General features: G+C 61.8%; 47 protein-coding genes, 2 rRNA genes, 1 pseudogene and 1 riboswitch (2 of these 51 only partly in view). Of the genes and pseudogenes, 20 read left to right on the top strand and 30 right to left on the bottom strand.

The window, feature by feature from the left end:
* From YH3_RS04855 to YH3_RS04840, 4 genes are all read right to left on the bottom strand, one after another.
* Positions 1 to 2,636 carry the 5' portion of an NAD-glutamate dehydrogenase domain-containing protein gene (locus YH3_RS04855; protein ID WP_064443053.1) on the bottom strand. The gene continues 556 nt to the left of window position 1, outside the view, so the window shows 2,636 of its 3,192 coding nt (coding positions 1-2,636); its start codon is at positions 2,634 to 2,636; its stop codon lies off the left edge, out of view.
* Positions 2,637 to 2,763: 127 nt separating this feature from the next.
* Entirely contained in the window at positions 2,764 to 4,452 is a 1,689-nt protein-coding gene (locus tag YH3_RS04850; RefSeq protein ID WP_007727084.1) for an NAD(P)/FAD-dependent oxidoreductase, read from the bottom strand.
* Positions 4,449 to 5,294, bottom strand: coding sequence for a carbon-nitrogen hydrolase family protein (locus YH3_RS04845; protein WP_063315099.1), 846 nt, complete (start codon positions 5,292 to 5,294; stop codon positions 4,449 to 4,451). Before YH3_RS04845 ends, YH3_RS04850 begins: the two co-directional genes overlap by 4 nt.
* Positions 5,295 to 5,427: 133 nt before the next feature.
* Positions 5,428 to 6,063, bottom strand: coding sequence for a helix-turn-helix domain-containing protein (locus YH3_RS04840; RefSeq protein ID WP_082920573.1), 636 nt, complete (start codon positions 6,061 to 6,063; stop codon positions 5,428 to 5,430).
* A gap of 146 nt (positions 6,064 to 6,209) precedes the next feature.
* Between YH3_RS04840 and speB the strand changes: the two genes are divergently transcribed.
* Positions 6,210 to 7,166, top strand: coding sequence for an agmatinase (gene speB, locus YH3_RS04835; protein ID WP_003941134.1), 957 nt, complete (start codon positions 6,210 to 6,212; stop codon positions 7,164 to 7,166).
* Here speB and YH3_RS04830 read toward each other — a convergent pair.
* A complete protein-coding gene (locus YH3_RS04830) occupies positions 7,130 to 7,804 on the bottom strand; it encodes a bifunctional 2-polyprenyl-6-hydroxyphenol methylase/3-demethylubiquinol 3-O-methyltransferase UbiG (RefSeq protein ID WP_007727092.1) in 675 nt (224 codons plus the stop codon). The two genes, speB and YH3_RS04830, sit on opposite strands and share 37 nt — an antisense overlap.
* 98 nt (positions 7,805 to 7,902) lie before the next feature.
* Between YH3_RS04830 and YH3_RS04825 the strand changes: the two genes are divergently transcribed.
* Positions 7,903 to 8,349: a hypothetical protein gene (locus tag YH3_RS04825; protein ID WP_233272504.1), complete on the top strand. Its 447-nt coding sequence runs from the start codon at positions 7,903 to 7,905 to the stop codon at positions 8,347 to 8,349.
* A gap of 163 nt (positions 8,350 to 8,512) precedes the next feature.
* On the top strand, positions 8,513 to 10,114 hold the full coding sequence (locus tag YH3_RS04820; RefSeq protein ID WP_020906034.1) for an ABC transporter substrate-binding protein: 1,602 nt from the start codon (positions 8,513 to 8,515) through the stop codon (positions 10,112 to 10,114).
* Between the two features lie 41 nt (positions 10,115 to 10,155).
* Here the strand turns inward: YH3_RS04820 and YH3_RS04815 are convergent, their stop codons facing one another.
* The 3 genes from YH3_RS04815 to YH3_RS04805 all read right to left on the bottom strand — a co-directional run bounded on the left by YH3_RS04815 (position 10,156) and on the right by YH3_RS04805 (position 11,890).
* A complete protein-coding gene (locus tag YH3_RS04815; RefSeq protein ID WP_064443051.1) occupies positions 10,156 to 10,560 on the bottom strand; it encodes a 6-carboxytetrahydropterin synthase in 405 nt (134 codons plus the stop codon).
* Between the two features lie 7 nt (positions 10,561 to 10,567).
* Complete coding sequence (locus YH3_RS04810; RefSeq protein ID WP_064443050.1) at positions 10,568 to 10,945, bottom strand: metal-sensitive transcriptional regulator; 378 nt, start codon at positions 10,943 to 10,945, stop codon at positions 10,568 to 10,570.
* 198 nt (positions 10,946 to 11,143) lie between these two features.
* Positions 11,144 to 11,890 (bottom strand): hypothetical protein, encoded by a 747-nt coding sequence (locus YH3_RS04805; RefSeq protein ID WP_218960286.1) that lies wholly within the window; start codon positions 11,888 to 11,890, stop codon positions 11,144 to 11,146.
* A 311-nt stretch (positions 11,891 to 12,201) separates the two neighbouring features.
* Here YH3_RS04805 and YH3_RS04800 point away from each other — a divergent pair, with 311 nt between their 5' ends.
* The 4 genes from YH3_RS04800 (at position 12,202) to YH3_RS04780 (ending at position 17,128) form a co-directional block, all read left to right on the top strand.
* Positions 12,202 to 13,632 carry an MFS transporter gene (locus YH3_RS04800; RefSeq protein WP_029537467.1) on the top strand — a complete coding sequence of 477 codons (1,431 nt, stop codon included), beginning with the start codon at positions 12,202 to 12,204 and terminating at the stop codon, positions 13,630 to 13,632.
* A gap of 73 nt (positions 13,633 to 13,705) precedes the next feature.
* The gene (locus tag YH3_RS04795) at positions 13,706 to 14,233 is read left to right on the top strand and encodes a carboxymuconolactone decarboxylase family protein (protein WP_020906029.1); all 528 of its coding nucleotides are present in this window, start codon (positions 13,706 to 13,708) and stop codon (positions 14,231 to 14,233) included.
* The gene (locus YH3_RS04790; protein ID WP_064443048.1) at positions 14,217 to 15,539 is read left to right on the top strand and encodes an MFS transporter; all 1,323 of its coding nucleotides are present in this window, start codon (positions 14,217 to 14,219) and stop codon (positions 15,537 to 15,539) included. Before YH3_RS04795 ends, YH3_RS04790 begins: the two co-directional genes overlap by 17 nt.
* Positions 15,540 to 16,168: 629 nt before the next feature.
* On the top strand, positions 16,169 to 17,128 hold the full coding sequence (locus YH3_RS04780; protein WP_064443047.1) for a DMT family transporter: 960 nt from the start codon (positions 16,169 to 16,171) through the stop codon (positions 17,126 to 17,128).
* Here the strand turns inward: YH3_RS04780 and YH3_RS04775 are convergent.
* On the bottom strand, positions 17,118 to 17,792 hold the full coding sequence (locus YH3_RS04775; protein ID WP_007727120.1) for a TetR/AcrR family transcriptional regulator: 675 nt from the start codon (positions 17,790 to 17,792) through the stop codon (positions 17,118 to 17,120). The genes YH3_RS04780 and YH3_RS04775 overlap by 11 nt on opposite strands.
* A gap of 158 nt (positions 17,793 to 17,950) precedes the next feature.
* On the opposite strand from YH3_RS04775, the gene YH3_RS04770 reads away from it, so the two are divergent.
* Complete coding sequence (locus tag YH3_RS04770; RefSeq protein ID WP_058227979.1) at positions 17,951 to 19,453, top strand: MFS transporter; 1,503 nt, start codon at positions 17,951 to 17,953, stop codon at positions 19,451 to 19,453.
* A 354-nt stretch (positions 19,454 to 19,807) separates the two neighbouring features.
* On the opposite strand, the gene YH3_RS04765 is transcribed toward YH3_RS04770, so the two are convergent.
* Positions 19,808 to 21,415, bottom strand: a complete 1,608-nt coding sequence (locus YH3_RS04765; RefSeq protein ID WP_042450529.1) for an ABC transporter substrate-binding protein — start codon at positions 21,413 to 21,415, stop codon at positions 19,808 to 19,810.
* A gap of 134 nt (positions 21,416 to 21,549) precedes the next feature.
* A complete protein-coding gene (locus YH3_RS04760; protein ID WP_050655927.1) occupies positions 21,550 to 22,128 on the bottom strand; it encodes a CGNR zinc finger domain-containing protein in 579 nt (192 codons plus the stop codon).
* Positions 22,129 to 22,191: 63 nt separating this feature from the next.
* Between YH3_RS04760 and YH3_RS04755 the strand changes: the two genes are divergently transcribed.
* Both YH3_RS04755 and YH3_RS04750 read left to right on the top strand, forming a co-directional pair.
* Positions 22,192 to 22,569, top strand: a complete 378-nt coding sequence (locus YH3_RS04755) for a hypothetical protein (protein ID WP_050655926.1) — start codon at positions 22,192 to 22,194, stop codon at positions 22,567 to 22,569.
* Positions 22,570 to 22,662: 93 nt separating this feature from the next.
* On the top strand, positions 22,663 to 23,007 hold the full coding sequence (locus tag YH3_RS04750) for a hypothetical protein (protein WP_042922749.1): 345 nt from the start codon (positions 22,663 to 22,665) through the stop codon (positions 23,005 to 23,007).
* Here the strand turns inward: YH3_RS04750 and YH3_RS04745 are convergent, their stop codons facing one another.
* Together YH3_RS04745 and YH3_RS04740 are read right to left on the bottom strand one after the other, a co-directional pair.
* The gene (locus tag YH3_RS04745; RefSeq protein WP_058227980.1) at positions 23,008 to 24,219 is read right to left on the bottom strand and encodes a saccharopine dehydrogenase family protein; all 1,212 of its coding nucleotides are present in this window, start codon (positions 24,217 to 24,219) and stop codon (positions 23,008 to 23,010) included.
* A complete protein-coding gene (locus YH3_RS04740; RefSeq protein ID WP_007727133.1) occupies positions 24,212 to 25,210 on the bottom strand; it encodes a S9 family peptidase in 999 nt (332 codons plus the stop codon). Before YH3_RS04740 ends, YH3_RS04745 begins: the two co-directional genes overlap by 8 nt.
* 143 nt (positions 25,211 to 25,353) lie before the next feature.
* Between YH3_RS04740 and YH3_RS04735 the strand changes: the two genes are divergently transcribed.
* Entirely contained in the window at positions 25,354 to 26,232 is an 879-nt protein-coding gene (locus tag YH3_RS04735; RefSeq protein WP_007727134.1) for a PaaX family transcriptional regulator C-terminal domain-containing protein, read from the top strand.
* Here YH3_RS04735 and YH3_RS04730 read toward each other — a convergent pair.
* The 8 genes from YH3_RS04730 to YH3_RS04695 all read right to left on the bottom strand — a co-directional run bounded on the left by YH3_RS04730 (position 26,211) and on the right by YH3_RS04695 (position 36,154).
* The gene (locus YH3_RS04730) at positions 26,211 to 26,825 is read right to left on the bottom strand and encodes a hypothetical protein (protein WP_003941149.1); all 615 of its coding nucleotides are present in this window, start codon (positions 26,823 to 26,825) and stop codon (positions 26,211 to 26,213) included. The genes YH3_RS04735 and YH3_RS04730 overlap by 22 nt on opposite strands.
* A 210-nt stretch (positions 26,826 to 27,035) precedes the next feature.
* The gene (locus YH3_RS04725) at positions 27,036 to 28,361 is read right to left on the bottom strand and encodes an aminotransferase class V-fold PLP-dependent enzyme (protein WP_003941108.1); all 1,326 of its coding nucleotides are present in this window, start codon (positions 28,359 to 28,361) and stop codon (positions 27,036 to 27,038) included.
* 53 nt (positions 28,362 to 28,414) lie between these two features.
* Positions 28,415 to 28,529, bottom strand: a riboswitch (SAM riboswitch).
* A gap of 60 nt (positions 28,530 to 28,589) precedes the next feature.
* On the bottom strand, positions 28,590 to 30,125 hold the full coding sequence (locus tag YH3_RS04720) for a CdaR family transcriptional regulator (RefSeq protein WP_064443046.1): 1,536 nt from the start codon (positions 30,123 to 30,125) through the stop codon (positions 28,590 to 28,592).
* Positions 30,122 to 31,180, bottom strand: coding sequence for a DUF917 domain-containing protein (locus YH3_RS04715; protein ID WP_007727136.1), 1,059 nt, complete (start codon positions 31,178 to 31,180; stop codon positions 30,122 to 30,124). The genes YH3_RS04720 and YH3_RS04715 overlap by 4 nt, the downstream gene beginning before the upstream one ends.
* Before the next feature lie 6 nt (positions 31,181 to 31,186).
* The gene (locus YH3_RS04710; protein WP_007727138.1) at positions 31,187 to 32,296 is read right to left on the bottom strand and encodes a DUF917 domain-containing protein; all 1,110 of its coding nucleotides are present in this window, start codon (positions 32,294 to 32,296) and stop codon (positions 31,187 to 31,189) included.
* Positions 32,293 to 33,873, bottom strand: coding sequence for a hydantoinase/oxoprolinase N-terminal domain-containing protein (locus YH3_RS04705; protein WP_047269701.1), 1,581 nt, complete (start codon positions 33,871 to 33,873; stop codon positions 32,293 to 32,295). Before YH3_RS04705 ends, YH3_RS04710 begins: the two co-directional genes overlap by 4 nt.
* A 30-nt stretch (positions 33,874 to 33,903) precedes the next feature.
* Positions 33,904 to 35,271 (bottom strand): cytosine permease, encoded by a 1,368-nt coding sequence (locus tag YH3_RS04700; RefSeq protein ID WP_064443045.1) that lies wholly within the window; start codon positions 35,269 to 35,271, stop codon positions 33,904 to 33,906.
* Positions 35,272 to 35,422: 151 nt separating this feature from the next.
* Positions 35,423 to 36,154 carry an SDR family oxidoreductase gene (locus tag YH3_RS04695; RefSeq protein WP_007727145.1) on the bottom strand — a complete coding sequence of 244 codons (732 nt, stop codon included), beginning with the start codon at positions 36,152 to 36,154 and terminating at the stop codon, positions 35,423 to 35,425.
* A gap of 244 nt (positions 36,155 to 36,398) precedes the next feature.
* Here YH3_RS04695 and YH3_RS35945 point away from each other — a divergent pair, with 244 nt between their 5' ends.
* Positions 36,399 to 36,539 carry a hypothetical protein gene (locus YH3_RS35945; RefSeq protein WP_003941170.1) on the top strand — a complete coding sequence of 47 codons (141 nt, stop codon included), beginning with the start codon at positions 36,399 to 36,401 and terminating at the stop codon, positions 36,537 to 36,539.
* Here YH3_RS35945 and YH3_RS04690 read toward each other — a convergent pair.
* A complete protein-coding gene (locus tag YH3_RS04690) occupies positions 36,527 to 36,853 on the bottom strand; it encodes a hypothetical protein (RefSeq protein ID WP_003941185.1) in 327 nt (108 codons plus the stop codon). The genes YH3_RS35945 and YH3_RS04690 overlap by 13 nt on opposite strands.
* 39 nt (positions 36,854 to 36,892) lie before the next feature.
* On the opposite strand from YH3_RS04690, the gene YH3_RS04685 reads away from it, so the two are divergent.
* From YH3_RS04685 to YH3_RS04660, 6 genes and pseudogenes are all read left to right on the top strand, one after another.
* Complete coding sequence (locus tag YH3_RS04685) at positions 36,893 to 37,297, top strand: hypothetical protein (protein WP_047269703.1); 405 nt, start codon at positions 36,893 to 36,895, stop codon at positions 37,295 to 37,297.
* A gap of 428 nt (positions 37,298 to 37,725) precedes the next feature.
* Positions 37,726 to 39,579, top strand: coding sequence for a BCCT family transporter (locus tag YH3_RS04680; RefSeq protein ID WP_047269704.1), 1,854 nt, complete (start codon positions 37,726 to 37,728; stop codon positions 39,577 to 39,579).
* A gap of 122 nt (positions 39,580 to 39,701) precedes the next feature.
* A pseudogene (locus YH3_RS04675) lies at positions 39,702 to 43,447 on the top strand (Pls/PosA family non-ribosomal peptide synthetase).
* Positions 43,448 to 43,458: 11 nt separating this feature from the next.
* A complete protein-coding gene (locus YH3_RS04670; protein WP_050655931.1) occupies positions 43,459 to 44,760 on the top strand; it encodes a M1 family metallopeptidase in 1,302 nt (433 codons plus the stop codon).
* Between the two features lie 148 nt (positions 44,761 to 44,908).
* On the top strand, positions 44,909 to 45,424 hold the full coding sequence (locus tag YH3_RS04665; RefSeq protein WP_064443044.1) for a DUF1449 family protein: 516 nt from the start codon (positions 44,909 to 44,911) through the stop codon (positions 45,422 to 45,424).
* A gap of 11 nt (positions 45,425 to 45,435) precedes the next feature.
* Positions 45,436 to 47,007, top strand: a complete 1,572-nt coding sequence (locus YH3_RS04660; protein WP_003941083.1) for a flotillin family protein — start codon at positions 45,436 to 45,438, stop codon at positions 47,005 to 47,007.
* Positions 47,008 to 47,052: 45 nt separating this feature from the next.
* Here the strand turns inward: YH3_RS04660 and YH3_RS04655 are convergent, their stop codons facing one another.
* Together YH3_RS04655 and YH3_RS04650 are read right to left on the bottom strand one after the other, a co-directional pair.
* Complete coding sequence (locus YH3_RS04655; RefSeq protein WP_052959811.1) at positions 47,053 to 48,327, bottom strand: MFS transporter; 1,275 nt, start codon at positions 48,325 to 48,327, stop codon at positions 47,053 to 47,055.
* Positions 48,327 to 48,971, bottom strand: coding sequence for a GntR family transcriptional regulator (locus YH3_RS04650; RefSeq protein WP_007727164.1), 645 nt, complete (start codon positions 48,969 to 48,971; stop codon positions 48,327 to 48,329). Before YH3_RS04650 ends, YH3_RS04655 begins: the two co-directional genes overlap by 1 nt.
* A gap of 175 nt (positions 48,972 to 49,146) precedes the next feature.
* Here YH3_RS04650 and YH3_RS04645 point away from each other — a divergent pair, with 175 nt between their 5' ends.
* Positions 49,147 to 50,268: a GGDEF domain-containing protein gene (locus YH3_RS04645; RefSeq protein WP_064443043.1), complete on the top strand. Its 1,122-nt coding sequence runs from the start codon at positions 49,147 to 49,149 to the stop codon at positions 50,266 to 50,268.
* A 14-nt stretch (positions 50,269 to 50,282) separates the two neighbouring features.
* Here the strand turns inward: YH3_RS04645 and YH3_RS04640 are convergent, their stop codons facing one another.
* The 4 genes from YH3_RS04640 to YH3_RS04625 all read right to left on the bottom strand — a co-directional run bounded on the left by YH3_RS04640 (position 50,283) and on the right by YH3_RS04625 (position 54,519).
* Entirely contained in the window at positions 50,283 to 51,080 is a 798-nt protein-coding gene (locus YH3_RS04640) for an SDR family NAD(P)-dependent oxidoreductase (RefSeq protein WP_064443042.1), read from the bottom strand.
* Between the two features lie 77 nt (positions 51,081 to 51,157).
* Positions 51,158 to 51,856, bottom strand: a complete 699-nt coding sequence (locus YH3_RS04635; protein ID WP_042922789.1) for a class F sortase — start codon at positions 51,854 to 51,856, stop codon at positions 51,158 to 51,160.
* Positions 51,857 to 51,985: 129 nt separating this feature from the next.
* Positions 51,986 to 53,440 carry a hypothetical protein gene (locus YH3_RS04630; protein WP_238592519.1) on the bottom strand — a complete coding sequence of 485 codons (1,455 nt, stop codon included), beginning with the start codon at positions 53,438 to 53,440 and terminating at the stop codon, positions 51,986 to 51,988.
* A gap of 620 nt (positions 53,441 to 54,060) precedes the next feature.
* The gene (locus tag YH3_RS04625) at positions 54,061 to 54,519 is read right to left on the bottom strand and encodes a carboxymuconolactone decarboxylase family protein (protein WP_007727180.1); all 459 of its coding nucleotides are present in this window, start codon (positions 54,517 to 54,519) and stop codon (positions 54,061 to 54,063) included.
* Between the two features lie 47 nt (positions 54,520 to 54,566).
* Between YH3_RS04625 and YH3_RS04620 the strand changes: the two genes are divergently transcribed.
* A complete protein-coding gene (locus tag YH3_RS04620) occupies positions 54,567 to 55,961 on the top strand; it encodes a PLP-dependent aminotransferase family protein (protein WP_082920530.1) in 1,395 nt (464 codons plus the stop codon).
* Between the two features lie 281 nt (positions 55,962 to 56,242).
* Here the strand turns inward: YH3_RS04620 and rrf are convergent.
* Both rrf and YH3_RS04610 read right to left on the bottom strand, forming a co-directional pair.
* Positions 56,243 to 56,359: ribosomal RNA gene (gene rrf, locus YH3_RS04615) — 5S ribosomal RNA — on the bottom strand.
* 151 nt (positions 56,360 to 56,510) lie between these two features.
* A 23S ribosomal RNA gene (locus tag YH3_RS04610) occupies positions 56,511 to 57,671 on the bottom strand; it runs 1,973 nt beyond the window's last position.

Here is a 57,671-nt window from a genome sequence, read left to right as displayed (position 1 = left end):
CGCAACACCCAGCTCATTTCGGATTCCAACAGCTGCTGCAAGCGATCGAGAGCCTTCAGCTGTTCGGTGGCACTGAGATCGGAGTTCAGGATTTCACGTCGAAGGTCCTCCGTTCCAAGCACTTCGCTGACTACGGCGTAGGCCAGAGCCGCTTCCGGACTGCGAACTCCGAGGTGTTCCTCGAGCCGGAACAACACGCCGGGGCCGACGCGGTTGACCAGTTCGTCGACCACCGAGGTGATGATGATGTCGCGGCCCAACCGATGTGCGCGGACTGCGTCCGGTGCGGCCTCGACGACGGAGAGCGGGAAGTACTGCGGGAGACGATCGGCGAAGATCTGATTGTCCGGGACCGTCGATGCGCCCAGTTCCGCAGTCAGTACGTTCTTCGACTGCGCCACCAGCACAGCAAGTTCCGGCCGCAGGAGACCCTGCCCGGCACGCGCCCTGACCGCCAGCGCCTTGGCGTCGGGCAGAGATTCTTCCAGTCGCTTCATGGCGCCCGCCGAGACGAGGTTCTCGATCAACCGCTCGTGCTGATCGAGCAGGGCCGGTGCGCGGTGCTCGGCCAGGCTGATCGCGAGGGTCTGATCTTCACTGGCTTCGAGCACCGATGCGGCCACCTCGTCCTGGGCCGCCGCGAGTAGTTCATTGCGCGAGGTCGAGTCCAACGCTGCGAGTGCGATCTTGATGTTGACCTCACGGTCCGAGGTAGCCACGCCGGCCGCGTTGTCGATGAAGTCGGCGTTGATTCGGCCACCGCCAGCGGCATATTCGATGCGGGCACGCTGGGTGAAGCCGAGGTTGCCGCCCTCACCGACCACCGTCGCACGCAACTCGTCAGCGCTGACGCGAACTGCGTCGTTGGACGGATCGGCCGCGTCGACGTTGCTTTCGGTCGACGCTTTCACGTAGGTACCGACGCCGCCGTTCCACAACAGGTCCACCGGAGCACACAGGATCGCTCGGATCAGTTCCTGCGGGGTCAGCTTCTCCTCGATGATTCCGAGGGCCGCACGCGCCTCGAGCGGAAGGCGGATCGACTTCGCGCTCCGCGGCCAGACGCCACCACCAGGCGACATCACGGTGCGATCGAAGTCGTCCCAGGACGAGCGCGGCACGGTGAAGAGGCGAGCGCGTTCGGCAAACGTCGTCTCGGTGTCGGGGTTCGGGTCGATGAAGATGTGGCGGTGATCGAATGCCGCGACCAGACGGATCTTGTGCGAGAGCAACATTCCGTTGCCGAACACGTCGCCGGACATGTCCCCGATACCCGCGACGGTGAACGGATCGGTGTCGACATCGAGGTCGCGCTCGGCGAAGTGCCGTCGAACCGCTACCCAGGCGCCGCGAGCGGTGATGCCCATCGCCTTGTGGTCGTAGCCGGCCGAACCGCCGGAAGCAAAAGCGTCGCCGAGCCAGAAACCACGCTCGACGGCGATGCCGTTCGCGACGTCGGAGAACCGCGCTGTCCCCTTGTCTGCTGCCACGACGAGATAGGAGTCTTCACCGTCGTACTCGATTACTTCTGCCGGGTGTACCGCAGCGCCGTCGACGATGTTGTCCACCACGTCCAGCAAGCCGCGAATGAAGGTGCTGTACGACTCCTGCACCTGCGCCGGAGTCGGTGACGACGTGCCCCGAACCACGAACGCGCCCTTGGCACCCGAAGGAACGATCGGGGAATTCTTCACGCTCTGGGTCTTCATGAGGCTCAGGGCCTCGGTGCGGTAGTCCTCGTATCGATCCGACCAACGCAGGCCGCCACGGGCGACGGAGGAACTACGCAAATGAACGCCTTCGACATTGGGAGCGCTGACGTAGATCTCGCGGAAGGGAACGGTCTTCTGCGGGGTGGAGAGCAACTGCGAGTCGATCTTGAACGACGCGTACGGCAGCGGGTCGCCGGACTCACCACGCAGGTACCAGTTGGTGCGCAGAGTCGCCTGCAGGAACGAACGAACGCCGCGCAAGACGCGATCCTCGTCGAGAGTGTCTGCACCGTCGACTGATTCGTCGATGGCCGCCGCCGCGGTGGCCACAGCTGTCTCACGCACACCCGCCACGGCGGGGTCGAAACGCGCGGTGAAAAGTTCGATCGCCTGCCGTACGAAGAGTGGCTTCGCTGCCAACACTCCGACGATGTAGCTCTCGGACAAACCGATACGAGCCTGAGCGAGGAAACGGCACGCAGCGCGCAGCAACTCTGCATCGCGCCAGGTGATGTCTGCTCGTCCGATCAGACTGGAGAACGCATCCATCCGGGTCTGTCCGGCGATGACGGCTTCGAAGGCGTCCGCCATCTTCTCCAGCGCACTGCCGTCGAAGGTGCTCGGCTCGAAGGTGAAGTAATGCGCCGAACCCAGAACGGTCGGAAGCGGGCGGTGCGTCGAAACTCGGAGTCCGAGAGACTCGAAGTTCTCGCACAGATCGGAGAGGGAGGGCTCTCCGGACGGCCACAGCACCACGCAGGTCAGATCGTCACTGTTCAGGTTGTCACCCTGACGGAAGACGAGTCGCTGGCCCGCTGCTGCCAATTCGGCGACCAGTTCGAGCGCCGGGTCACCGGATCGATCACCGCCTGCCGGTCTCGATTCTGCAGCTGCGGTCTTGGTCGCCGATGATGTGCTCGCCATTGAACACCCTCCTGGAAATTATTGGATCCGAACACTTTCCAGTGTTGCGTGGATCACCGGAAAGAGGTCGTGCCCGATAGGAGTACCAACCCCCATCGGGCACGACATTTCGGCAGTTGCGGTGAGCTCAGTCGCCCAACCTGATCGGAGCAAGCTCCTCGAACACGTCGCCGGGTCCGGGATTCTCGGCAGGCGCAGCGCCGCCGAGATGGTTGACGACGCCCCATACCGCGTTGATCGCGGTCTGGATCGCGCCCTCAGCCCAGCCGGCGGTCCACGACACGTCGTCACCGGCGAGGAAGATTCCCCGATGACGCGGTTCGAGATCATTCTGCACGAAGTGGGAGAACAGGCGCTCCTGGTAGCGGTAGTGCCCCGGAAGGTTCGCCTTGAATGCGCCCATGAAGTCGCGCTCGGTTTCCCACGACAGCGTCACCGGGCTCGAGATGATGTGGCTGCGGAAGTCAACGCCGGGGTAAATCTCTTCGAGAGAGCGCAGCATGATGTTCATGCGCTCGGTGGCGTCGAGCGCCAGCAGCTTCAGCGAATCGTCCGACCAGGTGTACGACAAGCAGATCAGGCCTGGCTTGCCCTCGCCTTGATCCAGCAGGTAGGTGCCGCGACTCATACGGTCGGTCAGTGTCATCGACACCGAATCACGGCCGGTCACGGGGTCCTTGTCCTTCCAGAACGGGCGGTCGACGAGAACGAACACCTTGGTCGAACCCATGTAGTGAGTTCGCTCGATCGCAGTCCAGTGGTCGATCGGGAACAGATCGTCGTCACACCTGATATTGTTCAGCAGCATCCAACTCTGCACTGTCACAACGGCACTCGCATACGTGCGAATGAAACCTTCGGAGTCGGTGACCGTGATGTTGCCGGGCTCGGTACGCCGGAGTTCGGTGACGCGGGGACGCGTCTCACCGTCGTTGAGCGAAGCGACCGTAGTACCGGCAGGCCAATGCGCCATGTGCGCCGGGGCGCGGTTCCACAACCGCATCGGCAGCTGCTGCGATCCACCGACGATGCCGCGGTGGTCGTCGTCGGCGGCCGTGATGACCACACGAAGGATTTCGAGGATCGAATTGGGGTAGTCGGTATCCCAACCGCCCGTACCGAATCCGACCTGTCCGAACACTTCCCGCATGTGGAAGGACTTGAAGTGCTTCGACGCGGCGAGGAATCCGTAGAACGTCTGGTCGTCGTAGCGCACCACGAGGTCGTTCCAGATCCGCTTGATTTCTGCGGTGTCGCGGTCACGAATGGCCTGCTGCAACGGAATCAGATCGGCATGCTCTTCGAGAGTGCGCTGCCAGGCCTGCGCCACCTCGGTGTAGATCGGCGGCAGATCCTCGAGAGTGTGCGCGTAGTGGCTCTCACCCTTGAGATCGATGACCGTGCTCGGTGTGACCTCGGCAAGGGGATTGGGGAACTCTTCGGTCTGCAGACCCAGTTCGTTCAGGTAATGGAACAACGTCGTCGACGACGGTGGGAAACGCATTGCGCCCATCTCGGCGACAACCCCGGGGTGCCCGTCGAACTCGACCGACCGCATCCGGCCGCCGATCTGATCGGCTTCGTAGACAATCGGTTTGAGACCGATCTTGAGCAACTCGTAGGCCGCGATCATGCCGGAGAGTCCGCCACCGATCACGGCAACCTCGGTACCCAGTGCCAGGTCGGGCACCGAGCCGAGTCCCGCCGGACTGGAAACGTAGTCGTCGTACGGGAACGGAAAATCCGGTCCGAACATCGTGAGGGGCGGCTGCTTGCCGGGTTCCGAGGAACTGTCCGGAGCTACTGGGATGGTCATCTACGGTTCTCCTTGGAGACAGTCGTGACAGGAAGGTCTGGATACAGATCGAGGCGTCGATCGTCGAGATGTGTATTGAGAGTGCGCGATTGCGCGACGGTGGCGGCGGCGATGTCCGCGAAGAGCAATTCCTGGTCGCCGCCGGCCCTCGCCAACTCGGCACCGTCGGGCGCGATGGCGCACGAGAGACCGCAGTAGGTCAGCTCGGTTTCGGCGCCGCAGCGATTGACGTAGGTGACAAACATCTGACTCTCGTATGCGCGGGCCGGAACCACTTGCTGCGCAATGTGTTCGTACGGAGTCATCAACCCTGTCGGCACGATGAGCCATTCGGTACCGGAGTCGGCATGGGCCCGAACCGCTTCCGGAAATTCCACGTCGTAGCAGATCAACAATCCGCAGCGGATGCCCTCGAAATCGAACCCGACCACCAGGGTCTCACCTGGCCGAAAGTGCTCACGGTCGAGCGTGCCGAACAGATGCGTCTTGCGGTAGTGCGCAAGCGAAGTGCCATCGCGGTCCACCACCTGCACGCTGTTGTAGACGTCTCCCCCGTCGAGTTCGGGGTAGCCGTAGACGACTGCGATGCCTGCACTTCGAGCAATCTCGGCGACGGAATCGAAGATAGGGCCGTCGGCCGGCTCCGCGCGTAGCGACACCAGTTCACCGATGTCGTAGCCGGTTGCGGACATCTCCGGCGTCAGCAGGATCTTCGCACCGGATGCCGCAGCCTCGCGGGCAGCAGTGTCGATTGCAGCGAGATTGAACTCCACCGACGCAAAGGTGTCCGGGGTGGTGAGCGGACCTTGGAACAGGCCAACTCGAACTGAATCGACATGCATGGTGCGCTCCTTCAGGAGTTCCGTGACGCCAATTTTCGACGGTGTGTGTGACGGGGACAACTACCAGGGTGACGGGTGCCGCCAATCATGTCAACTCTTGTTTCCTAAGAATCAACATTCACGGATTCGAGTCTCACGAAGACGACGCGCGGGGCCCTTCCGGCAATGCCGGATTCAAGACCCACAGAACCTTCGCCAGAACCGAGCCTTCGGCCTGAAAACTATGGTTGTGCGTCGGCGTGAATGTGAAGGAATCGCCCGCCGCAAGTACGACGTCTTCGGCATCGACGGCCTCACCGTTCGGATCCGTCCGACCGCCCTCGAACGAGACCCGCAAGCCGCCCTCGAGCACGTGCACGAAGTTCACGTCGATCGGCAGACTGTAGAACTCCCGACCACTTCCGCCGCCTGGTTCCAGCTCGCCCAGCAGCACCTGAATTCGACGCTCGTTGGTAGGCGTGAGCAGGTACTCCGTCATCTTTTCGCCACCGAAGCTGATTTGCGGCATGGCGTCGGCGCGGACCACTTCACCGGCGGACGCATTCTCGAACAGGGATCCGACAGGGATCTCGAGCACCGCGCACACCTTGATCAGGGTCGCCACCGACGCGTTGACGTGATCGCGCTCGAGTTTCGAGAGATACCCCTTGGTCACACCACAGGCCTCGGCCAGGTCGTCGAGGGTCAACCGCTTCGATTGACGTGCCGCCTTGAGCCTCGCCCCGATGCGCGGTCCGATCGGCTCGACCGCTTCCTTCGCCTTGGCCACTGAACCCACTCCTTCACGACCGCCGTGTCCCTTTCAGGAAACAGGGGTTGACAACCGAGCCTTTTGAAGAAACCATACTTGCTCAGAGAGCTACATCACTGAAGGGCGCCCGGTGTGCGCCGAATCGAGAGCAGGGACCTCTGCACATGGCTACCAACAACCCCGGATCGTTCATCGGACCCGTCGACGCCACGCGCGTCCCCCGCTACGCCGAGCCGACCACCTTTGCGCGTCTCCCGCGCCTGGACGAGGTCTCGCGCGCCGACGTGACAATCCTCGGCATCCCCTTCGATTCGGGTGTCAGCTACCGCCCCGGTGCCCGGTTCGGTCCGGGGCACATCCGCGCTGCGTCGAAGCTGCTGCGTCCGTACAACCCAGCGCTGAAGGTCTCGCCCTTCGCCAACCAGCAGGTAGCCGATTTCGGCGACATCGGCGTCAACCCCTTCGACATCCAGGAAGCTCTCACGACGGTTCAGTCCGCCGTCACCGACCTGCGCGCCGACGGTTCCTCCGTGCTCACGCTCGGCGGCGATCACACCATCGCACTGCCGATCCTGCGTTCACTGGCCCGCGATCACGGCCCGATCGCCGTCCTGCACTTCGACGCTCATCTCGACACCTGGGACACCTACTTCGGTCAGCCTTTCACCCACGGCACCCCCTTCCGCCGCGCCAGCGAAGAGGGCCTGATCGACATGGAGCGTTCGCAGCACATCGGCATCCGTGGACCGCTCTACAGCGAGAAGGACCTCGAAGACGACCGCGTCCTCGGCTTCCAGGTGATCCGCAGTGACGACTACGAGGTCGACGGTGTCGCCAGCATCGTCGAGCGCATGCGTAAGCGCCTCGACGGTGGCCCGGTGTACGTCTCCGTCGACATCGACGTACTCGATCCCGCCCACGCTCCGGGCACCGGAACACCCGAAGCGGGCGGCATGACCTCTCGCGAATTGTTGAACACACTGCGTGGGTTGGTGGGACTCAACGTGGTCGGCGCCGACATCGTCGAGGTAGCGCCGGCGTACGACCACGCCGAGATCACCGGTATCGCAGCGGCCCACGTCGCTTACGAGTTGCTGTCGGTGCTCGCACTCAATCGCTGAAGCAGCACAACGGTATCCGTCGTGTGATGCATCTCGGGGTTCGCGGGAAGATCACGTTCCCGCGACTCCGAGACCAACACCTTCCAACCATCGGTGAACAGCGACTCCACGTATTCGGGTGTATGGAGCATGGCCCGATGGTGCTCGGTCGGCGACTCGTGAGGTGAGTGGCCCACGATCAGCAAATGCCCGCCGGGCGCGACCAGATCTCCGAGAGCACGGAACAATTCCCCGCGCGCGGGTTCGAGCATATGGAAGAACTGCGCGGACACCAGATCGAACGAGCGCCCCTGCGGATCCCACTTCGTCAGGTCGGCTTCCAGCCATTCGATGTCGACGCCCTCGCCCTCGACGTGAGCCTGGGCGCGGCCGAGCGCAACCGACGAGATGTCGGTGCCGGTGACCTTCCACCCGCGACGCGCCAACCACAAAGCGTCGGCACCTTCGCCGCAACCGACGTCGAGTGCCGTGCCCGGTTCCAGGTCGGAGGCTTCGGCAATCAACTGTGGGTTGGGATTTCCGCTCCAGCGCGCGGGGCGTTCCTCGTACAGCGAGTTCCAGAACTGTGCGTCCGCCTTGGCGTACGGATTCTCGGTGGTATCGGAGTTTTCGTGGTGATTGTGGTGTTCGTGGCTCATGCACCCAGGATGAACGACCCTCCACAACTCACGCAACCATCTTTGCTGAAACAGCAACTTCTCCATTTCGACGCCCTGCTAACGTCACGTCGTGGCCGGTGGATTTCCCGTGTTTCGTCTCTACTGCAGCTCAGCGGGCCCATACGTTTTGTTGTGCGCATTTCCCCGAGTTCACCGGTTCGAACTCGGACGAAGAGTTCAGCGTCCAGCAGAGCTTCGACCGCGCAGTCGAGAAGATTCTGCGCGATGCATCCTTCGAACCGACTACCTTGACTTTGGTCGGCGAGCAGCAGGGCTATCCCGTCGGAGACCGACTGTTCGATACGACAGTTCCGCGTACCGGAACCGTCTCGTACGCGTTCCAAGAAGCCGGACCGCCGTGGATCGTTCTCGGCCTTGATGTTTCGGCGGACGAATTCTGGTCCGAAATCGACGACGACGCAGACCTCCACGGTCTCGGCCCCACCTCCCCGTTGAGGTCAGTTCCAGGAACCGTGCTCACGGAGACCGGGTGGCCACGACGAAGTGACCTCGACTCCCCGTGAACTGAACCAGAACTCCAACCTTCGTGAAATCGAACAAAAATCCGCCCGATTTTCGTGAGGATCGACCGAGATGCCCGTCACGTCCTGCGCCAAGATTTAGCGGTCACACTCGACTGCGCCCTCACGATTCACTCCCGGGCCCCGGCTCCTTCACGGAGGCACAATGAAACACCGCTCCTATTCGACGCTTGCCGCGACCGCGGGGCTCGCGCTCGTATTGTCGGCTTGCAGCTCGGGAGGCACGTCCTCGGGCTCCGGCGGCGGTGAGCCTCTGACTGACGGAACCTTCCGGTACGCGTTGCAAGGCGATCCGGGTGCACTCAACCCGATCATGTCCGGCTCTGCGGCAACCGCGGAAATTTCGAAGCTGGCGTACGACTCCCTGGTCTACCAGGATCCTGAAACCAGTGAATTCAAACCATGGTTGGCCGAGAAGTGGGAAGAAACGCCGACCTCCGCGTCCTTCACCATTCGTGAAGGCGTGACCTGTACCGACGGGTCGACGCTGACTGCACAGACCGTCGCGAACAACATCAACTTCGTAGCCGATCCAGCCAAGGGTTCACAACAACGCGGCACCACAGTTCCCATCGGCGCTTCGGCCACTGCCGATCTCGCCACCCGCACCATCACGGTAACCACTCCGGCGCCGACCCCGTTCCTCCTCCTCACCATCAGTCGCCTCCCGATCATGTGCGATGCCGGTCTCGAAGATCCGACCGCCTCGAACAACAAGTCGCTGGGCTCCGGCATGTTCGAAGTCACCGAAGTCTCGGCCAATGACCACTACACGTTCGAGCGTCGTGACGGTTACAGCTGGGGGCCCGACGACACCACCTCCGACACACCGGGTGTCCCCAAGACAGTCATTGCTGTCATGGCACCCAATGTCAGCACCGCAGCAAACCAGCTTCTCTCAGGCGAACTGAGCGCATCTCCGATCGCCGGTCCGGACAAGGATCGCATCGATGCCGCCAATTTCGACTCGGTCCAGCGCCCACTTCCCGCCGGTCAGATGTACTTCAATCAGATTGCGGACAATCCGACCAGTGATCCCGCCGTTCGAAAAGCTCTCGTCCAGGCTGTCAATCTCGACGATCTCGCTGAAGTCATCACTGGCGGCCAGGGCACCCGTGCAACAAGTCTTGTCTCCGTCGAGCCCCGAGCCTGTGTGTACGACTCTGTCGCAGGCAACATTCCGGACTTCGACCTCAGCGCAGCAAAGGCAACACTGGACGCTGCAGGTTGGATCGCCGGCTCCGACGGCAAACGAAGCAAGGACGGAAAGCCGCTGACCCTCCGCCTCTTCTACGCTGCCGGCGAAGATGCGCGCAGCGCGGCAGCCGAGCTCACCCAGTCGGCATGGTCCGACCTCGGTGCGACCGTCGAGGTGACAGGAGCCGACCAGACCAAGGTTGTCGACGTCATGCTCAGTGGCAAGGACAACAACCAGTGGGACATCGCGTGGATCCAGATCAACAATTCGGTTCCCAGCGGGTTCGTCCCGTTCTTCTCCGGTCCTGCTCCGGCAGCAGGTAAGAACTTCTCTTCGATCAACAACCCCGCCTACGAAGCAGCCGTTGCCAAGGCATCCGGCTTGACCGGCGAAGAAGCGTGCGCGGAGTGGGCAGACGCCGAGTCACAGATCACCAAAACGGTGTCCGCAGTCCCGTTTGCAGATACGGTCTTGAGCTTCTACTTCAACAAGGCCGGACTCGCATTCGGTAAGACCTTCATCGGTTCTGCGTTGCGCCTCTACCAGTAGGCCGGTCGACCGAACGCGGTGCGTCAACAAGATACGTCAGATCATTGTGATCTGACGTATCTTGTTGCCACACCGATCGTCTCGTTGTCGAGTTCGACGTAGGTCAGCTGAGGAATGCTGGACGCAAGTTCACTGAAAGCCCACTTCGCGACATTCTCGAATGACGGACGGAAATCGAAAATCTCCGGCCAGGCACCGCTCGCCAATTGCTCGGCACATCGATCGACGGACTCGTCCAGAGCGTCCGTGTCGACAAACCATCCACGTTCTCCGAGTTGGTCGTCCTCGAACGAGAACGCCACTCGCATCGTCACGCGAAATCCCTCGGCAGGCATCAGCGGCGGCAAGTTCTTCGCGTCCCGCACCGGTGCCGGAAGCCCCTGCCTCACAGCGAATGTACGACGGATCTCGATACTGAACATGCGCACCAAGGTATCAACATTCATCACAATTCTATGAGCGGACCAATCGCGCAATCGCGTCGTTTGCTTCTTTGATCTTCGCGTCCGCCTCGGGCCCACCGGCAACAGCGGCTTTGACGACGCAGTGGCCGATGTGGTCCTCGAGCAGGCCCATGGCCACCGCCTGGAGGCCCTTGGTCATCGCCGACACCTGCGTCAGGATGTCGATACAGTACTTGTCCTCGTCGACCATGCGCTGCAGGCCGCGAGCTTGACCTTCAATGCGACGCAGACGCGCCAGGTAGTCGCCCTTGGCGGTGATGTAGCCGTGCGAATCTCCCGTGCAGCACACATCGCCGGTCGCATCACTGCTTTGGACACTGTTTGGAGCGCCGCTTGGCGCACTGCCAACTTCTGTCGCTTCCGACATTCGATGTCCTCCTGTTCGTCAACGCGTGACTTCGCAACAATTCTCGTTACCGGTGCGATGTGCGGATACTCTTCGACTTCCCTTGTCTTGCAGAGCAATCACTGTGCACATCGCCACGCACTTCGCTACTGCGCGAACAGATGGGTGCATGGCGATTGCCCATGCCCGTTTTCCCGTTGCTGCGAAACTCATTCGGTTTCAGTGCCCGTGGTGCGCGTGGCTCGAGTGTTCGGCCCCAGACGTGGTCGCATTGTCGGCCGTCAGCGTGAATTCCGCCGTACGCACCACTCCGCCGTGCTTGAAGTCCAAAAACAACCGGTAATCCTCGGCGCTCGGCATGTTGGCGTAGAAGGTGATTGCCGGTCCGGCCGGCGTGACACCGTCACCGGGGTAGCCGTCCGGATGGACATGGAGATAGGCGAGGTCGGAGGCACGCAACGCGACCAGATGCCCGTATGCGGCAAGGTAGGGCTGCAAGTCTGTGACCGGGATTCCGTCACGACTGACCGAGAGCGTGAGCTTCGATGTCTGGCCGGCATGGGCCGCGCCTTCGAGGGAGACGGTATAGCCGTCGACCGTCGTGGCGGCAGTAGCGGCGGGCAACGGCCGAGGATCGTAGGATCCGGCGACGCGCACATCCGCACTGAGCGTGATTCCGTCACCACCGTCCGGAGTGAAATCAGCGAATACTCGATAGTCTCCCGCATGATCGAAATCGACTGACACATGCCAGTTTCCGTTCTCGTCCAATTCGGGATGCACGTGCTGGAATCCGGTCAGGTCCAGACCGACCACGATCAGATGCAACTGCTTGTCGTGGGTGTCCGTGTACCGGATCAACGGAGTTCCAACCGGATCCAGGATCCGGAACTGCAAGGGGACATGGTTGCCGACGGCCGCCTCCGACGTTGCCAATTCCAGTGTGTAGCCGTTGTCGCTGAACATCTTGCCCTCCAAAGTTTGGGTCGGCAGCACTTTCGTTGCCGTCTGCGTCAGGTTCTGCACTCCTTGACATCGAACCTGTTGCAATTTGTACCATACCCCCCTAGGGTATGCAACGAACTACTCGAACACCCTGAATTCACTCGAAGGAGATCCGATGCGCATCTACGCAGAGCGCCGGCCGAATGAGTTCCAAGAGCAGCATTTCCCCGTGCACCCCAACGAAGCGCTGCGCCGATGTCACCCAGGCCCGCTTACGACACCCCTTGACCACACAAGCATCACCTATACCCCGTACAGGTAAGGAACTCAGAATGTCCACACAACCGAAATCCACCCGTAAGTGGTGGGCGTTGGCGTTGATCGCCGCCGCTCAGTTCATGGTCATCATGGACACCTCCATCATCGGCGTCGCTCTCCCCCAGATGCAGAGCGATCTCGGCTTTTCCCAAGAAGGCCTGACCTGGGTCTTCAATGCGTACGTCATCGCGTTCGGCGGGCTACTCCTCCTCGGCGGCCGCCTGTCCGACCTGTTCGGCGCCCGCAGAGTGTTCTCCGCTGGTTGGCTGATCCTGCTGATCGGTTCCGTTGTCGCCGGTGCCGCCGGTAACGTCGCCGTCGAACTTGCGGGCCGTGCAGTCCAGGGCGCAGGCGCCGCACTCATCGCGCCCTCCGCGCTCACCTTGCTGATGATGCTGTTCGGCAGCACACAAAAGGAAATGACCAAGGCGCTGTCCATCTACGGCGCTGCCGCTCCGGCCGGCGGTACGGCCGGCGTGTTCCTCGGCGGCGTCATCACCGAATACACCAGCTGGCCTTGGGTGTTCTATCTCAACATTCCCATCGCTGTCATCGCACTGATCGCTACTCCCCTCCTGATGCCGAACGCACCGGCACGTACCGGGTCGATCGACTTCCTCGGCGCACTCGCTGTCACCGCAGGTCTTGCTGTCGGAGTCTTCGGCATCGTCAGAGCACCTGATGTCGGATGGGGATCCGGGCAGACATGGCTGGCGCTCGCCGTTTCGGCCGCTCTGTTGGGTGCATTCGTATTGATCCAGTCGAAGCGTCGGGAACCTCTGGTGCGTCTGGGAATCTTCAAGGCGCCCAACCTCGGTGCCGCGAACATCGCTCAGCTCGTGCTCGGCGCCGCCTGGATACCGATGTGGTTCTTCCTGAACCTGTACCTGCAGCAAGTGCTCGGATACAGCGCCTTCCCGGCCGGTGCGGCGCTGCTGCCGATGACGATCTTCGTCATGCTCGGCATGGTCGTCGTGGCACCACGGGCCATGGCGCGCTTCGGCGCAAAAGCAATGATCGTAGCCGGATTGCTGGTACTGGGAATCGGTTTGGGTTGGATGTCGTTGATCCGGCCCACCGGCAACTTCTGGGTCGACGTACTGCCGGCGTCGCTCGTGGCTGCGGCAGGTATGACGCTGGCGTTCATTCCCTCACTCGGTACGGCGATTTCGGCTGCACGCCCGGAAGAGGGCGGATTGGCTTCCGGCATCGTCAACGTCAGTTACCAGGTCGGCTCGGCTGTCGGCCTCGCGGTGATGACCGCGATCGCAGCAGTGTTCGGCGCTGATCAACTCGGTGACCTGACGGAGTTGACGAACGGTTTCTCCGCCGTGTTCCTCGGAGCAGCCGCCATCGCAGTGGTTGGCGCAGCAATCACCGCGGTCGTGATGCGGTCGACCAAGGTCGACGATCCTCGAACCGTTCAATCCACCGTCAATTCTTGACCAACTCCAGTGGTGGGTTCGGCCGGCTGTCACCAGCCGAACCCACCACCGGCGGAACCACTTAGGACTCGTTATGTCGCGCCTTGCTTCTCTCACGCCCACCACCGCTGTCGGTGCATCGAAAGACCTTCTCGCCGAACTCGTGAACCGTCACGGACAGGTCGGTGACATGGTCGCGGCGATGGCTCATTCGCCCGCTGTGCTGGGCGGCTATCTGCAACTCAGCCGAGCAATGAAGCGAGCGAAACTGAGCCGCAAGATCACCGAGCGAATCTCTATCGCTGTGCAGGTCCAGCAAGGTTGCGCTGTTTGCCTCGAAGCCCACGTGGCCGCCGCACACGCCAACGGCGTCGAGGCGGACGAGATCGAGCGTGCCCGCGCGGGCACCTCGGCCGATCCCGCCATCGCGGCAATGATCGACCTCGGACTTCGCGTCTATCGGGAGCCTGCCTCGATTTCAGACGAACACATCACGGGCCTTCGAGCGCACGGCTACGGTGATCGCGAGATCGCCGACGTAGTCGGAATCGTCGCCCTCAATGTCCTGACCGGAGCTTTCAATCTTGTCGCGGGAGTGAAACCAAATGAACCGGATCGCTAAGTCCGCACCGGAACGGAACATCCTGCGTCTGTTCTTGATTCGCGACTATCGCCTGCTCTTCAGCGCCCAGATCATCGCGCTGTTCGGCACCGGGTTGGCGACGGTTGCGCTAGGTCTACTCGCCTACGAACTCGCCGGACCGAGCGCCGGAGCCGTGCTGGCCACCGCGCTGACGATCAAGATGTCCCTGTACGTCGTGATCGCTCCACTCGCGGCGGCGTACGTAGACCGGTTGCCGAGACGGGCTTTCCTCGTTGCCCTCGACGCCATTCGCGCAGCGGTCGTGATCGCATTGCCCTTCGTCAGCGAGATCTGGCACATCTACGTGCTGGTAGGTGTTCTCCAAGCTGCATCGGCAGCGTTCACTCCCACGTTCCAAGCGGTCATCCCTGACATCGTGACCGACGAGGCCGATTTCACCCGCGCACTGTCGGCTTCGCAGGTCGCTTACACGATGGAAAGCCTGCTCAGCCCTGTTCTTGCCGCAGTCGCACTGTCCTTCATGACATTCAACCTGTTGTTCGTCGCCACCTCCGTGGGCTTTGCGGTCTCGGCACTGCTCGTGCTGGCCACCCGAATCCCCAACGCTCGTCGGAGTACTCACCGCAAGGCGTGGGATCGGATCGCGTCGGGGGTGCGAATCTTCGTGACCACACCGCGACTGCGCGGCATCATGGCACTCAATCTCGTGGTGGCAGCAGCCGGATCGATCGTGGTGGTCAACACCGTCAACTACGTCCGCGACGAGCTCGGTGGAACCCAATCCGACGTGGCGTGGATGCTTGCCGCGTCAGGCACCGGCACGTTGGTGACCGCGCTTCTTCTTCCACGCGTTCTCGACAGAACCGCTGAACGTACTGTGATGACAGCAGGTTCCGTTGTCCTGGTCGTCAGCGCCGGCGCGGCAGCGGCCCTCGCCGTGGCCGGTGTATTCATTTGGATGCTCACTGCCGCAGTGTGGGCGCTCGTCGGCGCCGGGATGGCCATGATCGTCACTCCGACCGGAAAAGTACTTCGGCGCTCCGTCGAACCCGCAGGTATACCGGAGGTATTCGCAGCCCAGTTCTCCCTGTCACACCTCGCCTGGCTTGTCACCTATCCGATCGCCGGATGGGTTGGTTCGAGCGCGGGATTTGCGGTCACCTGGAGCATCCTTGCAGCGCTTGCTGCAGTGGGAACCGTTGCAGGATTTGCACTTTGGCCTCGGGAGACGGTTGCTGAATTGCCCGTACAGGCGACGTACGAAACCACCCGAGGCGAATGCACCTTGGCGGCTACCCAGTGCGCGTGCGCTCGCGCCGTCTGATGTCGACGGCCCGACTGCCCCCGACAGGGCTACAACGAAAGTGGTGGTGCAGCCATCGCCTGCACCACCACTTTTCGCTCAGCTCACGTCGGCATACTTCCTGGGATTTGCGTCGAACCGAGGACCACATCCCTTGCAGCAGAACCAGTACCGATTTCCTTCGAAGTCACGAAACAGGCCTTCCGCTTCGGCACGTGCCTTTTCGATCACACTGCCGGGCATGACCCGACATTCGACGAGTTCACTACTGCCAGCGTTGAGTAGGTCTTTACCACCGGTCGGCATCGCCGAACCGACAGCGCCGACATCGCCTTTGGCGTCAGACTTCGGGGTGTTGCCACAGCCACAACTGCTCATTGGGATTCCTGTTCTTTTGCGGGACGGATGTGGCCCGCAAGCGAGCCCGATACAACCGCCAGTATACCCCCTATAGGTATATTTTACTGAGCCTGAGGGTGCGTTCAGTTGACATCTCGCCGTATAAACCGTTGCGGGATAGGGAATATACCGTCGCTGGATCCCCGCTCGCCTGCAGCATCACGACACAGTCAACCTTATACCTACTGGGGGTATAGGGTAGGTCTGGCATCAACCAGCCATGTCCGCGAGGTCGTCGACGAAGAGGAGCAATGAAGAACTGGAAAGCAATCGGCAGCAGCCGATTCGCCGTAGTTGGAGCTTTGCTGTTGGTCGGCATGCTCTGGGGAAGCTCGTTCCCCCTGGTTGCTGTGGCAGCACCAACTCTCGGCGCCGTCGGCACGACGCACGGCCGCTTCATTGTTGCAGCGTTGGTTCTCGCGCTGATAACTGCTTCCAGCAGATCGACCTGGCGCGCGGTCGGTCATCGGTTTCCTGCATTCCTACTGCTGGCTGCCCTCAACGTCGCTGGGCCCCTGACGCTTGTCGCAACTGCGATCGTCGGCCTCAACTCGTCGACGGCGTCGATCCTGAACGCCACGACTCCGATGTTCACCGTATTCGTCGCCGCTTTCTGGCTTCGACAAAAGATCACCTGGCGAAAACTCTCGGGGGTCGCGATCGGCATCGTCGGCGTCTCGGTGCTTGTCGGCGGAATTCCGTCAGCGATCGACAGTCGCGCAATGCTGGCCATTGGCGCATCTTTGACCGCGGCGCTGCTGTACGCAGTCGGAGGTGTCTACGCACGAAAGTCGTTCCAGGACACTCCACCCCTGACGCTGGCCCTCGGCCAACAACTTGCCGCGGTCGCCCTCTTGGTGCCGGTGTCCGCCGTCGCTCCCCCTCCGGGGCCCATAACCGTCGGCCCACTCATCGCCGTGGTAGCCCTGGGGCTGGGGGCTACCGCCGGTGGCTACCTGGTCTACTTCTGGATAATTCGTCAGGCGGGTCCAGTCGCGGCATCGGCCGTCACTCTTCTCGTTCCGATTTCGGCATCAGCCATCGGAGTGCTGTGGTTGAATGAGCCTGTTACCTTCGCGCTCGTTGGCGGTCTTGTCATCATTCTTGCCGGAGTCGGCTTGCTCCTGGATCTTCCGCCGATGCGAGATCCATTGCGCAGGGTTGCCCCGGACCGGGCGGCTAGCGCGGACAAACGGCCGGTCAGCGGCTGATCGGAGCCGTCCAAAGTCCGACCAGCGCGTCGACGAGGTCGGTAGTGAAGTCCTCCCATGACGTGACCGCGTCCGGCCCCTCTTCGGCAAGCGTGCGCTCACGTTCGGCGAACATGTGCACGATCGCATTGCGTCCGATGTCCGCGCGGGCGCGTCGAACACTCATCGGCATGTCGGCCAGACAGTCAGAGAGTCCCCGAAGCGTCTCCTGCAGGGTGGGCGAGGCCAGTACCTCGTCGTAGACGATTTTCCGCAGGACCGGGTCGGTGAGAATCTGTGCACTGAACCGCGCGTACCAAGTCGGGCCACCCATTTCGGCGTAGTGATCGGTCGACGCCCGAACCAGACACGAAATCCAGTCACGAACGTTTGTGGACCCTTCGATCTCACACAGCAGTTCGCCACGCTTCTTCTCGACCTGCTGGGAATGCTTGTTCACGATCGCGCGGACCAGATCGGTCTTGGTCCCGAAGTGGTATCCGACGGCTGCATTGTTGCCCTGACCTGCCGCCTCGCTCACCTGACGGTTCGAAACCGCGAAGACTCCATGTTCTGCGAACAACTGCTCGGCGACGGCGAGAATGCGGTCTCGGGTTGCAGCAGAGCGCGCGGAATTTGCGGCGCCGCCGACATCGGCCGACGCGTCCTCAGTCCTCGTAGTCATGGACACCATCATCCTCGACCATCCGAAGCTGCTCGGCACCGGAGATATTCGTCACGATCGGAGACACAGCCTTCCGTTAAGTCAGTCAATTGATTTAACTTTAGTTCAAGCAACTGACTTAAACCATTATTCGTTCTTCCTCCGATGGAGTTACCGCAATGTCGTCAACCACTTCACCACCACCGACAACGCCGCCACAGACAACGAAGTCGCCAGCCACCACCGCAGTGGTGGCTGTTCTGGCGTTTTCCGGCATCGTCGTCTCGCTCATGCAGACGCTGGTGATCCCGATCATCCCGCATCTGCCCGAGTACCTGAACGCGCCGGCGTCCGATACCGCGTGGGCTGTGACCGCCACGCTGCTCGCAGCTGCCGTCGCCGTCCCGACCATGGGCCGCTTGGGCGACATGTTCGGCAAACGGCGTCTACTCCTGATCAGCATGGCGCTGTTGGTCACCGGTTCGGTGGTCGGAGCCCTCAGTTCGAGCGTTATCCCCCTCGTTGCCGGCCGAATCCTGCAAGGCCTTGCTGCCGGCGTCATTCCGCTGGGTATCAGTGTGATGCGCGATGTACTTCCGCCCAAGAAGCTCGCCGGCGCTGTTGCGATGATGAGCGCTTCGCTGGGAGTCGGTGGCGCTCTGGGGCTTCCGATCGCGGCTTTGATCGCCGAGTACGCCGACTGGCACGTCTTGTTCTGGGCGTCAGCCGTGCTCGGCGCTCTTGCGGCCGTTCTTGTTGTCGTCCTGGTCCCCGAATCGACGGTTCGCACAGGTGGCACGTTCGACTTCGGTGGGGCAATCTCGCTCTCAGCCGCCCTCATCGCTCTACTACTGGCCATTTCCAAGGGTGGCGACTGGGGTTGGACGAGCACGCTCACGCTTTCCCTGTTCGGCGCCGCGATCCTGATATTCGGATTCTGGGCTTGGTGGGAACTACGCACCCCCAAGCCGCTGGTGGATCTACGCGTATCCATCCGCCGCCAGGTGCTCTTCACCAACCTCGCATCGATCGTGTTCGGATTCGCGATGTTCGCCGCCAGCATGGTCTTTCCCCAGGTAGTCCAGTTGCCTGAAGTCACTGGTTACGGCCTAGGCGGTTCGATGCTCACCGCAGGTCTGGTCATGGCTCCCTCCGGCATCATCATGATGCTGATCTCTCCGCTGTCCTCACGCATCACCAATTCGCACGGCCCCAAGGTGACGCTCATGCTCGGCGCCGTTGTCGTCGCAATCGGTTACGGCATCGGCATTTTCGCCATGCACTCGATTTGGGAACTGATCGTGATCGCAGTGATCATCGGCGCCGGTACCGGTATGGCTTACGGCGCGATGCCCGCTCTCATCATGGGGGCTGTTCCTCCGTCCGAGACCGGTGCAGCCAACAGCTTCAACACCCTGATGCGCTCCCTCGGTACATCATTCGCCAGCGCCATCGCGGGTGTCGTCATCGCCCAGATGACCATGTCCATCGGTGGGGCAACGCTGCCGTCGGAGAACGCTTTCCGCGTCGTCATGGCCCTCGCTGCCGGATCCGCCGTCGTCGCACTCGTCCTGGCCGGTTTCCTCCCTCGGTTCAACAGCTCCAACTCCCGCAAGGAGATTGGTAGCCAGCACACCGATACGTCCCCGACCTCCTCGAAGGAATCCGTTCCGACACACTGAGCCAGCGCGCAATACACACTGCGCTGTACACACAGCCCGGCCCCGGCGGAGTCCAACTCCGTCGGGGCCGACGCGTTTCACACATTTTGCTGTTGATACACCTGCGGACGACAGTTTCGTGACATGCTCCGTTGAGATGGGTGCTCGTTCGATACTCGGGGAAAGGATGCCGCGATCGCCGCTCCTCGTGCTGACGTAGCCCTTGCTGTCGCCGCCGCTGCCGTCCTGGGCATAGGCGTCGGTGTCCTTCTTGCCGATGTCGTCGCCGGCCTGGCTGCAGGTGCGGGTGCTGCAGTGGTATTTCGGTTTGCTCTTCGGATGATCAATACCCGAAAGTGAGCGCTGCCGAGGGTCCTACTTCAGGACACGGATCGCCGAGCCCGGAAGGATTCCGCTCGATGGCGGATAGATCGACGTTGCCCCGTTGAAGAACATGTGAGCGGGAGTCGTGGATACCGGCAGCAGGTCGACGTCCTTGAACAATGCCCGCTCACTTTCCTCCCAGACCTTGCAGGACTCGTCACCGGGAAGAAGCGAAGCCTCAGTGGACAATTCGATGTACTTCTTGTTGTCGAGGGAAGCGAAGTTCACTCCTTCAGGCTTCGGTGGGCCGGTGAAGTACTTCGCAAAGATACTCGGCGTATCACTCCCCAGCGTCAAACCGATGGAAACGTCCCACGACGACAGGTCGGTGGTGCTGAATGTGTTGGCGATGACAAAACTGTAGTCGCCGCCGGTCAGTTTCACTCTCGCGCCCAGTCCTTCCCACTGTGTTGCCACGTATTCCGCGGCGGCAGAGTTCGTATCGCGTGAGTTGTTGAAAATCACGTTGAGGGCAAGCGGTCGACCGTCCTTCGTCAGGATGCCGTCGGGCCCCGCCTTCCAACCTGCGTCGGACAGCGTTTTCTTTGCTGCATCGACGTCGAAATCGGGGATCGTCCCTTCGACACTGTTGTAGTCGCAGGCAAGGGGTTCCGAAACCGCGAGGGCGCGTGCGCGGGTTCCTTTACCGCCGGTGGTGATCTCGGTGTAGTCGTCCAGGTCTACTGCCTGCACGAGGGCCTGCCGTACAGCACGGTCTGCCGTGGGTAGGGCCGCGAAATGATTGAAGATGAACTCGCCGGACAACGTGGTGTAGGTCTTCGAATCCAGACCCGCGGCCAAGACTCGTTCTTCGTCCGAACCGGTGACCGCTGCGGCATTCACTCCGCCGGTGAGAACAAGATTCGCCGTCGTACTGGGATCGGTGACAATCTTGATCGTCACTGTCTTCGGCACTCCGAGAGTGTCTGAAGTGGTCTCGCCGTTCGGACTCCAGGTGTAACCGTCGCGGCGTTCCATCGTGATGTGATCGTTGGGAACAACTTCGGTGACCTTGAACAGACCCGTTCCGTTACTACTGGAACGGATACTGGCCGGGTCTTCGAGCGTCGCAGCGCACGGAAGCCGCAACGCGCCGATCCGAGAGAGCAGGAAGGGCGCTGGCTCGGCGGTAGTCACCGTCAGTTCGTCACCGTCCGCTGAGGCCGAAGTCGACATCGGCACAGTGGATCCGCGTAGCGGTGAAGCGTTTTCAGGATCCATGACCCAGTTGATGTCATCGGCCGCGGTCTGTGCGGTGAAGGAAGTGCCGTCGGCACAAGTGATGCCCTTCTTGAGCACGAACTTCAGCGTGTTCCCTTCTTCACTCCAGCTCTCCGCCAGATAGGGACGCACAGTGCGTGTTTGCGCGTCGATGTCGATCAACGAATCGTACGAGTACGCGTTCACGATCTGAGTCGACGTAAGGTTGGTGATCAGAGGGTGCAGATTTCCGGGATCGGCGTTGATGACAGTCGTGAAACTGCCGTCCTTTGCATACTCACCGACTGAACCTTCGGGACTGGATGCGCCGCCACACCCGGCCAGGGTGAAAACGCCAACGCTGATAACTGCTGTCGCGGAGACAGAACGGGCTTTCATACGAGCCGCCATCTACTAGGAGTTGCCATGGCGACAATCGTGCGGGATTGACGTGGTCTGTATCTCGTTGAAGTTCCCCATACAGTCGGCCGTACTCTGTTCGATTGTCACTATCGACCGGGCAAGCGCAGACGCTAAGTACGACGCTGCCGTTGACGGTGATTCGCGACGTTGATTCGGTTGCCGCACAACGCCGGCATGCAGTATCGGCGTCGCCCTCCCCTGCTCGTATCGACAAACACCCCGTTGCACGTCGGCGATGCGCATGGACGGAATCGTTCGTACCCCAATGTGCGCAGAGTCCCCAGCAACGAGTATCCGATCAACAACGTGAGTTCACCCGCGAGATCGATTGTGTTGTCCGGTACTGCATTCCACCGATAGCCGTTCTGGGAATCTGGCGTAAGTCGAACGTGATGCGGGACGGCCTGGAGAAGTTGATGAGTGCGATCGACTAGTTCGCCGGCAGTCGGAGCATCGAGAACCGAACGAATTTCCTCTCTGAGCCCCTGAACGTCCGCAAGTTCACCGCTGGTCGGCCCGCGTCCGTTGGTGAGCGCATCCGGCGAGAGTCCATGTTCGTCCAGTAGATCGTGAAGCGTCTGGGAGTCTGGCAACGCGTCACCAGCCTCCACCCACACTCGGGGTGAGGTGTTGACCAGGTCCGTCGCAAACGACGCACCGGATACGTAATCGTCTAAAACTACTTGCATCCCTTACCTCCCTGCTTTACCGTAATTGAATAACCTAACTTTACACCTTACGGAGGCGGCGGGATGGAACACTGCGCAGACCACGGACTGCCCGAGATACTCCTCGACACCCACAACCGATTACGCCGCGCCGGCACCGTGGCGTCGGGGACACCCGTCGTTGCAGCCGATCTCTACTGGTCGATCGGAGCGCTCGCCCAATGCCTGACCGCGATGGACGAGGTCATTTCACAACTGGGAATCAACGCCCGAAAGCAGTTGCGAGCTGGAAAGTTCGATGTCGAGAGCGGACCGTTCGAAGGACAACCCGACGCTGCCCTGCTCACCGCAGTTCTTGCGCTCGCCCGAGCATCGAGCAGTTGTGAACCAGTTCAGACGGCAATCGGCAATGCCCAGATCGCGGTGAGCGATCTCGTCGTCTCAAGGCCCACCAGCGCTTGACGCCCGCGCTCGCAGCCTGTCCCAATAGAGACTGTATGGTTGGTTTTCAGGCAGCCATCGAGAGCATCGACCAGCAGGAACCGGGTTATCACTGTGAGTGCAGGAACATCGACAATCTACGAGGACCGAACCGTCCGGATCGACGATCAGGGCGTCACGATCCGCCACTACTACTTCCCGTTTGTCAGCAAGTTCGTCCCGTACTCGCAGATCGAATCCGTCGACCTCGGAGTCATGTCATGGCTGAGCGGACGCCTACGAATCTGGGGAACAACAGATTTCAGCTCGTGGTACAGCCTGGATCTTTCACGCCCGTGGAAGGAGACCGCGGTGGTACTCACTCTCGCCGGCCACGGATCGCCTTCGTTCAGCCCCAAGGACGCCGATCGCGTCGAGACCGAAATCCGCAGTCGCATCGGATCACACGCCGCGAACTGACTAGCGGAACTCGGATTCGACGGTGACGATCTCACTCCAGTCGGTTCGATCGAACAACCGCGCCAGCGCAGTGAACAGAACTTCCGGGTCGACGACGCTCTCGGGTGAGTGCACACCGATCCGATCCGAAATCGTTCCGTCGGCGAGCCGGGACACCACCTGAGCAAGGCCGAGCGCCAAGGGGATTCCGGTTGCACCGGCCATGTCCGACAGCAACTCCGACACCGGTGAATCGTCTGCAATCCGGGCCACGACGCGCATCGCTCTTCCGTCGAACATTCCTGTCGCCGAGGCGAAGAACAACGGCAGGGATCCGTGGCCGGCGCGCGTGAGCATTCGAGGCGCAGCACGGATCATCCGTCCGAGCGAAGGCTTGCCCAATTCTTCGGCGGCCGAGTCGAGATCGATTCTCCCCTTGTCGATGTCGGCGCGGAGAACGTCGAGAAACGCCACGGTTTCCGGTGTGATGACCATCAGATTTGCCGAATGCCCCGCAGGATTGATGGTCCGATGAAACATCACCGGCTCCGGATGCCCGACCACGTAAGCGTTCCCCCGACGTCCGCCGGGCAGTTCGAGTGCGATGGAACGCAACGGTTCTTCGTTGACGATTCGCCCCGCACGAACCACCGGAACCTGGCCGCTGATCTGTTGCATCCAGTGAACGGCGGCTGCACTCAATGTGTCCACCGACTCGTCCTCGCCCTCGACATCAACCGGCCAGGCTGTATACAGATCGTCGACCACGTCCAATCGCGAGACTGCCATCGCGGCCAGGAGGTTACTCATCCCGGGACTTGCGCCCATGCCGACTACCGCACAGATTCCGGCTCCCCTCGCGGCACAGTCCAATTCCAGCATGTCGACGGCCGGCTCCCAGTCGTCGCAGATGTCGAGATAGTGAGTCCCGGTCCCGATCGCTGCCTGGAGAATGCCGACGCCGAAACGGAAAAACGGTCCGACCGTATTGACGACCACGTCTGCGCCGTCAAGCAATTCACGTAGCGTGCGACCGTCCGTGACGTCGATGCTGCGCGCCTCGACTTCCGCTGACGCCTGCGCCAGTTCAACTGAAAGACGCTTCGCAGCATCGATATCGCGATCCGCGACTACTACCTTGCCGATTCCCGGCAATGTTGCGGCCAGACGAACTGCTGCCGAGCCCATGGCACCGGCACCACCCAGTGCGACAACCGTGATTCCGTCAGCCATGAATTCCCTCCAAAAATGCAGTCTGATCCGCTAGATAGCCGGGAGCGAAGATCGAACGGGGAGCAAGGACGGCCACCAGAGCGGACCTCACTTCCGAGTCTTCGAGATCCTTGTCCACGATCGAATGCGTAGCGTCGGGGTACTTCTTGACCACCAATTTCCCTGGAGTGTCCAACAATTCGCGATACACCCTTTCGGTATCAGCCACGTCGACGTTGACGTCTTGTCCGCCGATGATCAAGAGCACCGGAACCTTCACGGTTTCGAGATCGGCTCGCGCATCCGAGAGGTAGTTCTTTCGGATGAAGTTCCACCGGTCTTCGGTGAGACCGTCGGCCTCGCCGGAGGCCACGAGATCGTCGAACGATGCATCACGGGCCAACTGATCCAAGTTCTTCGCACGATCGACCCGCGCTTTCTCGAACTCGTCGGCCGACGCATTTCTCTCGGAAAGTTCGGCTAGGGTATTGAATTCGCCTTGTTGGAGCCAGTTGATCGCGGGACCCACGGCAATGACGAACGCTACGTCCGGGTCGAGGTTCACCACCTTGGGCATCACCCACCCTGCCTGGCTTGCACCCCACAGACCGATCCGAGACGGATCGATATCCGAACGTCCCCGCGCCCACTCGATTGCCGCTTCCGTTTCTGCCGCGCGATCGTCCATGCTCTGGTCGAGCCAATTGCCCGGTGCCCCATTCACCCCCGGCTTGTCCCAGGAGAGTGACGCGTACCCCGCCTTTGCGAACGCCTCCCACACCGGTCGATAGAACGTCTCATGTGTTGCATCGACCGGGCCGTCTCCGTGGACGAAAACCACGAGCCCGAAGGGACCGTCACCGTGTTCGGGCAGTGCAAGGACTCCCTGGAGCGGCACCGATCCCCCGGTGATCGTCACTTTTTCCTCACGGATGTCATAGGTGTTCTGGTACAGCGTCCAGCCCACCAGAGTCGCGATCAGAACAACGACCACCGCCAGGGAAGTAACCATCCACCTGCGTAAACGAGGCTTACTCTTGCCCTCGCTCATCGATTCCGCTGCCATCTTCCCGCCCTAACGTACGAATTTGAAACGATCGTATTGCATTCGATAGTACAGTTGTGGGCGAAGATGTCGAGAAGCGAGGAAAGGACATGGCGATGACCGACAGGGACGTCGATGTACCCACGAGGATCTTGATCGAGGGACTACTGCGCACGGACGGAACTGTCGACGGGCACACCCTCTATGCCACCGCCGACGCCCTCGGCAAAACTGATCAACAGGTTCGGCTGTGCATCAGGCGGTTGGTCACCGAGGGGAAGTTCACTCAGGAAGGTCGCGGGCGACAGGCCACGCTACGAGCAACGCCGAAAGCCCTGCGCGAGATGGAACCCGACGTCGAATTCGTTCGGCTGGCCTATCGACAAGACCGCGACACTGTGACGCCGTGGGACGGGTACTGGCACCTGGCCGGATTCGCAATTCCGGAGTCGTCACGGAAAGGGCGAGATGCGCTGCGCACCAGGGTCGTTTACCTCGGCGGCGCGCTCGTCCAGGGCGGTCTGTACGTCTCGCCGCACGCCTGGGAACCGTATATTCGCGATGCGGCCGCCGAACTCGACGTCGAACAGCACCTGTCTTCTCTCACCACTCGAGATCTGAAAGTGGGCACTCTCGAAGATCCCGTGAAGATTGCCGCGCAGTTGTGGCCACTGGACCAGATCGCTGACGGATACGAACGGCTACTCGACGTAGCGACCGCACGCCTGCACAAACTGCAGAACAGTCCGGGTACCGATGCTGTCACGATGACCATCGAACTCGCGGCGGAATTCACGCGAGCCATGGAACCGGATCCGCTGTTGCCGCCGGAACTACTGCCCACCAACTGGATCGGCACGAGGGCTCGGTCGATCACTGCGCAGTGCTGGACGCTTCTGGCACAGGTGGACGGTGCCGACGAATTACCGTCGCTGTTCCACCTGTACGCAGATGCAATCGGTGACGATCAGGACGCAAGCGTGCGCTGACGGGGCGGCAGTCCGAAACGCCCGAGAACCTCGTCGACTGCGGTGGACGGTGTGACAAGTCCGCGATCCTGAAGCCACGGAATGGTGCTGTCCACCAGATGCTCGAGCGTGCGAGGCAATGCGAGAGGCAGCAACGTAACGCCGTCGGCGACCTCCGCAGCTCGGATATCGGCGATCAAACTGCCGAGACCGGAGGGCGTTCCGACGTAATGAAGCGAAACGGGAACCCGCGGCGAGGTCAACGCGCTGTCCAACTGCGCAAGCTCCTTACGAGCGGAGCGAGCCTCCGGCGCGATCAGAATCTCGAGATCGACCAGCACTGCGACGCTGTCGGGATCGCGTCCTTCTTCAGCGACGGCAGCGCGTATCCGTGCGCGTTCGAGCTGTGCCTCACGCAGATCCGCAGCGCGAATCCGAACCACATTGGTAGGGAATGAAGCCAAATCGAGAGCCTTTTCACCCTCGGTGAGGTCCACCCAGTAGTCGCCGCCGATGATGGGCAGGTTGCCGGGTGCGCCCTCAGCGGCCGGATGGTGACCGGATCCGGTCAACTCGACCGCTACGTGCAGAGAATGCGAAGCGAGTGAAGACATGTGAGACCTCCGAAAATCAGAAAAGTATGGGATGAGCGAGACGAATCGTCAGCTCGAACACATTCCTGAAGAGGTGCGGCACAGATCGACATGGCGACGGCACCACTGACCGAGAGTGATGCTCACTCTCGAAGGGGTGGCGGGAAAATCCGCTGGTGCCATGGCTGCCATGCTAGTTGTCCGTTCGAGTTTTCGGGGACCGAGCTCAGCTCAGACGCACTCGGCTGCGCCGGCATTGTCGTCTGCGGCTCCGAGGAAGGGGCGGGTCTCGGGCACAGGGTTCCACGCACCTGCCGTCTTCGCGTACTTCCAATCACGCTGATTCGAAACCAGGATGTTCACGGCGTCGACCAACCGCGTCACGTCGTCCGAGCTGCTACCGAGGCCGAGGCTGGCGCGAACTGCACCGCCGGAGAGGCCGAGGCGCGCGAGAACCGGATGTGCGCAGAAGCGACCGTCGCGAACTCCGATGCCGTGCTCGGCGGAGAGGAATGCGGCGATCTCGCCCGCTTCGAATCCGTCGACGGTGAAGGTGACGATTCCGACGGCGTCGGGAGCGTCGTTCCACAGTCGCACGAGTGAGACGCCCTCGATGGCGGACAAGCCGTCAGTGAGCTGGGCGGTGAGCGCCTTCTCATGCTCGGCGATCACGTCGAAGTCCAGGGCGTGCAGGGTTTCGCAGGCGGTCGCGATGGCTGCCGCACCGAGCACGTTGGGGGAACCCGCCTCGTGGCGTGCGGGCGCGCAAGCCCACTCGGTGGATTCGATGGTCACCTCACGCACGGCGCCGCCGCCGGCGAGGTACGGCTGAGCTTCGTCGAGCCAGTCACGGCGGCCGACGAGAACGCCGGCGCCGAAGGGCGCGTACAGCTTGTGGCCCGAGAACGCTACGTAGTCGACGCCGCATTCCTGCAGGTCGATGCGACGGTGGGGAGCCAACTGAGCAGCGTCGACGAGGATACGTGCGCCGCAACGGTGAGCGATGTCAGCCAAACGTGCAATCGGCAGGATCTCACCGGTCACGTTGGAGGCCCCGGTGATTGCGAGCAGCGCGGCAGGCTTGGTGCACAGTTCACCGATCAGACGCTCGATCGTTTCTTCGATGGTGTCTGCGGCGGTGACGATACGAGCGTCGTTCCACGGCAACAGGTTTGCGTGATGCTCGACGTCGAGGACGACGGTGCTGCCGGGGACGCACTGCGCAAGCAGGTTCAGCGAATCGGTGGTGTTCCGGGTGAAGACGACAACCTGATCGTCGGCACAGTTCACGAAACGAGCAACGGATTCACGAGCGTTCTCGTAGGTGAGCGTGGAGATCCGGGACGCGTAGCCGGCACCGCGGTGGACGCTGGCGTACGTGGGCAACAATTCGGCGATACGGTCGGTGACCTGGGCCAATGCCGGCGCGCTGGCCGCGTAGTCGAAGTTGGCGTAGGAGCATTCGCCGCCCTGAACCAATGGAACCTGCAGGTCGGCACCCGAAACCTTGGCAATCGCGGTGGTGCAGCAGGTGTCGGCACTCAATACAGCAGTCATCGAAGACAATCCTCACGTTCAAGGACTCGTTCGTCGGGAGATGGCCCCGGAAGAGTCCGCGCTTGCCGCATTCGTTTTCGAACGCAGCCGGGTCGTCACCCGGAGCACCCCACCGCGGAGGAGGGTTGCCGACCAGCAAGCCGGGGCTGAACACTGGTACTCGTGACCTGGCAACGAGGATGGCAGGAACCTCCCGCGCTTGTCAAGACGAAGCTGCGAAGACCGTCGTCACGGCGCGATCGTCCGGCAGGCGAGGTGGAGCGCAAGCCTGGTTTCCGGATCGGCCAGATCGACCGAGAGAAGGCGCTGAATTCTATCGACCCGACTCGATACGGTGTTGCGGTGCAAGCCCATTCGGGTTGCGGTGTGAGCCAGAGACGATTCTTCGTCGAGGTACGTCGACAGAGTCTCGAGCAACTCTCCATTGGAATCGCGTAGCGGTGCGAGCAATGCCGCGGCCGCAGGCTGGAAGGTGTCGGTTCGCGTCCACGCCAGCAGCAACTGCGCCAGCCCGAGGCGGTCCACGTGCAGGAATCGACCTGTTTGAGATCGGGAACCGGCGAGCCGAGCGGCATCCCCGGCCTCCGACAGGGACGAACCGATTCCAGCCGGACCGTCGTGTGCGCGTCCCACACCTACCCAGGTCTCCATCGTGGGTTCCAACCTGGCCTGAGCTGCACGGATGCACTCGGCGATCCTGGTGATCGCCTCCGGTCGCGGCTCGCCTGGCAGAGTCGTCCACGCCGCCCAGCCGTCAGCCTGTTCCACGACATTGGCGTCGATTCCCTCGGCGGCGAGAGCATCTGCAACCTCGCTGCGTCTTGCCACCAGGTCGACCTCACCGACCGCCAGGACTTTGATGCCGATGTGCCATCCGTCCAGCATCCAACCCGCGTCGAGTGCGCGCCGGAGCAGTCCGGGTGTGGCGTCTGCTGACGTGTCGATCAGTTCACCGAGCAACGCGCTACGCCGGCGCGCTTCACGCTCGTCGACCATGCGCGCAACGGCCAGTCGGTGCCCGGCAGCCAACGAGGCCACGTCGAGAACCACTGAGAGAGAAGCCTCTTCGACGCTTTGACGCACCGGGAGCAGCACCGCCAGCCAGGGCTCTCGGGCTGCGCCGGACATCACCGGGCACGCAATCAGGACCCCGCCGGAGTCCAATTCGACCGTGGTGGGCGCCCCGCGACCCGACAACATACCGGCAGCTGCTCGATCAGCGTCTGACAACAGGTCGGCGCCGGTCATCGGACGTCCGGACGTGTCCAGGAGAAAGAATGAACGCTGAAAGGTGTTCAGTAGCACCGACAGAAGATTCTCGACGCTTCCTCCGGCTCGTTGGCCCGCGTGTGTCGCCCGCAGTACTGCGTCGGCCATCACCGCCCGCGAATTCGAGAGAAGATCACGAAGATCCACGCTGAACTGCCACGGGTCGGATACTCCGAGCACCACCAGTCCGAGCCGATCGGCAAGCAACGAGAGATTCGCATCCTCCGCCGCAGCGCTGTGCACAGCGACCACCTGGCAGCCGGTCGCCGCTGTGCGCCGAAGGAGAGCGTCGAATCTCCACTCCCCGATGTCGATTCGATCGAGAATCACCAGAACTGATCCTGAACTCGCCGCACCCGACACGGCCTCGGCCGACTGTGCCGATTCCCCGGTGAGTGCTCCCACTGTCGTCACGACGGGATCACCCTCCCCGGCAAGTCGATACAGCCCGACAAAGGCCGGGTTGTTCAGCAACGCCGAAACACTCGCGCTCATCGCGCCTCCATCAGCACTGCGTCGTGGTCGATCCCGAATGCCCGCGGGCCGACAACTTTCAATCTGCCCACTTCGTCCGCCCACCACTGTGGACCGGGAAGAACCAACACGGCCACATCGTGCCCCTGGTGCACGGATTCACACGAGACGAAGGCGCCGGTCCGCACGTCGAGCAACGTCACGATGTCCGGGCACGTTGCAATCATCTCGCCGTCCAACGCGACGGTCAGGAACTCACTCTCGAATTCGACTCGTATCACCGCAGAACCGTGCTCGAGAATCACGCTGCCCCGACGATCGCCGGTGTCCGGACGACTACGACGGACCGCACGCACCCGGCCAGTCCCCATTACCAAGGCCCCGGAGCTCTCCGCGATCTCCTGCCAACTGCCCAGGGCCCCGATGTGCTGACCCAGTTCGTATGCTCGGGAGAGAGTTCCCGGAATGCACGCCTCCTGCACCGTCCGCGCATCGATCGACGCGATCGCCAGAGCGCCCCAACCGCTGGTTCTCCCGATCAACGACCGCACTGCTACCTCGGCGCCGAGCACATCCACTCCGTCGACGACGGTAATGAGGCCGCCGGGCTGGGCGAGTGTGACCGGGCACAATTCCAACCCGGCTGCGGCGAGAGAGAAGTGATCGAGCCGCGGCATCGCTCGACCCAGCAGGTCCGCGTCGACCACGGGAATTCCCAACGCCAACGCCGCCGCAATGCCGGAGAGAGCGTTGAGTCCACCGCCTTCGAAAGTCATCACTGCGGTCGGACGCTTCCCGGTCCAGCGCGTCAAAGCTGCTGCAGTATCTGCAAACTCACGCCCGGAGGGCAATTGCTCCTCCAAGGCCAGGGCCGATCCGACGATTCCCACCGGCATCACCAATGCCTCCTCCGGCAACTGGTCCGGCGCGATGACCTCCACCGAAGTAGACGTCATCAGTGGACGCAGCAATTCCACGAACAAGCGTGGATCGCCGCCCCCGCCGCAGCCCAGGACCACCGCCCCCGCTGCGATCGCGTCGAGGTCGGCCTCCCGGACCGCGTGCAGCCTGCTCACGGCTCGCTATTCTGCCAGTACAGGTTGCTCGAGTGTCTCCACCGGCAGGAACGGGCGATCGAGCCCGAAGCTAGCCGGGCCGAAGACCGCCAGTGCCTCCGGGGTTCTCATGATGGGTGGGGTCGCGATCCCGATGACCGCAACGCGCTGCCCGTACCGCAAGCCCTCGGTGGTGATGGGTTCGGCGGTATCGGCCTCGACGATGCAGATCAGGTCTGGCACGATCGCCACCATCACTCCGGATTGGACGGCGATCAGATTTTCGTTCTGGAACTGAACTTCCAGCTCTTCGTCTCCGACGCCGGCGATCCGCACCGAACCGCGAGCGAACCCCTCATCGGTTCGCCTGTCGACATCGATCACCTTGCCGTGAAAGAGAACTCGCCCGTATCCGTAGAGCGTGTCGGCGAGACTGTCGACAAGCGCCCGCACCGGGTCCACCCGCTGCTCACGTGAAAGTCTGATGGACCGGCCGATGGTCATGGCCAACGACAGAGTCCGTGGGATCGCCGTCCGCTTCACATCTGCACCCGTCATCGAGTACTGCGCGATGTGCGCCATCCCACCGAACCTCGACGTCACCCCGCGGGCGAGGCCCTCCAATCTGCTGTTGTCACTTCCGGTGTCGAAGATCGCCACCTCGTCGTGCTCGTTCGCCATGGCGAGCGGACTCGCCGAAATCCCGTACACCGAGAAGGTTTCCATCTCGAGCTGAGGAAAGGCTCGCCCCATCCCGTCGGCGTCGACAACCGGCAGGCCGCGCCGTGCGGCCACCAGCAACGGAATCATCGAATTGATTCCGCCGCACTCCATCGGCATCGTGGCATCTGCAGTTCGACCCGTGTGCTTCTCCAACGTGATCAGCGCCAGCTCGGGTTCGGTTCCGCGCGGCATCTTTTCGACCACGACGGTCGGGGCACCCATCTGCGCGACGGGAATCACCCACGCGTCGTCGTCAAGCTCCTCCGGATCGAGAATTGTGATTTCACCGGCCTCACCGAGCGCCTGCGTGACCAACATCTTGCCGACGAACGGATCTCCCCCGCCGCCGGTGCCCAACAAGGCTGCGCCCCTGGCGAGGTCGTCGAGATCCGCCGTTCGTAGTGTCCAACTCATCGTGAGCCCTCCTGACCGGTGGAGACCAAACCACTGTGCAGTGCCAAGTCACCGACTGCCTTCACTCGAATACGTGTTGCGTTGCCCGGCAGATACGGAATCGGGACCTCGTCGAACTCCACGATCTGCACCGACTCGGGCCGTGCGCCTGCGGCGACTGCCCGATCGATCGCCTCCTGGCGAGCATCGTCGGCAAAAACCTGCCGGTGCCCGTCCCGCACCGCTTCGACTCGATCTACCTCACCACTGACCTGCGCGATCGCAGCGCCGATCGCATTGGCAACATCGAAGCGCTCAGGACGAATCACCGTTCCCAGGCCCGGGAGTTCACGCTCCAGCAGTACCGATCCCCCGCCAACCGCCACAACGGGAAGTGGATCCGACGTGGTCCGCATCTGTTCCACGGCGTCGGCGACTCGGCGCGAGATCCGGTCGAGTGCCGTCGACACCAGGCCGCTGTCGAGGTGCGCCACCGCACTGCGATCTCCGACGTCGGCCAAGCCTGCCGCGACGGCTATGTCGGTGGCCGTCAACGTGTCACCGCCGAATACGAGTGCCTGTGAACCCAATTCGTATCCCACAGATTCGGGTCCGACTGTGAGTCCGTCTGCATCCACCAGCGAACCACCACCGATACCGATCGAGAAGACGTCCGGCATACGGAAATTGGTCCGTACCCCGGCGACCGTCACCTCCGTGGTGGCTTCTCGCGGGAAACCGTTGGTCAATACGCCCACGTCGGTAGTGGTACCTCCGATGTCGATCACCGCACAGCTGGCCAGACCGGACAGCACAGCGGCGCCTCGCATGGAGTTGGTCGGTCCCGATGCGAAAGTCGCCACCGGATAACGCCTCGCGTACTCGATGTCCATCAAGGTTCCGTCGTTCTGGCTCAGGTACAGCGGCGCGACAATGCCGTGCTCGACCAAAGATCGGGCAAGACCGTCGACGATGTGATCGGCGAGCTCGCGCAGCGCAGCATTGATGATGGTCGCGTTCTCCCGCTGGAGTAGACCCACTCGACCGATCTCGTGCGAGAGCGAAATTGCGACGTCCGGGCCGAGTTCCTCACGCACGATCTCCGCGGCGGCCGCTTCGCATTCGAGATTGACCGGAGAGAACACCGAAGATATTGCGACCGAACGAGTACCGCTGCGAGCCATATCGGCGGCATGGCGGCGAATCTCGTCGGGGTCCAGCGGCGAAATACGACGACCGTCGAACTCGTGCCCACCGTGAGCGAGGTAGTGCCTTCCTTGCACAGCGGAGACAAGGTCTCGCGGCCACCCCACCATCGGAGGAAGCGCCGCGGTCGCCGGAAGCCCCAATCGCAGAGCCGCTGTCGGTGCAAGTCCGCGTTGCTCGATGAGAGCGTTGAGAAAGTGCGTCGTGCCGATCATCACTGCTTGAACAGCGCTGGGAGAGAACGAGTACTGCTGCTGCAGCGCCGTCAGAGCTCCGCCGATTCCGCCGGTGATGTCCTTGCTGGTCGAGTGTTTGACATGCCCGATGACGGTGGTCCCGTCCATCAGGACCGCGTCGGTGTTCGTACCACCGACGTCGATTCCGATTCGCATCGCGAACTCCCTTCTACAGTGTGTGCCGTGCTAGTGCGTGAGCGCAGATTTCCCCGAAGTCTCTTGCGGCGCTTCGGTGGCGGTGCGTCCGACTCCGCGAATCAGGCCGAGTCGACCCGCGACGACGTAGAGAACGAAGGCCGAGGCCACCGCGTTGATCGACGGCAGGCCGAAGGTGCTGTAATGACCGATCAGCGCCGAGACGATCCAGATCACCAGCGTGGCCGGTACCCAAGTGGGTGCCGAGTTCGGGAGGGTACCCGCAGCTCGACTCTCCTCCAGATCCTTGCGCCATGTCTTGACGATGAAGTATTCCGCCACCATGATCCCGGCGATCGGCGGGAATCCGACGCCCAACAGGATCAGGAAGTCGGTGAACGAGTTCAGGATTCCGGCAGCCGCGAGGACCGAACCGGTGATGCCGACAACTGCTGTGACAACTGCGCGATTGATCCGTCGACCGAACACGACGTCGATGAAGTTCACGACGCCGAGCCCCGAGCTGTACAGGTTCCAGTCGTTGATCTTGAAGGTGCCGAGAACGATGATCAGAACGCCGACCCAACCGACCGACGAGAGAATGATCGTGGCAATGTCGGAACTGCGAACGGCATGGGCAAGGAGAACACCGGTCAGCCCGATCACGTATTCGCCCAACGTTATCCCGACGAGCGTCTGCTTCACGACATCGCCTGCCGTGCGGTTGAAGCGCGTCATGTCAGGTGTGATCACTGCTCCGGCAATGAAACCGCCTGCGACGATGGTAGTTCCGGCGAGGAAGCTGAGCTCCGGCCCGGCTGGAGCAGATGCCATCAGATCTGACAGCGAGTGATTACGCAGTTCGGCGATGACGGCCCAACCGACCAGGATCAGGAACAGCGGAACGGTGATGTTGGCGATCAGTTGCATGGATCCGAACCCGCGAAGGACTATCGCGGTGATCAGGAGACCGAAGGCCAAAGCCCACGCCCACTGCGGCAGAAACGGCATGATTCCGTGCAAACCTGATGCAGAGACAGCAGATTGAATGCCGAACCAACCGATCAGGCTGACCCCGATCACCAAACCGATCACCGCGGAACCTGCGTGCCCGAATCCACACCAGCGTGCGACCACCGATGTGTTGAGCCCTTCACGAACCCCGATGATGCCGATGAAAATACAGACGACCTCGAGAATCACCGCCCCGACTGTCAATGCCCAGAAGGCATTCCAGAACGTCATACCGTAGCCGAGCGTCGCACCGAGCAAGAACTGTGCGAGTGCCGATACCTGACCGAATCGCTGTACTGCCACCGAGAACCACGAATATCGTGCTTCGTCGGGAACGCGGGTGAGCGCGTAGTCGTCACCGTCGGACACTTCACCGCCGGCGGCGGTCGTTGACGTGTTTTTCATGACGGACTCCTCGAATAGTTGGGAAGTGTTCTCGGAGAAGACGGTACGAATGTGGCAGGGGTCACGCCTATGGGCGAATTGGCGTTTCTTCGTGTTACGACAATGCATTTCGCACAGTCGTCATTTCACACAGTCGCCAAATGGCACGGGTCTAACGCAACGCGTACCCGCCGTCGGGGTACAGCGTGGAACCCGTTGTGTACGTGTTGGTGAAGAGATAGAACACCGCTTGTGCAATCTCGTCTTCGTTCCCGACGCGGCCGAGCACGTTGTTCTCGGCACTCCAGGTGAACGCGGCCTCCCGAACCTCCGCCGGGCGCTGAGCCCACAGATGCCCGTCGATGGTTCCGGGAGCGACAGTGTTGACGCGGATCGGCGACAGTTCGACCGCCAGCCCCCGCCCGAGCCCCTCGATTGCCGCGTTGGCTGCAACGTATGCCGCGGCAGCTGCGGGTGGCCGCACACTGGCAGCGCCGGACATGAGGACCACCGATGCGGTGGGTGCCAGCTTGTCGAGCGCAGCGTGCACGACGCGGTACTGCCCCCAGAACTTGGAGGTGAACGGCGACGCCGCTTCATCGACGCTCTGTTCACGGAACGAGCCGACCTGGTAATCGGCAGCCGTCGTGAAGAGAGCGTCGACGCTGGGGATGTTGGTGAAGAACGCTTTCACCGAGTCGTCGTCGGAGGTGTCGACGGTGAACCAGTGCGCAGCCTCACCCAGCTGCGCGGCCGCTGCTTCGAGCTTGGATGCGGTTCGGCCACCGAGAACTACCTGCGCGCCGGCGTCGACGGCAAGCTGCGCCACTCGCAGCCCGATGCCTGTTCCGCCGCCGATCAGTACGACGGTCTTGCCTGAGAGAGGAGAAGGTGTCGTTGTCATGCAGCGACTGTAGGGCTCACCGAATTGTCCCGACATGTGCAGAATGCACAGATTTCACTACGGCACAGTGCCAAGTATCGAGACTTAGCTGTTAGAGGACACCGCCCCCGGGGATCTCGCTTGACGACGTTTGCTGCGTCGAAACTGCCTTCACATGTACTCCTCCTTCGAGTTCGCTTGTAACAAAACAACTCCCACGACCGAAAATGTCGGTGAACCACAACAGCGAAGGGAAGTAACGACTATGGGATCAGCAGACGTCATGGCCTGGCTCGCCGAGGGTTACCTCGCCGGCGATCCGATTCGCTATCCGCTCTACGTCGGATCGATGTTCCTCGCGATGCCGTTCCAACTGATCGGCGTAATTCTGGGTCACCCCTTCTGAATCGTCACATCAGGCCAGGGCGGTCGACGTAGAACTGCCAGGGTTGCGATCACCGCGGCCGCCAGCCCGATGAACTCCCCCATCAAAGCCGCCCTGGTGTGATCGACGGCCGGTGACCACGACGGCTCACCCTCGTGGATCGAGAACACTCCCACTGGCACCGGTATCGGGTCGCGGCGCCACCGCCGGTGTAGACGCGAAACCGTGATGATCGTCGATCCGTCGCTGGTCTGGTGCGGTTCTCCGAAGATCGTCGAGGCCCCTGATTCCCCTCGAAATCGCTCCACCGCATCACGAATCTCCATGATCTCCATCGTCGCACCGAAACAGCAACCCTGTGCGAGTATCGATCGATGGCCGAGTGGTGGAATCCGAGCAGGCGCGTCGAGCGATGGTGGCAGACGATCGTGCTGGCCTGGCTTCTCATTTTCTTCGGCCCAACCACCATCGACAAGGTCATCACAGAACCCACAGCTTGGAATTGGACATTCCTCGCAATCTGGCTTTTCGCGACGGTCGGGTCTGCTTACTACGCAGGCCAGGCCTGGCGAAACAGGAACAAACCTCAGTCGGTGTGGTGGGAAGGGACAACTGCCCCCACCGAAGTACCCGCCGACGACGTCCGTAGCGCACTCGCGTCGACAGACGACCGCATTCCGGCAATCAAGGCACTACGCGAACTACATCCGGGCTTGGGCCTGAAGGATGCGATGGATCTGATCGACGCTCAGCGGGGCGAACAGGGCCCGCAACACTGATAGTTGCGACCATCACAATCACAGTTAGGTATCGACACCTGACCGCCACGATCGAGCGAGCACGCCAAGAGTTAACCACCTGACAGACAGGCTGTTTCGCCTAGTTTGACAAATGTGGTCAATCGGTGAGCGTCGACTCGACCGATTCAACTCACCGTACCAATCGAATTCGCCGTTCAACATTCCACTCATGACCCAATGCCACTATTACCCAACGATTTACAACCGGAGCTACGGCATCCGGTGAGAACTTTCGCGACAGTGCAGCATCTTTCGTCCAGTTGAGTTGACCGAAACTTGACGTTACGTTGAATTTCAAAGCAATAGCCCGGTCTTGACCTGCGATGGTGTGAGCGAAACGCCCACCTACGCGTGACATGTGGCCGCCCTGCGGGGCGCTGTGAATGCCTGAACGTTCGAGGAGTGGAATGACTGCGGTCAAAACTGCGTGGCGTGAACTACGGAAACCCGTGTTCATCCCCGCGTCGATAGTGATCTTTGCCCTGATCGCCTTTGCCGTGATCTACGCGGGAACAGCCGCGGACGCTTTCGAAACACTCAACAACGTGATCAGCGACGGCGTCGGCTGGTGGTACATCCTCTCGGCCACCGGTTTCGTCATTTTTGCGCTGTACTGCGGAATCAGCCGCATCGGCAACATTCGATTGGGACGTGACGACGAGCAGCCCGAGTTCGGGATGCTCTCGTGGTTCGCGATGCTCTTCAGCGCCGGCATGGGCATCGGGCTCGTGTTCTACGGAGTAGCCGAACCACTTTCGCACTACGTGACCCCACCCGTCGCCGGGCAGATCGCCGGATCCACGGACGCCGCAGCCAATCAAGCCATGGAACTGACGCTGTTCCACTGGGGCTTGCATGCATGGGCGATCTACGTCGTCGTCGGCCTTGGTCTGGCGTACATGACCTACCGCAAGGGTCGTCCGCTCTCGATCCGTTGGTTGCTCGAGCCGCTCCTCGGACGGGCTCGCATCGAAGGAAAGATCGGCCACGCCATCGACGTCGTCGCCATCGTCGGCACGCTGTTCGGTGTCGCGACGTCGCTGGGCTTCGGTGTCCAGCAGATCTCGGCCGGCCTCGACTACCTCGGCTGGGTGGAGACCGACAACTGGTTGGTCATCACCATCATCGTCATCGTGACGGGCATGGCCACCTTCTCGGTCGTCTCCGGCGTCACCAAGGGCCTCAAGTGGCTCTCCAACATCAACATGATGCTTGCTGCCGCGCTGGCCCTGTTCGTCCTGATTCTGGGACCGACATTGTTCCTGATGCAGTCGTGGGTGCAGAACCTCGGCGGATACGTCCAGGCCTTGCCCGAGCTGATGCTGCGCACGTCCCCGTTCGCCGAAGACGGCTGGCAGGGTGCATGGACCATCTTCTACTGGGGTTGGTGGATGAGTTGGGCACCGTTCGTCGGCATGTTCATCGCGCGCATCTCACGCGGCCGCACCATCCGCGAATTCGTCTTCGGTGTGCTGCTGGCCCCGACGCTGGTTGGTTCGTTGTGGTTCACGATCTTCGGTAACTCCGGCATTCTGCGTCAGCGCAACGAGGGCACGATGCTCGACGCATCCGGCTCAGTGGACACCAACACGTCATTGTTCACGCTTCTCGACGGACTTCCGCTCGGAACGATTTCGAGTGTTCTCGCGATCGTCGTGATCGTCTTCTTCTTCGTCACGTCCGCGGACTCCGGCTCGATCGTCATCGACATCCTCGCGACCGGTGGCAGCTTGGAGACCTCCAAGATCACGCGTGTCTACTGGACGTTCCTCTCCGGTGCCGCGGCCGCAGTTCTCCTCATCGTGGGTGGCAGTGGATCGCTCACGGCGCTGCAAACCGTTGCCATCGCCACGGCGGTACCGTTCTCGGTCATCATGGTGCTGGCATGTCTGTCGATGCTGAAGGCGTTCCGATACGAGGTCGCGTCGGCACCACGCTACCTGCGGGTTTCTACAAATGCCTCGGCATCGACCGACGTTCCGCAACCCACCGAAAAGCGGCTCCGCGATCTGAAGATCTCGTCGACCTTCGCCGGGCTGACCCCGTCACAAAGCGGAATCACGACGGATCCCTCCGACGCCCACATGCTCGTCGCGGTCCACGAAGTTCCCGCCCATGCGGTCAACATCGACCCGGATACCGGCGCCGTCGACTTCTCCGAGGAATCGAAGGTCGTCGATCCGCTGGGCGGAGAGGTGTTCGACACACCCGAGTTCGCCGACTCGGCAGAAGGCCACGCGCAAGCTGCCAGTACGGACTGACCGGCACGTTCGGCATGTTGCATTAGGCATATCTGTTCACCAACTCGCAAACTTGTCATGAGACTTTCAACTCGACAGTTCGCAGGACTCTAAGTTTCGTGAGTAGAACAGGACCAACGGGTTTGCCACTCCAGTCGCAGTCGGAGACGGAACAATCTTTCGGGATTCCGTCCGTATTCCTACGGTCGGCGCATGCACCTGCGCCGCGCACGCTCATCGACATCGTGCGGGCCTCAGCCGAGGCCAACCCGGAAGCACCTGCCATCGACGACGGCGACACCACACTGTCGTACTCGGAGTTGCTCGACGAGATCGAGCTCGGTGCGCGCTGGCTCGGTGATGCCGGCGTCGGCGCAGGTGACCGCGTCGGAATCAGGATGCCGTCAGGTTCGCGTTCGCTGTACGTCGCGATCCTGTCGATCCTCGCGGCGGGCGCCGCCTACGTTCCCGTCGACGCCGACGATCCGGAAGAGCGCGCCGAGTTGGTGTTCGGCGAGGCGCAGGTAGCGGCAATCATCACCGGCGACGGAATCCAGCCGGGGACGGCGCCGAAGCGGCTCGAACATCCACCGGTTCGCGAACCCGAACCCGAGGACGACGCCTGGATCATCTTCACCTCAGGATCCACCGGCACCCCCAAAGGCGTCGCGGTCACTCACCTCAATGCCGCGGCGTTCGTCGACGCCGAGGCGCGCATGTTCCTCCAGGACGAGCCCATCGGGCCTGGTGACCGCGTCCTCGCGGGGCTGTCCGTGGCATTCGACGTCTGTGGCCGGCCGAGGCCCTCGAAGCCGTTCGACTCCTGATCTTCGGCGGCGAAGCCTGCCCACCCGAACTGGCAGAGCGCCTGGCCGTCGAGGGCCGCGAGGTCTGGAACACTTACGGCCCCACCGAGGCAACCGTCGTCGCCTGCGGCGCACTGATGGACGGCAAGAGCCCCGTCAGCATCGGCCTCCCCCTCGACGGCTGGGACCTTGCCGTCGTCGACGCCCAGAGCAATCCCGTCGCGGTCGGTGAGGTAGGCGAGCTGGTGATCGGCGGCGTCGGCCTCGCCCGTTACCTCGATCCCGCGAAGGACGCCGAGAAGTACGCGTCGATGCCCTCTCTCGGGTGGGAACGCGCCTACCGAAGCGGCGACCTGGTCCGGCTCGAGACCACCGGCCTGATGTTCCAGGGCCGCGCGGACGATCAGGTCAAGCTCGGCGGCAGGCGCATCGAACTCGGTGAGGTCGACAACGCCTTGCAGAACCTGCCGGGTGTGAGCGGCGCTGCCGCAGCCGTGAAGAAGACGGCAGCCGGCAACCAGCTCCTCGTCGGATACATCGCCAGCACGGATCCCGACTTCGATCTCAAGGCCGCTCATGCGCTGCTCAGCGAGCAACTACCAGCGGCCCTCGTGCCGCGTCTGGCGTTGATGGACGAACTTCCGACGCGTACGTCAGGCAAGGTCGACCGCAATGCGCTGCCGTGGCCGTTGCCCGGCGCCGGTGAAGATGCCGGGGCCGCGTTGGGCCTCGACGGCACCGCTGCCTGGGTTGCCGGTCTGTGGGGTTCGATCCTGGGCGCGCAGATCACCGGACTCGACGACGACTTCTTCGAAGTGGGCGGCGGATCCCTCTCTGCGGCTCAGCTGGTAACCGCCCTGCGCGAGCGGTTCCCCGAAGTGACCGTCGCACAGCTCTACGACCACCCACGGTTGGGATCGCTCGCCGAATATCTCGACGAATTGGCACCCACCGAAACTGTGGAGCCGCGCATCGTCGCTCCGACACCCTTGAAGACTCAGCTCGCGCAGATCGCCGTCACCGTTCCGCTCACGACGCTCACCGGACTGCAGTGGGTGACGTGGCTGGCGATCGCGAACAACGTCCTCGGCTGGTTCGTCGACGTCAGCTGGGCGCCCACGGTCTCGTGGTGGTGGATCCTGTTGGCGTTCATCGTGTTCATCACGCCGATCGGCCGTATGACCATCGCCGTCGTCGGGGCGCGCCTGCTCCTACGCAAGTTGGAGCCAGGAACGTACCCGCGAGGTGGTAGTGAACACCTGCGTCTGTGGATAGCGCTCCGACTCACCGAAGCCAGTGGCGCAGCCAACCTTTCGGGCGCACCGTGGATGCTCTACTACGCCCGCGCCCTCGGCGCCGACATCGGCAGCGGCGTCGATCTCCACACACTTCCTCCCATCACCGGCATGCTCGAACTCGGTGACGGCTGCTCCGTCGAACCCGAAGTCGACCTCTCCGGCCACTGGATCGACGGCGACGTCATTCACATCGGCGAGATCAAGATCGGTGACGGCGCCTCCGTCGGTTCACGCTCGACGCTTCTGCCCGGCGCGCGTATCGGTCGCGACGCCGTCGTCGAACCCGGATCTGCGGTGTTCGGCCGAGTGAAGGCAAACCAGCAGTGGGCCGGCTCCCCCGCCACCAAGGTCGGGAAAGCGAATCATCCTTGGCCTGCCGAACATCCGAAGCGTGCACCCGGCTGGGTGCCGGTATACGGTGTCACCTCGGTCTTCCTGGCCGGTATGCCGATCTTCGCGCTGATGGCCGGGATCGCATTGATCGGTTGGTGGATTCGCGACACCGACACGCTCGCGAGTGCAGTGCTCCAATCGCTGATCATGCTTCCCGTCGCGACCATCCTGAGTTTGCTCGTCTTCGCAGTCGTCACCCTTGTGGCCGTTCGTCTTCTCTCGATCGGGCTGACCCCCGGCTACCACCCTGTCCGCAGCCGCATCGGCTGGCAGGTGTGGGCGACCGAACGCCTGCTCGACTCGGCCAGAACCTTCCTCTTCCCGCTCTACGCGAGCCTGCTGACGCCGGGATGGCTCCGCCTCCTCGGCGCCAAGATCGGCAAGAACGTCGAAGCATCCACCGTGCTCCTCCTTCCCAAGTTCACGACGGTCGCCGACGGCGCATTCCTCGCCGACGACACCATGGTTGCGAGCTACGGCCTCGGCGGCGGCTGGATGCACATCGAACAGGCCAAGATCGGCAAGCGTGCGTTCCTCGGCAACTCCGGTATGACCGCCCCCGGTCGACGCGTCCCCAAGAACGGTCTCGTGGCGGTTCTGTCGGCCACCCCGTCCAAGGCCAAGTCCGGATCATCGTGGCTGGGTAGTCCACCGGTACGTCTGAGAAGGGCTGCCGGGGACACCGACGCCGCCCGCACGTTCAATCCGCCCATGCGCCTCAAGATCGCCCGCGGAGTGGTCGAAACCTGCCGACTGATCCCCGTCATGGTCACGTTCGGCATCGGTCTCGGTGTTCTGTTTGCACTCGAAGCACTGGTCGGCGCAGTCGGATTCTGGTTCGCGGCTCTGCTGAGCGGCGTAATTCTGCTCGTCGCCGGAGCAGTGGCGGGCGCGATCACCATCGCCGCCAAGTGGATCGTCGTCGGACGCATCGCCAAGGTCGAGCATCCGCTGTGGAGTTCGTTCGTCTGGCGAAACGAGGTAGCCGACGCCTTCGTCGAGACCGTCGCGGCGCCGTGGTTCGCTCGCGCGGCGACTGGTACTGCCGTACTGAACATCTTCTTGCGTGGACTCGGGGCCAAGATCGGTAAGGGCGTTTGGTGTGAGTCGTACTGGCTACCCGAGGCAGATCTTGTGACTTTGGGCGACGGAGCGACAGTGGAACGGGGGTGCGTCGTGCAAACTCATCTCTTCCATGATCGGATCATGTCCATGGACACCGTCACTTTGGGAGCAGGAGCAACGCTGGGACCGCACTGTGTCGCGCTACCCGCAGCCGGCATCGGCGCGGGAGCGACGGTAGGGCCTGCATCTCTGGTGATGCGAGGTGACACCGTTCCGCCCTCCACCCGCTGGCAGGGCAACCCGATTGCACCGTGGGTGGCGTCGTGAAGCCGAACCGAATGCTCGAGGAGCCGATCGATCCGTACCTGCCGCTCAACGGCAACCGCGGGTACCGCGTGTCCCGGTACGAACTGGAACTGACGTACAAGGTCTTCAGCAACCGTCTCGCCGGCAAAGCTGTCATCACCGCTGTCACCACCGAGAGCCGATCCAAGTTCAGCTTCGACCTCGCGCAGAACCTGCAGGTGTCCAAGGTGTCCGTCAACGGTGCCCGCGGCACCAAGTACGCGCACTTGAACAACAAGCTGATCCTCACGCCGTCTACCAAGATCCCCGCGGGCGGTGCCCTGTCGGTCACCATCGCGTACAGCGGCAACCCCGAGCCGATCAAGAGCCTGTGGGGCGAAGTCGGATGGGAGGAACTCGACGAAGGAACTTTGGTCGCAAGTCAGCCCAACGGCGCGGCGTCCTGGTTCCCGTGCGACGACCATCCGATTTCCAAAGCGTCGTACCGCATCTCGATCACCACCGATTCCCCGTTCTATGCCCTCGCCAACGGCAAGCTGATCCGCAAGCAGACCCGTGCGAGTCAGACGACGTGGGTCTACGAGCAGACCGAACCGATGGCAACCTACCTGGCAACCATTCAGATCGGTCAGTACGAGCACCGACAAGTGAGCGCCGGGCCGGTACCGGTCTTCGCCGTTCACCCACCTCGGCTGCGCGCAGCGTTCGACGTCGACTTCGGGCGCCAACCCCAGATGCTGGAGGTCTTCGGAAAGCTGTTCGGCCCGTATCCCTTTGCCGACTACACCGCTGTGGTCACCGACGACGAACTCGAAATCCCCATCGAAGCGCAGGGACTCTCGATCTTCGGAGCCAACCATTGCACAGGCAGGCGCGGTTCCGAACGTCTTGTCGCACACGAGCTTGCCCATCAATGGTTCGGCAACAGCCTCACTCTCGGGCAGTGGTGCGACATCTGGCTGCACGAAGGCTTTGCCTGTTACGCGGAGTGGATCTGGTCCGAGAATTCCGGTGGCCCGTCCTCGAACCAACTCGCGACAAACGCCTATCAAGGGCTCGGGCGTAAATCTCAGGACTTGATCGTCGCCAATCCCGGTCCTGCCCTGATGTTCGACGATCGAATCTACAAGCGGGGCGCATTGACTCTGCACGCCCTGCGCGGCGTTCTCGGAGACGAGAAGTTCTTCGAACTGATCCGTCAGTGGACCACGAAGCATCGGCACAGCACGGTCAGTACCGAGCAATTCACCGATCTCGCTTCACGTTTCACCGACACTCCATTGCGCCCACTGTGGGATGCATGGCTGAATCAGCGCTCTCTGCCTCGTCTCTGACGCTCTCTCACCGCGATATCACCACGCCGAAACATTCCGAATGCGCCGATTAGCTTTGTCTTACCTTTACTATAGAGGTGGGCCGAGGGACGACCCCGACAACACAATTCTCAGGGCACGCTTCCTCGACAGGTAGATCGGGGGATCGATGTTCGTTGTATTCACAATATGTTTCGTAATCGGGGTCGTCGCCCTGATCGGAGCCTTTGCCGTCGGCGAGGTTGCAGATCTGGGCGGCGGCCACGCAGACGGGCTGCCATTTCTGAGCCTGACAACCTTGGCCACAGCACTTTTCGGCTTCGGCGCCGGCGGCGTAGCTGCCACTCTCGCGGACGCTCCGACATTGGTAGCGGCGATTGCAGCACTCGCACTCGCCGCCGTTCTCGTTGTCGTCACGCGCGGCCTACTTCTCCCCTATCTCATTAAGCAACAAGATAATTCGCACATCGGACGAGCTTCGTACTCCGGGCTGTTGGGCACGGTCACCCTCACCATTGCAGCCGAAGGTTGGGGAGAAGTCTCGTTCGTCGACGCCGAAGGCAATCGCGTGCAGGCCAAGGCCGTCAGTGCACAGCCGATGGCGCTCACCACCGGCACCACCGTCTACATCGCCGATGTAGACGATCAATACCTTCACGTCGTCACGGTTGACGACGCGATCTAAGGACTCGATACATGCTGCCAATCATCATCATTGCGGTTGTAGTCGCAGTAATCATCTTCATCGTTCTCCCCGCGATCTACGTGAAGAACTACGTCAAGGTCCCGCCGAACGAAGTGGCGGTCTTCACCGGACGAGGCAAGCCGAAAGTCGTCCGCGGCGGAGCCCGGTTCAAGATTCCGGGAATCGAACGCGTCGACATCATGTCGCTCGAGCCGTTCAACGTCAGCATCAATCTCAAGAATGCGCTCTCCAACGACGGTGTTCCGGTCAACGTCGAGGCAGTCGGCCTGGTACGAATCGGTTCCGCCGACGAAGCGGTTCAGACAGCGGTGCAACGATTCCTGACCTCCGACCTGGACGAACTCCAGCAGCAGATCAACGAAATCCTCGCCGGCAGCCTGCGCGGAATCACCGCAACCATGACGGTCGAGGATCTGAACTCCAACCGCGATTCGCTCGCACGCAGCGTGGTCGAGGAGGCAGGCGGCGACCTCGCACGCATCGGCATGGAAGTCGATGTCATCAAGATCGCGGGAATCTCCGACTTCAACGGCTACCTCGAATCGCTCGGTCAGCGCCGCATCGCCGAGGTCAAACGTGATGCCGCGATCGGAACTGCTGAAGCAGAGCGTGATTCGCAGATCCAGTCGGCAAAGGCGCGACAGGCAGGCTCCGTCGCACAGGCCGAGGCCGACACTGCGATCGCGAGTGCAAATCAGAAGCGCGACGTCGAACTCGCTCGCCTTCGAGCACAGACCGAAGCCGAGAACGCCGAAGCCGACCAGGCCGGACCACTCGCGCAGGCAACGGCCGAGAAGGCCGTCGGCATCGCACGTGAGCAGGCCGAGGCGGCCCGCGTCGAAGCTCGCACCGAGGTCGAGCGTCGTCGCGCCCAGCAATCGGAAGCGGCATTGCAGGCAGATGTCATTGCACCGGCCGAGGCCGAACGCCAAGCCTCCATCGCACGCGCAGAGGGTGAGCGACAGGCCGCGATCCTCCGCGCCCAGGCACAGGCCGAGTCAGCAAGGCAGGCCGGCGGCGCTCAGGCCGATGCACGAAAGCTCGTCGCCGACGCTGTTCGCTCCGAGCAGCAGGCTGATGCCGACGGCCTTCGAGCACGTCTGGAAGCCGAAGCTGACGGCCGCAAGGTAGCGGCCGACGCCGTTCGCGCCGAACAGCAGGCCGAAGCGGATGGTTTGCGCGCCAAGCTCGAAGCCGAAGCTGCCGGTAAGCGTCAGATCGCCGAGGCGCTCAATTCCTACACCCCGCAGGCCGCGCAGTTGCTCACTCTGCCTGACGTTCTGGCAGCACTGGTCGACGCCACCGCAGCAGCAGCGAAGCCGGTCGGCGACATCGATCGGATCTCCATCGTCGGCGGCAGCGACGGGGCGCAGGGTTCGATCGGCTCGATCCTGGGCATCAGTCCCCAGGTGATTGCCGGTGTCATCGAAACTCTCGAAAGCTCAGGCGTCGATATCACCGGTTTGCTCAACGGCCTGAACAAGACCGCATCGGTTCCGGCTGGTTCGGTACACAATTCGGTCCACAGTTCGGAAAACGGTTCCGCAACCGTGGACGCGTGATTTCGCCCCGGTCCGCCGACTCTCGCAGGAGTCGGCGGGCCGGCTTCACGCGCTCGGAAGATGTGAACGCGACTTGAAGAGAATCAGAATCAAGCAGGCAGCGGCGGCGGCTGATCCGAACAGCAGAGTCACCGTGTAGCTCAGTGCCGGAATGCTTTCCGACAGCATCGCCAGCAACGCAGGCACCGCGAACCCGATGTAGGTGATCGAGTAGAACACCGCGGTCAATCCTGCCAGATCGTCCGGCCCCGCGATTCGCTGGATCTCCAGCAACCCGGACACCAGTGCCATGCCGTACCCGCAACCGAGGATCGCTGCAGCCACGATCGCGATCGCCACGGTCAGCGTCGACGCAACCAGAGCAGCACCGGCCATACCGACCACCAGAAACACCAGAGCCACAACGGCGCCACGAGCACTGCGGTCGGTGTCGATTTTGCGCCCCAACGACTGAATCGCGAATCCGCATGTCAGCGCGACCATGCACAGCAGAGCCGAAAAGGCCACGGGCGCATCGCCACTGTGCCCGGTCATGAGCGCCGGAATAACTGCATACGCGACACTGGCGGCACCGAACACCCACGGCGCCAACGGAACAACGACGTAGAGGAATCTGCGGTGACCTGCCGAGGGGATCTTGAGATCGTCGATCAACCTGCGACGGTCGGATTTCGCCTGTGCCGGTCGTGTTTCGGGCGCACGCCACAGCGCCATGGCGGCGAGGACGGTGATCGCGATGTGCAGCACGTACGCCAACACACTCGGCATGGGCGCCCACTGCGCCAAGATTCCCGCAGCACCCGCTCCCAAGGCGAAGCCCGCGGTCAGACTCATCGCTGCTCGCCGAGCACCTGCGCCTTCCGACGCCGTCGGATCCCAAGGTTGCGTGGACAACTCCTTGACCCAGGAGCCGCCGACGGCCATACCGATCCCCAAGGCGATGCCACAGAGGATTCTTCCCAGGATGAGAGCAGCGGCGGAGTCCGCCCCGAAAGCGAGCAGCGTCGAACCGGCGATCGCGATGATCGGCGCGGGGAGCATGATCGGGCGTCGACCCAATCGATCGGACAGCGGGCCGCCGAGCAGCAGGGCCGGCACAATTCCGACGACGTAGGCGAAGAGGAAGAAATCGACCATCACCGGCGAATAGCCGTGGTCGAGTCGGTACATCACCAGCAGTGGGGTGAATTCGTTTCCGCCCCAGGCAGCGGCGAACATACTGGCGGCAACGGTCAGCCACAGCCACTTTCCGCCGGAGAGGCGTTCACCCTCGAGACGAGTTTCGGCCGCGGTCCCAGCGCCGATCGTTTGGGTGCTCATCACAGAGTTCCTTCGAAGCCGAGGCCGTGGACCTGGCGCATGTGTGTGAGGACGGCAGTGTTGTATCCGTCGGCATCGCCTGTGTCGACGAGGTCGGTAAGCGCGGTGTGATCGGCAAGGATGCGCGAGAGTTGGCCGGGGTCGCGTGAGATCGACCGGGCTGTCATCCGTCGTTGCCTGTCGCGCAGACTCGCGTAGAACGAGTCGAGCAAAGGGTTCCCGCCGGCGGCAACGATCATCTTGTGGAAGTCTGCATCGATTGCGCTGAACGCGGCCACGTCCCCGCGATCAGCAATCTCACGTTGCTCGATCAGATTCGCGCGCAACGCTGCGACAAGCGCTTCCCGTGCGTGCGGTCGGACCGACACGACTCGAACGCTCTGAGTCTCGACGAGCTGTCTGGCACTGACTACGTGTTCCGCTTCCCCATCCGCGACCGGGACGATCAGCGCTCCCTTCTTCGGATAGAGGCGCATCCAACCTTCCGACTCGAGACGCAGAAACGCCTCACGCACCGGCGTTCGGCTCACATTGGTCCGTGCAGCGATGTCACCCTCACTGATCAGCTCCCCGCCGGCGAGCTCGCCGGAAAGGATCAGCTCCTTGACTTCGCGGAAGACGGTTTCGGAAGCGGAATACAACATAGACACAAGATGTATTTATACTCCACGCTGGCGCAACGCAGACATCCGGGTCGCCGATCCGAACATCTCGGTCCGATGCGGCATCGATCCAGTTAGCATTGCAAGGTGCCAGACAGAAGAGGAATCAGTTCGCGATGAATGGCGCACGCTCCAGCCTTCGAGGACTGATGCACTCATGACATCGCAGATGAAGTCAATGAGGACGCTGACCCGCGAGTGGTTGATTCTTCCCGATCAATACGACCGCTTCACTCGCTATCTCCGCGACAACGGCCTCACGACCGCCACCCGGCTATTACTTGGCATCATTGTCATCGGACTGGGAGTGTGCGCACTACTGAACAGATTCAGCCCTGCCGGTCCGACAAGCACGATTGCGCTGTTCTTCAATACTGTTGTCGTGATCTCGTGCTTCGTAGTCGGAGTCTCATGGTGGGTCTTCGGCCCCACAAAGCGTCGCTCGTTCGGTTTCGTGGTCTTCTGCGACATCGCGGTCACGATCTCCGTCGTTGGAGATTCCTCCCAGCTCGCACGATTGCTCACCTGTGTCATTTTTGCTCTGGTCGGCATCTACATCGCCTACTTCCACAACCCGAAGTTGCAGATCGCGCACATAGCTTTTTCGCTTCTTGTGATCGCGGTGGCTGCGCAGCCAATTCTGTTCGGGCCGGATCGCGATCCAGCCCTTGGTGTTTCGAAAGTACTGGTCGTCATCACCGCGTTGGTGGTCTGCGCATTCATCTCGCAGATCGTGCTGACGATGCTCAGCATGGATGCTTCCAGTTCCGACCTCGATCCTCTCACCGGCCTCTTGAACCGTCGTGGCCTCGACCGCCACGTCGAGAAGGTACTCGAGGGGTTCCAGCGTCAAGAATCTGCGGCACTACTCGTGATCGCGATCGACATCGACCGGTTCAAGACGATCAACGACGTGCACGGCCACGACGTCGGCGATCGCATCATTCTCCGGGTATCGCAGCGGTTATCCGCCTGGGCACACGCTGATGCTGTCGTCGCGCGGGTCGGCGGCGACGAATTCATCCTCGTTCAAAGACTTTCCGTGCCAGCCATCGGACCGATCCTCAACTCGATCGGACCGGCAATGCACTCGAATTCCGACGAGATACCGTCGACTTCGAGCATCGGAATCGCCGTGCGTACCCACAAATTCGTCGCCGGAGAAGACCGCGCAGCAGCGTTCACGGACATGCAGAAAGTCGCCGATTCGGCGATGTACGAAAGCAAGAGACTCGGCGGCGGACGCGTTCACACGATCGTCACCACCGCCGGCAGGTAGCAGTACGCACAATTTCAGTAGTAGACCGGCCCTGGCACTCCTCCACCCGCTGCCACTGCGTCACCGGTGATCGCGATGCTTCGCGGCGATGCCAGGAAGGTCACGACGTCGGCTACTTCTTCGGCATCGATGATCCGATGTATCGAGTTCGTCGCGATACCCCGCTCCACCTCCGCCTGCGAGCGGCCGGATTCTTCCGACTCGCGCGCAATCCGCGCGGTCAACCTCTCGGTCCGCGTCACGCCCGGATGGACGACGGTGACGTTGATTCCCTTGGGGCCCAGCTCGTCTGCAAGATTCTTGGTCAGCGCAGACACACTGACGTTGCGGATCGTGTGGGCGATCGAGGTTGCCTGTCTGGCACCCAAACCGCTGATGTTGATGATCCGACCCCAACCCTGATCGATCAGATACGGCGCCACAGCGCGCGCAGTTCGCAGGTACCCCAGCACTTTCACTTCGACTTCGTCTCGCACGACGTCGTCGGTGGTCGCCTCGAAATCCGTCGGCTTTCCGGCGCTGAACGGCGTCGCTGCCGAATTGACCAGAATGTCGACACCGCCGAACTCCATTACCACTTGCCGCACCGACGCCTGAACCGCTTCGTCGTCTCGCGTATCCGTCACGACTCCGATCGCACGAATTCCGAACTCCGAAACCAAATCTCGTGCAACGCTTACGACGGTTCGCTCAGTGCGCGCGAGTATCGCGATGTCGACCCCTTCAGCGGCCAGACCTCTGGCGATTGCCAGACCGATCCCCTTGCTACCACCGGCAACGATCGCACGCTTTCCAGACAAGTGAAGATCCATACCTGCGACACTATCCAACAGGCGGTCCCCGATCTCTACGAAGAGGGATCGGGGACCGTCGGAATCATTCCTGTGTCTCAGACCATCAGATCCGCGTACAGGTAGACGTTGTCGGCGTAGTTGCCCACACCGTCCTCGAATTGCAGTTCGCCGCCGCAGGTTACGACTGCCAACTTACGAGGGCCCTCCGGGCCGGCCAGCACGCTTTCTTCCACACCATCGGCCTTCGGGCGCGTCGTCACCGCAGTCACCTTCCACGACGTGCTCTTACCCGTCGCGTCGGATGTACGGATCACTTCACCCGGCTCGATCGTGCCCAGGTCGAACAGCGCGCCATTACCCTGGCCGGTCAGATTGACGTGTCCGGCAATCAAGGTCGTGCCGGTGGCGGAATCGAGAGATGCACCGTCGAGCCAGATTCCGACGTTCTTGACGTTCTCCGGCGGAGTGAGAACTCCTTCCGGCACGGTGGCGTCCACGATCGGCGCCTGAACACCGACCGGGTCGAGCGAAAGGGTGTTGGGAGTCATCAACGCATCCGTAGGCGTTGCCGGATTCACGGAGTGCGACATGACAACTCCCGGACTCGGCGGGATCGCAGCATCGTCATCGGAGGATCGCAGGCCGACGAAGGCCATGGAAGCACCGGCGACCAACACCGCGATGAGAGCCAGAATGAACGCGACACGACGCCCTTTGCCTGGACTCGCGGGCTGATCGTGGTTGGGATCGTCGTATGGATTGGATGGATTGGGATCCGACTCGTACATGGTCATCGAACTGTCTCCTGCGGGATGAGGCGCCCCCGGCACCTCGTGCGAATTGACGCCCCCTGCGTCTGATCAATGTCGGCACCGATCACACGAATCGTGATCGGTGCCGACGTCTACTACACGTGCCTGGTGTCAGGATCGCTTGCGGCGGAGAGCAACTGCTCCGGCAGCAGCCATTCCGACAAGCCCGAGGCCCGTCACTGCGACGGCGACGTTGCGGCCTGAATTCTGTTCAGCAGCACCACCGTCGATGGCAACCGGGCGGGGGCCAGTGGCCGGCTTCGGAGCCGACGGCGCCGGAGTTGCGGGAGTTGCAACCGGCTGCGACGGAACAGGTGCACCCGGAACTACAGGCACGACCGGCACAATCGGCACGATGGGCACGATCGGAACAATCGGCACGATCGGAACGACCGGGGTTGCAGGCGTCGTGGTGGCCGGTGTGGTCGTTGCCGGTGTCGTTGTTGCCGGCGTGCTCGTTGCCGGTGTCGTCGTGGGTGCTGCTACATATCCGACGCTGGCAGATGCATTCATCGAAGCCGGCCGAACGGTGTCGAACGACGCGAAGATCTGGCACTGTGCGCCTGCCGTGTTCCAGTGCAGGTTCTCGACCGAATCCGGAATGACGCTTGCAGTCACCGAGTAGTCCCCGCCGGCCGCAGCGGTGAGGCAAAGATCAACAGCAGTCGGTGCGTCGCCGCGGCCGTCGACCGTCAGTTGGTTTGCAGACAACGTCGCCTTGGCGTTGTCACCACAGACGGTCAGTTCGGTGCCCGCCGAGGACTGAACAGTGATCGGCTTCCGGTACATATTCGTATTCAGGGTGAAAACGGCAGTCTCGCCGGCCTTCAGAGTCCCCGTCGCGGGTGTCTTGCGAACGAGGTCGAGCGTCTGCGTGACGTTCATGATCTCGACGATGCGAGCTCGCTCGTCGTCTCCGATGTTCCTGTCGCACAGGCTTTTGAAATCGGCCATCAGCGGATTGTCGTAGTCCGAGACACACCACACAAGCGTCTGCCGCGCCGAACGTGCATCCTCGCTGCTATTTCCCGAAACGACACCGTCGAGTTTGGCGGGATTCTGCAGCAACCAACTGATGACAGCGAGATCGTCGGCTGACAGATCGGGATTGCCCGAAGACGGCACCGTCGCACCCATCTCGTCGTTGTGCTTGTCAACCGGCAAACCGTTCTCGTCGACACCGGCACACGGATCGAGATCGAAGTCCGTGCAGTACATCCATTCCGACTTCGCAATTCCGTCGACGTCGCGGACACCGCAGACCGGAGCATCCACCGCGGCCGAGGTACCCCGATCGGTGGTGCCGTACATCGGCACGATGTTGCCGTCGTTGTAGTGATCCAGCCGAATGCCGGAGATGTCGAGCATCTGCTCCGAGGGCGTGTACTCGGTGCCCTCACACAACCCGGCGGTGAACGCCGGAGCGGCCGCGGTTCGCACCGGCATCGGCGCGGACACAGCTGGCGAAGCAAAAGCGACGCTACTACCGGCCACCGTTACGGCAATAGCTGCAGTTAGCGAGAGCCGGAGAACAAGCGGCCTACGCCGTGAACCAGACACAGTCATCAAAGCTTCCCTTTCAAGACATTTCGGTAGCGGGACGGTTGCCTGGATTCCCAATACCACGCCACCCAGCGCTCACTTCCGAGAGGATCAGCCGATCACTTATGGCAATCAGCCAGTTACTGAATGGCAATGTAGTGCATGTTTCAAGAAAGATCACCCAATCGTCGAGCACTCAGGGCGCAGCTTGGACATTCGGATGACGAGTTAGCCATGAAGGTGACTGAACCTTTGTCCAACCGCACAACAATCGCGATCCCCCCAAAATCTGCTCATCCAACCGCGACGTTCCCGACATTTCGCCAACGCTAGCCAGTCGGTAACTTGGGCATTCTGGGGAAACTCACAGGAAGGGGCGTTTTCAGCTCGCGCGCAAAAGAAGGGGCCCGCTATGCGGACCCCTTCGCCGGAAACTTCCGACCGAGACTGCTTTGTCGGGATTCGGGCAACTTGTAGATGACCCAGAACAATCTCCACTCACATTATGTGATTTGCCTCACATTCAAAGAATCTGTTGGTTTTGTTCACACCCTGAACCAATCTTTTGGTCCTCTTTGCGTCGATTACCCAGATCTCCGACGGCGGAACCCTGCCCTGCCGGAGAGCGGAGCACGAGCCTAGGATCAGTCTCGGACCGGAGGCGCCTTCCTCGTGGTAACCGCAATGCGATTCCACGCATTGATCGTCAAAATGACGCTGATGAGCTGAGCCAGTTCCACGTCCGAGAATTCGCCGGCAGCCTCGCTGTACACCTCGTCCGGAACGAAACCGTCGGTGAGGACTGTCACGGCCTCGGTCAAGGCGAGCGCGGCACGTTCACGATCGGAGTACATCCCTCGCGCTTCTTCCCACGCGTTCAGTAGGTAGAGCTTCTGCTCCGTCACGCCGACCTTTCGTGCGTCGCGAGTGTGCATGTCCAGGCACCATGCGCAATGATTCAGCTGCGACGCACGCGTGAGGACCAGCTCGACGAGCGTCGGCTCCAGCCCCTTGCGTGCAGCGGCATCCAACGCAATCATCGCCTTGTAGACCTCGGGCGCCAGCTTTGCGATATCCAGTCTTTGTCCTGTTGCTGTAGTCATAACTCAAACGGTAATCCCGGAAAGACCCGGAAACATGGTTCAATCCGGTGGTGAATTCGTGGGCCAATCTTGGGTTCGATCTACATATCGAGCTGCCACAGGGAATCGGGGTTCGCGCTGCACTGCTTCAGACCCTTCGCGACGCGATCGACAGTGGACTGCTGAAGCCCGGCACCAGACTCCCACCTTCCCGCACCCTCGCGCTCGACCTCGGAGTTGCCCGAAACACCGTTGCGGACTGCTATGCCGAACTCGCCGCAGCTGGGTGGCTTGTCACACGGCCTGGTTCCGGGACCCTGGTCGCCACGCTCGCCAGCACACACACCCGCGAGGTCGAGCCATCACCGACTCGACGACGCTGGACCTACAGCCTTCTCCCTGGATCGCCCGACGCGTCGGCGTTTCCCCGCGCTGCATGGATTTCGTCCGCCAGACGTGCTTTGACCACCGCGCCGACCGACGCGTTCGCGACTACTGATCCCAGAGGCCGAGTCGAACTCCGAAACGCCCTCACCACATACCTGAGCCGCACCAGAGGCGTTCGCGTCGATCCGAACTGCATTGTGATCAGTGCCAGCTCGGGTCACGGGATCTCCCTCCTTGCCCGCGCACTCGGAGGAACGATTGCGGTCGACGCTTTCTGCCTTCACCTGCACCGGCAGTTGCTCGCCGACGAAGGGCTGCTGACAGTTCCCATATCGGTTGACGAATCAGGCACTTGCACAGACGAATTGGCGTCTACATCTGCTGAAAGTGTTCTGCTGACGCCGACCCATCAGTTCCCTCTCGGCGGTCCCCTCACACCGGCGAGGCGCGCGACCGCTCTCGAATGGGCCACGACTACGGGCGGCGTCATCATCGAGGACGACTACGACGGCGAATTCCGTTACGACAGAAAACCTGTCGGTGCACTCCAAGGAATCGCACCGCAGCACGTTGCGTACCTGGGCACTGTCAGCAAGACACTGTCGCCGGCAATTCGCATCGGATGGATGGTGTTGCCGGACAGGCTGATCGAACCTGTCCTCGCAACAAAGGGACCCTACGAACGCTGGGTAAGTTCAACGGATCAATTGACCTTGGCGGACTTCATCGAATCCGGAAGATTCGACAGCCATATTCGAAAGATGCGCACCTCGTACCGACGACGACGCGATCAACTGGTTGCGACACTTGCGCAGCAAGTACCCCAGGTCAGGGTCGAGGGGATCTCCGCGGGACTTCACGCTGTGATCCGTCTGCCCTCCGGCACCGAACAATCTGTTCTTGCAGCGGCCCAGGCGCGCGACCTCGGGCTCGAAGGGCTGTCGATCTTCCGACATCCCGACGTGTCGTCAGTCGGCGGTGACGGCATCGCCGTCGGCTACAGCACGCCGACGCAGTCGCAGTACTCGAGGACGCTGGACGTGCTCTGCGAGGTGCTGCAGGCAGCTCTGCGATAACGCCTGCCGGCCCTGCCCAGCCGCTCACCTGCCCTGCCCTGCCCTGCCCTGCCCTGCCCTGATGGTGTGAACGTACCGTTCCCCTCGTCCAAGAGGGTGAGCGTGTCGTTCACTCGATCCCGGACGGGGTGGTGAGTCGGCTGTGCTCCCGCCCCTGATGGTGCGAACGGTACGTTCGGTCGATCTGAGGCGACGAACGTACCGTTCGCTCGAAGTCGGGGGTGTTTTGGGTACGAGAAAGCCCCCCAACCATCACTGGTTGGGGGGCTTCTCTAATGTGTGTTCGGCGGTGTCCTACTCTCCCACACCCTGTCGAGTGCAGTACCATCGGCGCTGAAGGGCTTAGCTTCCGGGTTCGGAATGGGACCGGGCGTTTCCCCTTCGCTATGACCGCCGTAACTCTATGAAACTGTCACAGTAACCTTCTTCTGATCACCTGGTTTCACCACCCGTCAACACCAGTTTCTGGTGTTGGGGGATGGAGAAAACATGTTCTCATCAGTATCTGTGTGTTGTTTCAGATACCGCACAGTGGACGCGTAGCTTCTTTGTGGTAAGTCCTCGGCCTATTAGTACCAGTCACCTGCATGCATTACTGCACTTCCAGTTCTGGCCTATCAACCCGGTGGTCTGCCGGGGGCCTTACCCCCTCGAGGGGGTGAGAAACCTCATCTTGGAACAGGCTTCCCGCTTAGATGCTTTCAGCGGTTATCCCTTCCGAACGTAGCTAACCAGCGGTGCTCCTGGCGGAACAACTGGCACACCAGAGGTTCGTCCGTCCCGGTCCTCTCGTACTAGGGACAGCCTTCCTCAAGTTTCTAACGCGCGCGGCGGATAGAGACCGAACTGTCTCACGACGTTCTAAACCCAGCTCGCGTGCCGCTTTAATGGGCGAACAGCCCAACCCTTGGGACCTACTCCAGCCCCAGGATGCGACGAGCCGACATCGAGGTGCCAAACCATCCCGTCGATATGGACTCTTGGGGAAGATCAGCCTGTTATCCCCGGGGTACCTTTTATCCGTTGAGCGACACCGCTTCCACTTGCCGGTGCCGGATCACTAGTCCCGACTTTCGTCCCTGCTCGACCTGTCAGTCTCACAGTCAAGCTCCCTTGTGCACTTGCACTCGACACCTGATTGCCAACCAGGCTGAGGGAACCTTTGGGCGCCTCCGTTACATTTTGGGAGGCAACCGCCCCAGTTAAACTACCCACCAGGCACTGTCCCTGAACCAGATCATGGTCCGAGGTTAGAGGTCCAATTCGATCAGAGTGGTATTTCAACAACGACTCCACGATAACTGGCGTCACCGTTTCACAGTCTCCCACCTATCCTACACAAACCGAACCGAACACCAATACCAAGCTGTAGTGAAGGTCCCGGGGTCTTTTCGTCCTGCCGCGCGTAACGAGCATCTTTACTCGTAATGCAATTTCGCCGAGTCTACGGTTGAGACAGCTGAGAAGTCGTTACGCCATTCGTGCAGGTCGGAACTTACCCGACAAGGAATTTCGCTACCTTAGGATGGTTATAGTTACCACCGCCGTTTACTGGGGCTTAAATTCTCAGCTTCGCTCCCGAAGGAACTAACCGGTCCTCTTAACCTTCCAGCACCGGGCAGGCGTCAGTCCGTATACATCGTCTTACGACTTCGCACGGACCTGTGTTTTTAGTAAACAGTCGCTTCTCACTGGTCTCTGCGGCCCCAC

The sequence above is a fragment of the Rhodococcus sp. YH3-3 genome (genome assembly GCF_001653035.1).
GTDB classification, from domain to species: Bacteria; Actinomycetota; Actinomycetes; order Mycobacteriales; family Mycobacteriaceae; genus Rhodococcus_F; species Rhodococcus_F qingshengii.
Note: the sequence above shows the minus strand (reverse complement) of the source record. Positions and strands in the feature narration are given on the sequence as shown.

Excerpts from the sequence above, each read along its gene's own strand:
- YH3_RS04850 (WP_007727084.1), bottom strand. The coding sequence starts at position 4,452 with ATGACCATCCCAGTAGCTCCGGACAGTTCCTCGGAACCCGGCAAGCAG.
- YH3_RS04845 (WP_063315099.1), bottom strand. The coding sequence starts at position 5,294 with ATGCATGTCGATTCAGTTCGAGTTGGCCTGTTCCAAGGTCCGCTCACC.
- speB (WP_003941134.1), top strand. The coding sequence starts at position 6,210 with ATGGCTACCAACAACCCCGGATCGTTCATCGGACCCGTCGACGCCACG.
- YH3_RS04830 (WP_007727092.1), bottom strand. The coding sequence starts at position 7,804 with ATGAGCCACGAACACCACAATCACCACGAAAACTCCGATACCACCGAG.
- YH3_RS04820 (WP_020906034.1), top strand. The coding sequence starts at position 8,513 with ATGAAACACCGCTCCTATTCGACGCTTGCCGCGACCGCGGGGCTCGCG.
- YH3_RS04815 (WP_064443051.1), bottom strand. The coding sequence starts at position 10,560 with ATGAATGTTGATACCTTGGTGCGCATGTTCAGTATCGAGATCCGTCGT.
- YH3_RS04810 (WP_064443050.1), bottom strand. The coding sequence starts at position 10,945 with ATGTCGGAAGCGACAGAAGTTGGCAGTGCGCCAAGCGGCGCTCCAAAC.
- YH3_RS04805 (WP_218960286.1), bottom strand. The coding sequence starts at position 11,890 with ATGTTCAGCGACAACGGCTACACACTGGAATTGGCAACGTCGGAGGCG.
- YH3_RS04800 (WP_029537467.1), top strand. The coding sequence starts at position 12,202 with ATGTCCACACAACCGAAATCCACCCGTAAGTGGTGGGCGTTGGCGTTG.
- YH3_RS04795 (WP_020906029.1), top strand. The coding sequence starts at position 13,706 with ATGTCGCGCCTTGCTTCTCTCACGCCCACCACCGCTGTCGGTGCATCG.
- YH3_RS04790 (WP_064443048.1), top strand. The coding sequence starts at position 14,217 with ATGAACCGGATCGCTAAGTCCGCACCGGAACGGAACATCCTGCGTCTG.
- YH3_RS04780 (WP_064443047.1), top strand. The coding sequence starts at position 16,169 with ATGAAGAACTGGAAAGCAATCGGCAGCAGCCGATTCGCCGTAGTTGGA.
- YH3_RS04775 (WP_007727120.1), bottom strand. The coding sequence starts at position 17,792 with ATGACTACGAGGACTGAGGACGCGTCGGCCGATGTCGGCGGCGCCGCA.
- YH3_RS04770 (WP_058227979.1), top strand. The coding sequence starts at position 17,951 with ATGTCGTCAACCACTTCACCACCACCGACAACGCCGCCACAGACAACG.
- YH3_RS04765 (WP_042450529.1), bottom strand. The coding sequence starts at position 21,415 with ATGAAAGCCCGTTCTGTCTCCGCGACAGCAGTTATCAGCGTTGGCGTT.
- YH3_RS04760 (WP_050655927.1), bottom strand. The coding sequence starts at position 22,128 with ATGCAAGTAGTTTTAGACGATTACGTATCCGGTGCGTCGTTTGCGACG.
- YH3_RS04755 (WP_050655926.1), top strand. The coding sequence starts at position 22,192 with ATGGAACACTGCGCAGACCACGGACTGCCCGAGATACTCCTCGACACC.
- YH3_RS04745 (WP_058227980.1), bottom strand. The coding sequence starts at position 24,219 with ATGGCTGACGGAATCACGGTTGTCGCACTGGGTGGTGCCGGTGCCATG.
- YH3_RS04740 (WP_007727133.1), bottom strand. The coding sequence starts at position 25,210 with ATGGTTACTTCCCTGGCGGTGGTCGTTGTTCTGATCGCGACTCTGGTG.
- YH3_RS04735 (WP_007727134.1), top strand. The coding sequence starts at position 25,354 with ATGGCGATGACCGACAGGGACGTCGATGTACCCACGAGGATCTTGATC.
- YH3_RS04730 (WP_003941149.1), bottom strand. The coding sequence starts at position 26,825 with ATGTCTTCACTCGCTTCGCATTCTCTGCACGTAGCGGTCGAGTTGACC.
- YH3_RS04725 (WP_003941108.1), bottom strand. The coding sequence starts at position 28,361 with ATGACTGCTGTATTGAGTGCCGACACCTGCTGCACCACCGCGATTGCC.
- YH3_RS04720 (WP_064443046.1), bottom strand. The coding sequence starts at position 30,125 with ATGAGCGCGAGTGTTTCGGCGTTGCTGAACAACCCGGCCTTTGTCGGG.
- YH3_RS04710 (WP_007727138.1), bottom strand. The coding sequence starts at position 32,296 with ATGAGTTGGACACTACGAACGGCGGATCTCGACGACCTCGCCAGGGGC.
- YH3_RS04705 (WP_047269701.1), bottom strand. The coding sequence starts at position 33,873 with ATGCGAATCGGAATCGACGTCGGTGGTACGAACACCGACGCGGTCCTG.
- YH3_RS04700 (WP_064443045.1), bottom strand. The coding sequence starts at position 35,271 with ATGAAAAACACGTCAACGACCGCCGCCGGCGGTGAAGTGTCCGACGGT.
- YH3_RS04695 (WP_007727145.1), bottom strand. The coding sequence starts at position 36,154 with ATGACAACGACACCTTCTCCTCTCTCAGGCAAGACCGTCGTACTGATC.
- YH3_RS35945 (WP_003941170.1), top strand. The coding sequence starts at position 36,399 with ATGGGATCAGCAGACGTCATGGCCTGGCTCGCCGAGGGTTACCTCGCC.
- YH3_RS04690 (WP_003941185.1), bottom strand. The coding sequence starts at position 36,853 with ATGGAGATCATGGAGATTCGTGATGCGGTGGAGCGATTTCGAGGGGAA.
- YH3_RS04685 (WP_047269703.1), top strand. The coding sequence starts at position 36,893 with ATGGCCGAGTGGTGGAATCCGAGCAGGCGCGTCGAGCGATGGTGGCAG.
- YH3_RS04680 (WP_047269704.1), top strand. The coding sequence starts at position 37,726 with ATGACTGCGGTCAAAACTGCGTGGCGTGAACTACGGAAACCCGTGTTC.
- YH3_RS04670 (WP_050655931.1), top strand. The coding sequence starts at position 43,459 with ATGCTCGAGGAGCCGATCGATCCGTACCTGCCGCTCAACGGCAACCGC.
- YH3_RS04665 (WP_064443044.1), top strand. The coding sequence starts at position 44,909 with ATGTTCGTTGTATTCACAATATGTTTCGTAATCGGGGTCGTCGCCCTG.
- YH3_RS04660 (WP_003941083.1), top strand. The coding sequence starts at position 45,436 with ATGCTGCCAATCATCATCATTGCGGTTGTAGTCGCAGTAATCATCTTC.
- YH3_RS04655 (WP_052959811.1), bottom strand. The coding sequence starts at position 48,327 with ATGAGCACCCAAACGATCGGCGCTGGGACCGCGGCCGAAACTCGTCTC.
- YH3_RS04650 (WP_007727164.1), bottom strand. The coding sequence starts at position 48,971 with ATGTTGTATTCCGCTTCCGAAACCGTCTTCCGCGAAGTCAAGGAGCTG.
- YH3_RS04645 (WP_064443043.1), top strand. The coding sequence starts at position 49,147 with ATGACATCGCAGATGAAGTCAATGAGGACGCTGACCCGCGAGTGGTTG.
- YH3_RS04640 (WP_064443042.1), bottom strand. The coding sequence starts at position 51,080 with ATGGATCTTCACTTGTCTGGAAAGCGTGCGATCGTTGCCGGTGGTAGC.
- YH3_RS04635 (WP_042922789.1), bottom strand. The coding sequence starts at position 51,856 with ATGACCATGTACGAGTCGGATCCCAATCCATCCAATCCATACGACGAT.
- YH3_RS04630 (WP_238592519.1), bottom strand. The coding sequence starts at position 53,440 with ATGACTGTGTCTGGTTCACGGCGTAGGCCGCTTGTTCTCCGGCTCTCG.
- YH3_RS04625 (WP_007727180.1), bottom strand. The coding sequence starts at position 54,519 with ATGACTACAGCAACAGGACAAAGACTGGATATCGCAAAGCTGGCGCCC.